34 protein-coding genes are annotated in these 44,201 nt (G+C 72.9%); 16 read left to right on the top strand and 18 right to left on the bottom strand.

Going from position 1 to position 44,201, the window contains the following annotated elements; all coding sequences use genetic code 11:
* Positions 1-62 precede the first annotated feature (62 nt).
* From ABD979_RS15435 to ABD979_RS15410, 6 genes are all read right to left on the bottom strand, one after another.
* The gene (locus ABD979_RS15435) at positions 63-1,961 is read right to left on the bottom strand and encodes a potassium transporter Kup (protein WP_345508386.1); all 1,899 of its coding nucleotides are present in this window, start codon (positions 1,959-1,961) and stop codon (positions 63-65) included.
* Positions 1,962-2,030: 69 nt separating this feature from the next.
* The gene (locus ABD979_RS15430; RefSeq protein WP_345508385.1) at positions 2,031-3,248 is read right to left on the bottom strand and encodes an MFS transporter; all 1,218 of its coding nucleotides are present in this window, start codon (positions 3,246-3,248) and stop codon (positions 2,031-2,033) included.
* On the bottom strand, positions 3,245-4,003 hold the full coding sequence (gene narI, locus ABD979_RS15425) for a respiratory nitrate reductase subunit gamma (protein ID WP_345508384.1): 759 nt from the start codon (positions 4,001-4,003) through the stop codon (positions 3,245-3,247). Before narI ends, ABD979_RS15430 begins: the two co-directional genes overlap by 4 nt.
* Entirely contained in the window at positions 4,000-4,686 is a 687-nt protein-coding gene (gene narJ, locus ABD979_RS15420; protein WP_345508383.1) for a nitrate reductase molybdenum cofactor assembly chaperone, read from the bottom strand. Before narJ ends, narI begins: the two co-directional genes overlap by 4 nt.
* Positions 4,683-6,374 carry a nitrate reductase subunit beta gene (gene narH / locus ABD979_RS15415; protein WP_345508382.1) on the bottom strand — a complete coding sequence of 564 codons (1,692 nt, stop codon included), beginning with the start codon at positions 6,372-6,374 and terminating at the stop codon, positions 4,683-4,685. Before narH ends, narJ begins: the two co-directional genes overlap by 4 nt.
* Complete coding sequence (locus ABD979_RS15410) at positions 6,374-10,141, bottom strand: nitrate reductase subunit alpha (RefSeq protein WP_345508381.1); 3,768 nt, start codon at positions 10,139-10,141, stop codon at positions 6,374-6,376. Before ABD979_RS15410 ends, narH begins: the two co-directional genes overlap by 1 nt.
* Before the next feature lie 285 nt (positions 10,142-10,426).
* On the opposite strand from ABD979_RS15410, the gene ABD979_RS15405 reads away from it, so the two are divergent.
* Positions 10,427-11,155 carry a helix-turn-helix transcriptional regulator gene (locus ABD979_RS15405; protein WP_345508380.1) on the top strand — a complete coding sequence of 243 codons (729 nt, stop codon included), beginning with the start codon at positions 10,427-10,429 and terminating at the stop codon, positions 11,153-11,155.
* Positions 11,156-11,185: 30 nt separating this feature from the next.
* Here ABD979_RS15405 and ABD979_RS15400 read toward each other — a convergent pair whose 3' ends face one another.
* Complete coding sequence (locus ABD979_RS15400) at positions 11,186-13,252, bottom strand: transglycosylase domain-containing protein (RefSeq protein WP_345508379.1); 2,067 nt, start codon at positions 13,250-13,252, stop codon at positions 11,186-11,188.
* A gap of 71 nt (positions 13,253-13,323) precedes the next feature.
* Positions 13,324-14,319, bottom strand: a complete 996-nt coding sequence (locus ABD979_RS15395; RefSeq protein ID WP_345508378.1) for an aldose epimerase family protein — start codon at positions 14,317-14,319, stop codon at positions 13,324-13,326.
* Between the two features lie 260 nt (positions 14,320-14,579).
* Here ABD979_RS15395 and ABD979_RS15390 point away from each other — a divergent pair, with 260 nt between their 5' ends.
* Complete coding sequence (locus ABD979_RS15390; RefSeq protein WP_345508388.1) at positions 14,580-17,966, top strand: ATP-binding cassette domain-containing protein; 3,387 nt, start codon at positions 14,580-14,582, stop codon at positions 17,964-17,966.
* A gap of 87 nt (positions 17,967-18,053) precedes the next feature.
* Entirely contained in the window at positions 18,054-18,986 is a 933-nt protein-coding gene (locus ABD979_RS15385; RefSeq protein ID WP_345508377.1) for an NAD-dependent epimerase/dehydratase family protein, read from the top strand.
* A gap of 54 nt (positions 18,987-19,040) precedes the next feature.
* On the opposite strand, the gene ABD979_RS15380 is transcribed toward ABD979_RS15385, so the two are convergent.
* From ABD979_RS15380 to ABD979_RS15370, 3 genes are all read right to left on the bottom strand, one after another.
* Entirely contained in the window at positions 19,041-20,003 is a 963-nt protein-coding gene (locus ABD979_RS15380) for an MBL fold metallo-hydrolase (RefSeq protein ID WP_345508387.1), read from the bottom strand.
* The gene (locus tag ABD979_RS15375) at positions 19,921-20,715 is read right to left on the bottom strand and encodes a sigma-70 family RNA polymerase sigma factor (RefSeq protein ID WP_345508376.1); all 795 of its coding nucleotides are present in this window, start codon (positions 20,713-20,715) and stop codon (positions 19,921-19,923) included. Before ABD979_RS15375 ends, ABD979_RS15380 begins: the two co-directional genes overlap by 83 nt.
* A 171-nt stretch (positions 20,716-20,886) precedes the next feature.
* On the bottom strand, positions 20,887-21,594 hold the full coding sequence (locus tag ABD979_RS15370; RefSeq protein WP_345508375.1) for a hypothetical protein: 708 nt from the start codon (positions 21,592-21,594) through the stop codon (positions 20,887-20,889).
* A 276-nt stretch (positions 21,595-21,870) separates the two neighbouring features.
* Here ABD979_RS15370 and ABD979_RS15365 point away from each other — a divergent pair, with 276 nt between their 5' ends.
* Positions 21,871-22,167 (top strand): helix-turn-helix domain-containing protein, encoded by a 297-nt coding sequence (locus ABD979_RS15365; protein ID WP_345508374.1) that lies wholly within the window; start codon positions 21,871-21,873, stop codon positions 22,165-22,167.
* Between the two features lie 195 nt (positions 22,168-22,362).
* On the opposite strand, the gene ABD979_RS15360 is transcribed toward ABD979_RS15365, so the two are convergent.
* Entirely contained in the window at positions 22,363-22,860 is a 498-nt protein-coding gene (locus ABD979_RS15360; RefSeq protein ID WP_345508372.1) for a hemerythrin domain-containing protein, read from the bottom strand.
* A gap of 177 nt (positions 22,861-23,037) precedes the next feature.
* On the opposite strand from ABD979_RS15360, the gene ABD979_RS15355 reads away from it, so the two are divergent.
* The gene (locus ABD979_RS15355) at positions 23,038-24,633 is read left to right on the top strand and encodes a phytoene desaturase family protein (protein ID WP_345508371.1); all 1,596 of its coding nucleotides are present in this window, start codon (positions 23,038-23,040) and stop codon (positions 24,631-24,633) included.
* The gene (locus ABD979_RS15350; RefSeq protein WP_345508370.1) at positions 24,630-25,085 is read left to right on the top strand and encodes an SRPBCC family protein; all 456 of its coding nucleotides are present in this window, start codon (positions 24,630-24,632) and stop codon (positions 25,083-25,085) included. The genes ABD979_RS15355 and ABD979_RS15350 overlap by 4 nt, the downstream gene beginning before the upstream one ends.
* Positions 25,086-25,104: 19 nt before the next feature.
* Here the strand turns inward: ABD979_RS15350 and ABD979_RS15345 are convergent, their stop codons facing one another.
* The 4 genes from ABD979_RS15345 to ABD979_RS15330 are packed head-to-tail and all read right to left on the bottom strand — an operon-like array spanning position 25,105 to position 29,274.
* Positions 25,105-26,013 (bottom strand): glycosyltransferase family 2 protein, encoded by a 909-nt coding sequence (locus ABD979_RS15345; RefSeq protein ID WP_345508369.1) that lies wholly within the window; start codon positions 26,011-26,013, stop codon positions 25,105-25,107.
* Entirely contained in the window at positions 26,010-27,062 is a 1,053-nt protein-coding gene (locus ABD979_RS15340) for a glycosyltransferase (RefSeq protein ID WP_345508368.1), read from the bottom strand. The genes ABD979_RS15345 and ABD979_RS15340 overlap by 4 nt, the downstream gene beginning before the upstream one ends.
* A complete protein-coding gene (locus ABD979_RS15335) occupies positions 27,059-28,159 on the bottom strand; it encodes a glycosyltransferase (RefSeq protein ID WP_345508367.1) in 1,101 nt (366 codons plus the stop codon). Before ABD979_RS15335 ends, ABD979_RS15340 begins: the two co-directional genes overlap by 4 nt.
* Positions 28,147-29,274, bottom strand: coding sequence for a glycosyltransferase (locus ABD979_RS15330; protein ID WP_345508366.1), 1,128 nt, complete (start codon positions 29,272-29,274; stop codon positions 28,147-28,149). The genes ABD979_RS15335 and ABD979_RS15330 overlap by 13 nt, the downstream gene beginning before the upstream one ends.
* A 272-nt stretch (positions 29,275-29,546) precedes the next feature.
* Here ABD979_RS15330 and ABD979_RS15325 point away from each other — a divergent pair, with 272 nt between their 5' ends.
* The 4 genes from ABD979_RS15325 (at position 29,547) to ABD979_RS15310 (ending at position 33,151) form a co-directional block, all read left to right on the top strand.
* Positions 29,547-30,449 carry an SDR family oxidoreductase gene (locus ABD979_RS15325; protein ID WP_345508365.1) on the top strand — a complete coding sequence of 301 codons (903 nt, stop codon included), beginning with the start codon at positions 29,547-29,549 and terminating at the stop codon, positions 30,447-30,449.
* Between the two features lie 254 nt (positions 30,450-30,703).
* Positions 30,704-31,552 carry an ABC transporter substrate-binding protein gene (locus ABD979_RS15320; protein WP_345508364.1) on the top strand — a complete coding sequence of 283 codons (849 nt, stop codon included), beginning with the start codon at positions 30,704-30,706 and terminating at the stop codon, positions 31,550-31,552.
* 37 nt (positions 31,553-31,589) lie between these two features.
* Positions 31,590-32,381, top strand: a complete 792-nt coding sequence (locus ABD979_RS15315; RefSeq protein WP_345508363.1) for an amino acid ABC transporter permease — start codon at positions 31,590-31,592, stop codon at positions 32,379-32,381.
* Entirely contained in the window at positions 32,378-33,151 is a 774-nt protein-coding gene (locus tag ABD979_RS15310; protein ID WP_345508362.1) for an amino acid ABC transporter ATP-binding protein, read from the top strand. Before ABD979_RS15315 ends, ABD979_RS15310 begins: the two co-directional genes overlap by 4 nt.
* Positions 33,152-33,208: 57 nt before the next feature.
* Here ABD979_RS15310 and ABD979_RS15305 read toward each other — a convergent pair whose 3' ends face one another.
* Positions 33,209-33,499, bottom strand: coding sequence for a hypothetical protein (locus tag ABD979_RS15305; protein WP_345508361.1), 291 nt, complete (start codon positions 33,497-33,499; stop codon positions 33,209-33,211).
* 93 nt (positions 33,500-33,592) lie between these two features.
* Here ABD979_RS15305 and ABD979_RS15300 point away from each other — a divergent pair, with 93 nt between their 5' ends.
* The 6 genes from ABD979_RS15300 (at position 33,593) to ABD979_RS15275 (ending at position 43,153) form a co-directional block, all read left to right on the top strand.
* Positions 33,593-34,381 (top strand): hypothetical protein, encoded by a 789-nt coding sequence (locus ABD979_RS15300; protein WP_345508360.1) that lies wholly within the window; start codon positions 33,593-33,595, stop codon positions 34,379-34,381.
* 81 nt (positions 34,382-34,462) lie between these two features.
* Complete coding sequence (locus ABD979_RS15295) at positions 34,463-36,085, top strand: serine protease (RefSeq protein WP_345508359.1); 1,623 nt, start codon at positions 34,463-34,465, stop codon at positions 36,083-36,085.
* A 152-nt stretch (positions 36,086-36,237) separates the two neighbouring features.
* Entirely contained in the window at positions 36,238-39,567 is a 3,330-nt protein-coding gene (gene fdh / locus ABD979_RS15290; protein ID WP_345508358.1) for a formate dehydrogenase, read from the top strand.
* Between the two features lie 3 nt (positions 39,568-39,570).
* Entirely contained in the window at positions 39,571-40,674 is a 1,104-nt protein-coding gene (locus ABD979_RS15285; protein ID WP_345508357.1) for a 4Fe-4S dicluster domain-containing protein, read from the top strand.
* Entirely contained in the window at positions 40,671-41,786 is a 1,116-nt protein-coding gene (nrfD, locus tag ABD979_RS15280; RefSeq protein ID WP_345508356.1) for an NrfD/PsrC family molybdoenzyme membrane anchor subunit, read from the top strand. Before ABD979_RS15285 ends, nrfD begins: the two co-directional genes overlap by 4 nt.
* Positions 41,787-41,839: 53 nt before the next feature.
* Positions 41,840-43,153 carry an L-lactate MFS transporter gene (locus tag ABD979_RS15275; RefSeq protein ID WP_345508355.1) on the top strand — a complete coding sequence of 438 codons (1,314 nt, stop codon included), beginning with the start codon at positions 41,840-41,842 and terminating at the stop codon, positions 43,151-43,153.
* A 19-nt stretch (positions 43,154-43,172) separates the two neighbouring features.
* On the opposite strand, the gene selD is transcribed toward ABD979_RS15275, so the two are convergent.
* The gene (selD, locus tag ABD979_RS15270) at positions 43,173-44,177 is read right to left on the bottom strand and encodes a selenide, water dikinase SelD (protein ID WP_345508354.1); all 1,005 of its coding nucleotides are present in this window, start codon (positions 44,175-44,177) and stop codon (positions 43,173-43,175) included.
* Positions 44,178-44,201: the final 24 nt, after the last annotated feature.

Genomic DNA, 44,201 nt, shown 5'->3' with positions numbered 1-44,201 from the left:
TCACCCGGAGGTTCTCCTCATCGTCAACGCCTACGTGTCACCAACGTCCAGGCCGAGTACACCTAGAGCACCACCGCCGCACCCATGGCCACGGTGCGGTCCTCGGGCAGCCGGAAGTACTGGGTGGGGGACGCGGCGTTGTGCGCGAGGCCGAGGAAGAGGCGCTTGCGCCAGGCCCCCATCTCGGCGCCGGGCCCGCGCTGGAGCGTGATGCGCGAGAGGAAGTAGTAGGCGGTGTCGGGGTCGACGTCGATGATCCCGAGGTCGCGCGCCACCCCGAGCGCCCGCGGCACGTCCTGGTCCTCCTGGAACCCGAAGCGCAGCGTCAGGTGGGTGATTGCGTCGTAGGGGTCACCGAGGTGGTCGAGCACGACGCGTTCCTCGTCGGCCACGAAGGGCACGTTCTCGGCGCTCGTGCTGACGACGAGCACCGTCTCGTGGATGACGTGGTTGAACATCGCGTTCTCGCGCAGGGCCAAGGGGGTCGAGTGCTTGTCGGGGTGGAGGAAGACCGCCGTGCCGGGCACCTTGGTGACGGGGTCCTCGTGCAGCCAGTCGACGAACGGCTCGAGCGGGCCCTCCATCTCCGAGCGCCGCTGCGTCACGAGCGTGCGGCCGCGCTGCCACGTCAGCATGACCGTCGCGACGAGCAGGGCGATGAGCACGGGCAGCCAGCCGCCGTGGAAGAGCTTGGTGACGTTCGCGCCGAAGTACGTCAGCTCGAGCAGCGCCAGCGGCACGCCGAGGGCGAGCAGCCGTCCACGGCTCCAGCCCCACGCGCTCTGGGCGTAGATGAGGAAGAGGGTCGTCGTGATGAGGAACGTCCCCGTCACGGCGAGGCCGTATGCCGTGGCGAGCCGTTCGGAGGACTGGAACGTCACGAGCAGCAGCACGACCCCGACGAAGAGGCTCCAGTTGACCGCCGGCACGTAGATCTGGCCGCGCTCCTGCTTCGAGGTGTGCAGCACCGTGAGCCGCGGCAGGTAGCCGAGCCGCTCGGCCTGGCGCGAGACGGAGTAGGCGCCCGAGATGACGGCCTGGGAGGCGATGACGGTCGCGATGGTCGCGAGCACGACGAGCGGCAGGCGCAGCGCCTCGGGAGCCAGCCGGAAGAACGGGCTCTCGGCGGCCGCCGGGTCCTCGAGGATGAGCGCACCCTGCCCGAGGTAGTTGAGCGTCAGGGCGGGGAAGACGACGACGAACCACGCGCGGCGGATCGGGCCGCGCCCGAAGTGGCCCATGTCGGCATACAGCGCCTCGGCGCCGGTGATCGAGAGCACGACCGCACCCATCGCGACGAAGGCGACGAACGGGTGCTGCACGACGAAGGCGACGGCGTGGTGCGGTGACAGGCCGGTGATGATCGCGGGGTCGCGCACGACCTGGCCGAGGCCGAGCACGGCGAGCACGACGAACCACAGCGCCATGACGGGGCCGAAGAGCCGGCCGACGACGGCGGTGCCGAAGCGCTGGGTCGCGAAGAGCGCCGTGATGATGACCGCCCCGATCGGCACGACGAGGTGCGCGAGCGAGGGGGCGCCGACCGAGAGTCCCTCGATGGCCGACATGACCGAGATCGCGGGCGTGATGACGCTGTCGCCGTAGAAGAGCGAGGCGCCGAGCACGCCGAGCAGCATGACGAGCCCGAACCGCCGCCCGTGCGGGCGCACCGCGGTGCGGGCGAGCGCGGCGAGGGCCATGACGCCGCCCTCGCCGTCGTTGTCGGCGCGGAGGATGAAGACGACGTACTTGACCGACACGACGAGCGTGATCGACCAGAAGACGAGGGAGATGACGCCGTAGACGTCGTCGGGCGTCGCCGCCACCGTGTTGTGGTCGATGGAGAAGACGGTCTGGAGGGCGTAGAGCGGCGAGGTGCCGATGTCGCCGAAGACGACGCCGAGGGCCCCGAGGGCGAGGGTCGCCGCGCCCCGCCGGGCGCCGGTCGTTGGATGGTCCACGAGCCGACATCCTCCCAGTCCGCGCCCACCGCCTGTGACCGGGTGGGTCGCGGCGGCGTCAAGATCGCGTCAAGGTGCCTTGGACCGGATGCCGAGCTGCGAGAAGGCGAGGGCGGCGACGGCCACCACCGTGAGCAGCACGAGCCCGACGCCGTATGCCGGCAGCACCCTCTCGTACGTCGCGCCGAGCACCAGCGGGGGGAAGTAGCCGCCGAGGCCGCCCGCGGCCCCGACGAGCCCGGTCACGCTGCCGACCCGCTCGGGCGGCGCAGCCCTGGCCACCCACGCGAAGACCCCGCCGGTGCCGAGTCCGAGGAAGAAGGCCATCGCGACGAATGCCGCGCCGGCCGGCAGCTCGAGCGGAGGACGGAAGGCGAGCACCACGGCGAGGACGGCTGTGCCCGCGAGTGAGACGCCGAGCACCGCCCGCGGCCCGACGCGGTCGCTGAGCACGCCGCCGATCGGGCGCGCGACGACGGCGGCGATGGCGAAGCCCGCGGTCCGGGTGCCGGCCGCGGTGAGGTCGAAGGCGTAGACGTCCTTGAGGTAGGTCGGCAGGTAGGTCGAGAAGGCGACGAACCCGCCGAACGCCACGGCGTAGAGGAACGACATCTGCCAGGTGATGGGCAGCCGCAGCGCCGCGCGCAGCTTCGGCACGACGGGGTCGGTGTTCGGCGACCACAGCGGCGAGTTGCGCATGGCGACCCAGCAGATCGCCGCCGTGACGACGAGGGCGGCGGCGAGGATCACGTGCGTCGCCGTGTAGCCGAACCACGTGACGAACCGGGGCGTGAAGAAGGCCGACAGCGCCGTGCCGCCCATGCCGGCGCCGAAGAGGCCGGTGGCGAAGCCGCGCCGGTCGGCCGTGAACCACGCGTTGACGAAGGGGATGCCCACGGCGAAGGTCGTGCCGGCGATGCCGAGGAAGAAGCCGAAGACGAGCAGCAGGGTGTAGGACCGCGCGTTGCCGGCCACCGCGACGAGCAGCACGAAGGGCACGCTGAGGAGGGTGAGCACCGGGAACATGACGCGTCCGCCGAGGCGGTCGGTGAGCGCGCCCGCGAGGATGCGGCCCACGGAGCCCACGAGCACGGGCGTGGCGACGAGGAGCGCCTTCTGGCTGCTCGTCAGGCCGAGCTGCTCGGTGTAGCGCACCCCGAGGGGGCCGATGATGTTCCACGCCCAGAAGGTCACGGTGAACGCGAAGAGGGCGAGGGCGAGGTTGCGGCCCTGCCCCGAGAGGTCCAGGGTGGTGGCCGGCGTGGTCGGTGCCGCCGTGCGACTCATCGGGTCTCCTCGTGCTGCTCGCGGTCCGGGGTCCCGACGCTGCTCCAGCCCGGTCGGGCCGAACGGGCGCCGGTCGTCCCGCGGTCGCGGGAGCGGTAGACGATGTAGGGGCGGAAGAGGTAGTGCACGGGCGCGGTGAACGCGTGCACCAGGCGGGTGAACGGCCAGAGGGCGAAGAGCAGCATGCCGACGAAGGCGTGCACGTGGAACTGGACCGGCGCCCCCGCCATGGCTGCGACGTCGGGGCGCAGCAGCAGCACCGAGCGGAACCACGGCGAGACGGTCTCGCGGTAGTTGTGCGCCTCGCTGCCTGCGCCCACGCTGACGAGGGTCGTCCAGAGGCCGAGGACGATGGCGGCGACGAGCAGGACGTACATCAGCTTGTCGTTCTTCGTCGTCGCCATGAAGACCGGCCCGGTCGTGCGGCGCCGGTAGACGAGGATGAGGATCCCGACGAGCGTGCAGACGCCCGCGAGTCCGCCGAAGAGCAGTGCGTTGAAGTGGTACAGCCCCTCGCTGACACCGACGGCCTCGGTCCACGACTCGGGGATGACGAGTCCGCCGACGTGACCGACGAGGACGAGCAGGATGCCGAAGTGGAAGAGGGGGGAGCCGATCCGCAGCAGGCGCGACTCGTAGAGCTGGGACGAGCGGGTCGTCCAGCCGAACTTGTCGTACCGATAGCGCCAGACCGTTCCGCCGACGAGGCTCGCGATGCAGAGGTAGGGCAGGACGCCCCAGAGGAAGGTGCTCACAAGGCCACTCCCGTCGGCGCACCGGACGAGACCGGTTGCAGCGGAAGGAGTCTCGGGTCGTAGGGCTCGAGCCCGACCGACTCCGTCGGGTGCGGCCCGCTCAGGCCGACCATTTCCATGACCGCGGCGCGGTCGGGTGGCGACTCCCCGGGAAGGGTCGCGCACACGGCGACGACCGCGGCGGCATACGGACTCTTGTTCTCCTGCAGGGCGATCCGCAGCAGCTCCAGGCTGGCGCGGTACTCCTGCAGCAGCGCCACGCCGGTGGCGGCGTCCACGCGTGCCGCGAACTCGAGCACCATCGGGAGGTAGTCGGGCAGCTCTCCGTGCGTGTCCACGACGGCTCCACTGCTGCGGTATGCCGTCTTGAACCGTCCCAGCACCTCGCCGCGTCGGCGGGTGTCGCCGTCGGTCCAGTACGACAGGTAGAGGGCGTGCTTGCGGCTCAGGTCGAAGGTGTCGACGTAGGTCTGCTGGAGGTCAGGCAGGTCGGTTTGGCCGAGGTGGGCGACGAGACCCGCCAAGCCGGTGACGAAGGCCGAGTCGCCGCGCTCCGCCAGGGCATCGCGCATCGAGGGGAGGTCGGCGACGAGCTCGGCGGAGGGGTAGTCGAGGCATCGCCCGGCCACGAGGTGCACGACGCGGTCGTCCCGTGCTGCCGCCCGACGGCGCAGGCCGATCACGGTGCGTCCCCGCCCGGACGGCCGGGGAAGAGCCCCGGGGGAGCGCCGTTGCCGTCCCAGTTGAGCAGGTTGACCCGACCCGTCAAGGAGCCGGACTCGGTCGTGGCCATGGCCGAGTCGGACGTCTGCCGCTGCTTGAGGGCGTTGAACGTCTCGACGGCCACCGGCGCAGGTCGTCCGCTCGCCTCGCCGAAGGGGCCCGACTCGTACATCCCCGGACCCTCGTCGAAGTCGAGCGAGCAGCCGATCTCCTCGAGCTCGTGGGCGCGCTCGACGTGGGCGGTCGGGATGACATAGCGATCGGCGTACTTCGCGATCGCCATGAGGCGATACATCTCGTAGAGCGACTCCTCGCTCATGCCGACGGCCTCCGGGATCGCGGGGTCACCGTCGCGGCCGAGCGACACGTCGCGCATGTAGGCCCGCATCGCTGCCAGTTTCTGCAGCACGCCGGTGATGATGTCGCTCCGGCCGGCGGTGAAGAGCTCGGCGAGGTAGTCGACCGGGATGCGTAGCGCGTCGATCGCGCCGAAGAGCACGGTGCGATCCTCGGCGTCGTGACCCTGCGACGACAGCACGTCGACGATCGGCGAGAGGGGTGGGACGTACCAGACCATCGGCATCGTGCGGTACTCCGGGTGGAGCGGGAGAGCCACCCGGTAGGTCTTGGCGAGCGCGTAGACGGGCGAGCGCCGCGCCGCATCCATCCAGTCGTCGGGGATGCCGTCGCGGCGGGCCGCGGCGACGACCTCAGGGTCCTCGGGGTCGAGCAGGAGGTCGAGCTGAGCCTCGTAGAGGTCGCCCTCCTGCGGGGTGGCGGCGGCCGCCGTGACCCGGTCGGCGTCGTAGAGGAAGAGCCCGAGGTAGCGCAGTCTCCCGACGCACGTCTCGGAGCAGACCGTCGGCAGGCCCACCTCGACGCGGGGGTAGCAGAAGGTGCACTTCTCGGCCTTGCCGCTCTTGTGGTTGAAGTAGATCTTCTTGTACGGGCACCCGGTGATGCACTGCCGCCAGCCTCGGCACCGGTCCTGGTCGACGAGGACGATGCCGTCCTCCTCGCGCTTGTAGATCGCGCCGGACGGGCACGAGGCCATGCACGACGGGTTGAGGCAGTGCTCGCAGATGCGCGGGAGGTAGAACATGAAGGTCTTCTCGAGCTCGAAGCGGACCTTCTCCTCCGACTCGCGGCGCACCGAGGCGTTGAGCTTGGCGACGATGGGGTCGAGATGGCCCATCTCGCTCGCGCCGCCGAGGTTGTCGTCCCAGTTGGCCGACCACGTGATCTTCGTGTTCTCACCGGTGATGAGCGACTTGGGCCGGGCGACCGGGAAGTCGTCACCGAGGGGTGCCTCGATGAGGGTCTGGTAGTCGTAGGTCCACGGCTCGTAGTAGTCGGCGAGCTGGGGCTGCACGGGGCTCGCGAAGATGCCGAGCAGCTTCTGGACCCGGCCGCCCGCCTTGAGCTTGAGGCTGCCGCGGCGGGTGAGGGTCCAGCCGCCCTTCCACGTCTCCTGGTCCTCGTAGCGGCGCGGATACCCCTGTCCCGGGCGCGTCTCGACGTTGTTGAACCAGACGTACTCGGTGCCCGCGCGGTTGGTCCACGCCTGCTTGCAGGTGACCGAGCACGTGTGGCACCCGATGCACTTGTCGAGGTTCATCACCATGCCCATCTGGGCCATGACACGCATCAGTACGTCACCTCCTGCGCGCGCTTGCGCACCGTCGAGACCATGTCGCGTTGGTTGCCCGTCGGCCCGAGGTAGTTGAACGTGTAGGACAGCTGGGCGTAGCCGCCGATGAGGTGGGTCGGCTTGACGAGGAGCCGGGTCACCGAGTTGTGGATGCCACCGCGGCGACCGGTCGCCTCCGACTTCGGAACGTCGATCGTGCGCTCCTGCGCGTGGTGGACGTAGACGACGCCCTCCGGCATGCGGGGGCTGACGATCGCCCTGCCGACGAGCACGCCGTTGGTGTTGAGGCATTCGACCCAGTCGTTGTCCAGAACGTCGATGGAGCCGGCGTCCTGCGGGCTCATCCACACCGTCGGGCCGCCGCGTGAGAGCGAGAGCATGAGCAGGTTGTCCTGGTACTCCGAGTGGATCGACCACTTCGAGTGCGGCGTCAGGTAGCGGACGGTCACCTGCTTCGACCCGTCGGGCCCCAGCTTCGGCTCGCCGAAGAGGCGGTGCATGTCGAGGGGTGGGCGGTAGATCGGCAGCGCCTCGCCGAGGTCCTGCATCCAGTCGTGGTCGAGGTAGAAGTGCATGCGACCGGTGAGGGTGTGGAAAGGCTTGAGCCGCTCGATGTTGACGGTGAAGGGGGCGTACCGGCGGCCACCGGTCTCGGAGCCCGACCACTCGGGCGAGGTGATGACCGCGACCGGCGCGCTCTGCGTGTCGGCGAAGGTGACGTGCTTCTCCTCCGACCCCTCCGCGAGGTCGGCGAGCTTCTTGCCGACCCGCTCCTCGAGGGTGCGGAAGCCCTGCACCGCGAGGCGGCCGTTCGTCGTGCCGGAGAAGGTGAGGATCGCCTCCGCCATCTTCTCGTCGGTGTCGATCGCCGGCCGGCCGTCACCGGCGCCGCCGAGCATGACGCCGTTCGTGGCGGCGAGCCGCGCCACCTCCTCCTCGACCCGATAGGTGACGTTCTTGACGGTGAAGCCGAGGCTGTCGGCGAGGGGGCCCACGGTGGCGAGCTTCTCGCTGATCGCGGTGTAGTCGCGCTCGACGACCTGGAAGACGGGCATCGTCCTGCCCGGCGTGCCGGGCTGACCCGTGGCCCGCCAGTCGACCGCGCGCCCGCCCGGCTGAGCAGTCTCCCCGGGTGTGTCGTGCATGAGCGGCACGCTGACGAGGTCCTTGCGCACCCCGAGGTGGGTGCGCGCGAGTTCCGACAGCTTCTCGGCGAGCAGGTGGAAGAGCTCGAAATCGCTCTTCGCCTCCCAGGGCGGGTCGATGGCCGGCGTGAACGCGTGCACGAACGGGTGCATGTCGGTGGAGCTGAGGTCGTGCTTCTCGTACCACGTCGCCGCGGGCAGCACGATGTCGGAGAGCAACGTCGTCGACGTCATGCGGAAGTCGGCCGAGAGGAGCAGGTCGAGCTTCCCCTCGGGCGCCTCGTCATGCCACTTCACCTCGGAGGGCCTCGGTGCGTTGGGGTTCTCGCTGCCCATGACGTTGTGGTGGGTGCCGAGCAGGTTGCGCAGGAAGTACTCGTTGCCCTTGGCGGAGGAGCCCATGAGGTTGCTGCGCCAGAGGACGAGGGTGCGCGGCCAGTTCTCCGGGGCGTCGACGTCCTCGATGGCCGAGGTGAGCGAGCCGTCGTGCAGGGCGCCGGCGACGTATGCCGCGGGGCTGGCCGCGGTGCCAGCGTCGACGGCGGCCTGCGCATCCTCGGCCACCTGCAGCGGGTTGGCGCCGAACTGCGGGTAGAACGGCATCCACCCCATCCGAGCGGACTGCGCGATGGTGTCGGCCGTGTGCTTGCCGGCCAGATGGCCTCTGGCCAGAGGCGAGTTCAGCGAGTCGGCGGAGTAGCCGTCGTTGCGCCACTGGTCGGTGTGCATGTACCAGTACGACGTGCCGGTCATGGTGCGCGGGGGGCGGCCCCAGTCGAGCGCGTTCGCGAGGGAGATCCAGCCGGTGATCGGCCGGCACTTCTCCTGCCCGACGTAGTGCGCCCAACCACCACCGTTGCGGCCCATGCACCCGGTGAGCACCAGCAGCGACAGGATCGCGCGGTAGGTGGCGTCGCCGTGGAACCACTGGCAGATGCCGGCGCCCATGATGATCATCGAGCGACCCTGCGACTGCTCGGAGTTCGTTGCGAACTCCCGCGCGACGCGGATGCACTGCTCGGCGGGGACGCCAGTGATCTCGGCCTGCCAGGCGGGCGTGTAGGGGGCTGTCACGTCGTCGTAGCCGTTGGGCCAGCTGCCCGGCAGGCCCTGCCGCGAGACGCCGTACTGGGCGAGCATGAGGTCGTAGACGGTCGTGACGAGGTGGCCGCCGACCCGGCGGGCGGGCACGCCGCGGCGCAGCACCGACCCGGTGCCGTCGGGTTCGACGAAGGCCGGCAGGAGCACCTCGACGTTCTCGACCGTGGCGCCCTCGGCACCGTCACCGGCCATCGTCAACGCGGGCCTGACGCCCTCGAGGTCGAGGTTCCACCGACCCTTGCCGGAGTCGGCGTAGCGGAAGCCCATCGAGCCGTTCGGCACGACCGGCTCACCAGTGGCGCGGTCGAGGAGAACCGTCTTCCAGGCGTCCTCGTCGGGGACGACGGCTCCCGAGTCGGCGAGGTCGGCGGCCGTGAGGAACTTGCCGGCCACGAGGGCTGCGCTGCCGGCGTCACCCGATGCCGCGGCATACGCCTTGTCGGGCGGGTCGAGGCGGACGAGGAAGGGAAGGTCGCTGTAGGTGCGGACGTAGTCGGTGAAGAAGTCGACCTCACGGTCGACGAAGAACTCCTTGAGGAGCACGTGGCCCATCGCCATGGCGAGCGCGGCGTCGGTCCCCGCCTGGGCCGGCATCCACTCGTCGGCGAACTTCGTGTTGTCGGCGTAGTCGGGGCTGACGGTGACGACCTTCGTGCCGCGGTAGCGCACCTCGGCCATCCAGTGCGCGTCGGGCGTGCGGGTCACGGGGACGTTGGACCCCCACATCATGAGGTAGGTCGCGTCCCACCAGTCGCCCGACTCGGGCACGTCCGTCTGGTCGCCGAAGACCTGGGGGCTCGCGACGGGCAGGTCGGCGTACCAGTCGTAGAAGCTCGTCATGACGCCGCCGATGAGCTGGATGAAGCGTGTGCCGACGCAGTGCGAGACCATCGACATGGCGGGGATCGGCGAGAAGCCGGCGACCCGGTCGGGGCCGTACTCCTTGATGGTGTGCACGTGCGCCGCGGCGGCGATCTCGACGGCCTCGCCCCACGACGCGCGCACGAGCCCGCCCTTGCCGCGAGCGCTCTGGTAGCGGCGTCGCTTGTCGGGATCGGTCGTGATCTCGTGCCAGGCCGCCACGGGATCGCCGAGCCGCGTCCTGGCCTCGCGGTACATCTCGAGCAGCACGCCGCGCACGTACGGGTAGCGCACCCGGGTGGGGGAGTAGGTGTACCAGGAGAACGCGGCACCGCGCGGACAACCGCGAGGCTCGTACTCGGGTCGGTCGGGGCCGACCGAGGGGTAGTCGGTCTGCTGCGTCTCCCACGTGATGATCCCGTCCTTGACGTAGACCTTCCACGAGCACGAGCCGGTGCAGTTGACCCCGTGGGTCGAGCGCACGACCTTGTCGTGGCTCCAGCGGTCGCGGTAGAAGACGTCACCGGCGCGCCCACCCGAGCGGTAGACGGCCCGCCCGTCGTCGGACTCCTCCCAGCGGGTGAAGAAGCGGCCGGCGCGCAGGAGCGCGGCCGACGCGGGCCCGTCGAGCGCTGGCGTGGGTCGTGCGGCGGTCACGAGTGCACCTCTCGTCGGTGGCGGTGGAGCGCAGCCGATCAAGGGTCGAGACGCATCGTGCGAAGTGCCCTTTCGAGAGTCCTCCAAATGCTGCGTCACCGTCATCGTCTCCCCGCCGGACGGAGTTCGGAGGACGGTGGCCCTCGCGCCTCACAGTAGCGAGTCCGACCGCCCAGCGGGCCGACTCGCGCTCATCGGCCTCGTCTCCAGGAGGTCGCCCGCTGGAGCGCGGCTCGTTCGACTATCCTCCAAATCATGTAAACGAGCGCCACGGTGGAGGACCTGATGCGTGATGCGGTGGTGGAGGCGGTGGCTGACGCCGAGGGAGTCGGTGGCACCCGACGGGCGGTGCTCGACCTCGTCCTGGCCGAGTCCGGCGACCCGCGCACCGACGGCTCCGGCCTGACGGCGGCACAGGTCGGCCGCCTGCTCGGCATCCACGTGACCACGGCCCGCTGGCACCTCGAGCGCCTCGTCGCCGCGGGCCAACTCGTCGCCGGCGAGCGGCGCGGTGGGGTGGGTCGTCCCCGCAAGGTCTATCGCACGGCCGGGGCGCACGCCCCGGGCCTCGGCGGTGCGGACGCTCTCGACTCCTTCGCGGCGCTGCTGATCTCCACGTGGGCGCAGGCCCGCGAGGGCGGCGAGCGCGTGGCCCCGGAAGAGGCCGGGGCGCGGTGGGTCGCCGACCGTACCAGCGCGGACGCCTCGACGCGGGCCCCGGCCGGCACGACCGGGGCGTGGCTCGGCAAGGTGGGCCTCACGGTCGACATCCTTGCCGAGTGGGGCTACGAGCCCGAGCTGCAGACGGCTGACCGCGGCCGTTCGGTCGAGCTCACCCTGCACGACTGCCCGTTCGCAGCCATGGCGCGCGACCACCCGGAGGTCGTCTGCGGCATACACCTCGGCCTGCTCAGGGGCACGCTCGCCGCGGTGGGGGAGCCCGACGCCGGTGTCGAGCTGCAGCCCTTCGTCACCGCGTCGTCGTGCACGGCGCGGATGACGCGCGCCCACTGAGGTGGGTGCTCGACCGGAGCCTCCCGGGCCTCAGGGCATCGGCACGGCGGGGAGGCCGCTCGAGACGGCGTCCATGATGCGGCGCCAGATCGGGGCGGCGTAGCAGGCGCCCGTCATCGAGGCGCACGTCTTGCCCGCCATCGACACGTCGAACATCGGGCGGTTCTGCTGCGTCGGGTTACCCACCCAGACCGCCGTCGCCAGCTGCGGGGTGTAGCCGACGAACCACGACTGCGCGTTGGCGTTCGACGTGCCGGTCTTGCCCGCCGACGGCCGCCCGGAGAGCTGGTTGAGGATGCCGGAGCCGTGGGTCATGTTGTCCTCGAGGAGCTGCGTCGTCTGCCGCACCGCGTGCGCGTCCGCGACCCGGGTGCACGTCTGGGCGACGGCGAGCAGCGTGCGGCCCGCGCGGGTGACGCTCGTGACCGGCCGCGTGCGGCACAGGACGCCGCCGGTGGCGAGGGCGGCATACGCGTCGGCCATCGTCTGCGGTGACACCTGCTGGGCGCCGAGCACCACCTGGGGCGGGTAGGTGCCGATCGGGCCGCCGCTCGCGTCGTGCACGCCGAAGGCGGTCATCGTGCTCCGGATCGCGCAGACCCCGATGCGACCGGCGAGCGCCACGAAGGCCGTGTTCGTCGACTGCTCGGTCGCCGTCGTCAGCGGCATCCGGCCGCCGTGCCACGCCTCGTCGTTGTAGACGCGCCACGGCCGCGACAGTCCGCACGGTTGGGGAAAGTCCTTGGGGCGGAACGTTGCCGGGTGCGTGCTGTCGGCAGCGGGCGCGTCGACGCTCGCGCCCGTGCCGAGCCCCTGCTCCATCGCCGTCACGAGCGAGAAGGCCTTGGCCGTCGAGCCGAACTGGAAGCCTCTCGACCCGCCGTAGCGCGCGTCGACCGCGTAGTCGAGCTCCGTCGTGCCGGCTGACGACCCGCTGCCGTATGCCGTGTCCTGCCCGAGCGCGACGACGTCGCCGGTCCCCGGTCGGGTCACGTAGGCCGCCGCCGCGACACCGAGCGCGTTGCCGCGCGGGGCCACCGCCTGCAGGGCCCGGTCGACGTCCCGCTCGGCGGCCGGGTCGAGCGTCGTGCGGACGGTGAGTCCGCCCCGGTAGAGCAGGTCGCGCCGCGCCCGGCGGGTCGGGCCGAGCTCGGGCTCCTGCTCGAGCCAGCTGACGACGAACGAGCAGAAGTAGGGGTGAGCGGAGCTGGCGCACGTCGTCGGCTCGTGGGTCACGTGCAGGTCCGCGGCGAGCGGACGGCGCACGGCGGCCTGCCACTGCGCGCGGCTGACGAGCCGCAGCGCGAGCATCCGGCCGAGCACGACGTCACGGCGCGCCTTGGCTGCGGCCGGGTGGGACACGGGGTCCGTGGTGCTCGGGCTCTGCACGAGACCCGCCAGCGTCGCCGCCTCGGTCAGGGTGAGGGCCGAGGCGTGGACGCCGAAGTAGCGCAGGGCCGCCGCCTCGACGCCGTAGGCGCCGGCGCCGTAGTAGGCGAGGTTGAGGTAGCTCTCGAGGATGCGGTCCTTGCTCCACGCGCGCTCGAGCGCGGCGGCATACCGCAGCTCGGTCAGCTTGCGCGGCAAGGTCTTCTCCACGGCGGCGGCGGCCGCCGCGTCGTGGCCGGCCGCGAGCGCCTGCGACTGCAGCGTCAGCTTGACGAGCTGCTGGGTCAGGGTCGAGGCGCCCTCGCCGGCGGTGCCGGTGCGCAGGTCCGACACGGCGGCGCGCACGAGTCCCTGCACGTCGACGGGTCCGTGCTCGTAGAACCGGCTGTCCTCGATGGCGACCTGGGCTTGCCGCATGACCGGCGCGACGGCCGCCAGCGGCACGACGACGCGGTCCTCGTCGCCGGGGGCGACGATGAGCGAGCCGTCGGCGGCGAGGATCTGCGAGCGCTGCTCGGGCGCTGCCGTCGTGAGCACCGACGGCAGCGAGGTGAAGTCCGTGACACCGGCCGAGGCGAGGGCGCCCACGGCCGCGAGCGGGGGAGCCGCCAGCCCTGCGCCCAGCGCGCCCACCACGAGCGCTGCTGCGACGAACGCGACGAGCAGCCGTCCCGTCCTCAGAGCTCCGTTCCCGCGGCGAGCGTCCACCCCTCGACGCTAGGCAGCGATCCTGCTCGTGGGGTGGGAGCCCGATGAACGTCAGCCGGGTGGTCGGGCGCTCAGGCGCTGAACGTCCAGGTGGTCGTGCTCGCGTAGGTCTCTTCGGGGCGCAGCACGTTCGACGGGAAGCCGGCGTGGTTGAGCGCATCGGGGAAACCCTGTGTCTCCAAGGCGATTCCCGCGTTGGGGCCGTATGCCGTGCCTGACGTCCCGACGACCGTGCCGTCGAAGTGCGCTCCGGTGTAGACCTGCACGCCGGGCTGGTCGCTCTCGACGACGAGCGTGCGGCCCGACGTGCCGCGCAGGGTGGCGACGTGGCGCAGCCCCGTGCCGCGCACCGCGAAGTTGTGGTCGATGCCGCCGCCGAGGCCGACCTGCTCGTCGTCGGTCGAGAGGGCGTCGGAGATGGGGCGGGACGTGCGGAAGTCGAAGGGCGTGCCCGTGACGTCGCGCTGCTCCCCGGTGGGCACGAGCCCGGCACCGACGACGGTGAAGGCGTCGGAGGAGAGCCTGAGGTGGTGGTCGTCGACGCGGCCGGAGGCCTCGCCGTCGAGGTTGAGGTAGGTGTGGTTGGTCAGGCTGACCGGGGTCGGGCGGTCGCTCGTCGCGGAGTAGCCGATGCTCACGACACCCGGCGCGACGGCATACGTCACCGTGACGTCGAGCGCGCCGGGGAAGCCCTGGTCGCCGTCCGGGCTGTGCAGGCCGAAGGTCACGTGGTCGGGCCCGCGGTCGAGCACCGTCCACTCGCGCCGGTCGAAGCCCTCCGGGCCGCCGTGCAGCGTGTTGCCCGCCTCGTTCGTGTCCACGCGGACCTCGACGCCGTCGAGGGTGAACCGCCCGCCGGCGATCCGGTTGCCGACGCGCCCGATCGTCGCCCCGAGGTAGTCGGTGCCGGTGCCGTAGAGCGCCGGGTCGGCGAACCCGAGCACGACGTCGACAGGTCCGCTGACGTCGTCGAGCACGAGGCGCCGCACGGCGGCCCCGGCCGTGACGACCTCGAGCAGGAGCCCGTCGGCGGTGAGCTCGATGAGCGTGGGCTCGGCGGTCGACATGGTGCTCCTCGGCTCGGTGGCCCTGGTGGGGCGGTCAGGCCGAAGTATGCCGGGCCCCGGACCAAAAGGAGAGGCGCGCTGTCGGTGGTCGTCGGTAGCGTTCGGTGATTGTGACCACGACGACGCAGGGGCAGCACGAGGCACAGGTCTCGAACGGGGACTCGAGGCCTGGACCGGCCACGCCGTCAGGGGTGCCGGCCGGCCGTGCGCCGGTCGACTGGCGCCGGGTGCGCCGTCCCCTGACGGTCGTCTGCTTCTCGATGTCGCTCGTCGGCGCCGTCGCCGCGTCGCTCGGCTCGATGGTGGCGGGTCGGCTCGCCGAGAACCCCACCTCGACCCTCGTGCTCCTGCTCGCGGCGGCCGTCGTCGGGGGAGCGCTCGTCGACACCGTCGCCAAGATGATGTGGGCGACGGTGTGCGACCGGGCCGAGGGCCGGCTGCGGGCCGACCTGCTCGACGCGGCCATGGCCCAGCCGCTCTCGGAGCTGTCGGAGCAGGCCGTCGGCGAGGTGCTCGACCGCATCGACGACGACACGTGGGAGGTCGGTCAGCTGATGCGCTGGGGCGTGTGGCAGGCCGTGCGCACGGCGCTCGCGTCCGGGCCGCTCTGGATCGTCGCGAGCCTCACCTGGTGGCCGGCTGCGATCCTCTTCCCGCTCACCGGCCTCGCGACCTACTGGGTCGTGCGCCGGCTGCTGCCACAGGTCGCCGAGCGCAAGGTCGTCGAGGAGGCCGCGTGGACCGACCACGCCGCCTCCACCGAGGAGGGCATCGCCGCCCGCGACGACCTGCGCACGGCGCTCGGCCAGGCCCACGTGCTCGGCCGCAACGCGCGGATGGCCGCTCGCGTGCACGCCGCGCTCGACCGGGTGCTCCAGGTCGAGGCCCGGATCACCCGGCGCAGCGGTGGTCTGCTCCACGGCGCGCTCGCCGCGGTCGCCGTCGTCGGCACCGCCCTCGTGCTCAGCGGCGCCCTCTCGACGGCCCGCCTCGTCACGCTCTTCCTCGTCACGACGATGTTCGTCGGCGGCGTCGACATGCTCGCGCGGCACCTGCCCGACCTGCAGGAGGGCTTCGGCGCCGTCCTGCGACTCCGCTCGATGCTCGCCTCGCCGGCCGAGCCCACCGGAGGTATGCCGCTGCCCGCGGGACCGCTCGACGTCGAGTTCCGGGGCCTCGAGTTCTCCTACGGCACGGGCACCTTCGCGCTGCGCGGTGTCGACCTCGTCGTCCCTGCGGGCCACACGTGCGCGCTCGTGGGGCGCACGGGCTCGGGCAAGTCGACGCTCGCCTCGCTCCTGTCGCGCGCCGTCGAGCCGCCGCGGGGCTCGGTCCGCCTCGGGGGCACCGACGTGCGCGACCTCGACCTCCAGCAGCTGCGGGCCGCCATCGGCGTCGTCACGCAACGCACCGAGGTGCTCGCCGGCACGCTGGCCGAGAACATGACGCTCTTCGGCGACGTGCCGCGTTCCCGAGTCGAGGCCGCCGTCGCCGAGCTCGGCCTCGTCGACTGGGTGGCCGGGCTGCCCGACGGGCTCGACACCATGCTCGGTCCGGGCGGCACCACGCTCTCCGCCGGGGAGGAGCAGCTGGTGGCCTTCGCCCGGCTGCTCGTGCGCGACGTCAGGGTCGTCGTGCTCGACGAGGCCACCGCGCGCATGGACCCCGTCACCGAGGCCCGGGTGGTGCGGGCCGCCGACCGGCTCATCTCCGGGCGCACGGGCATCCTCGTCGCGCACCGCCTCTCGACGACCGAACGGGCCGAGCAGGTCGCCGTGCTCGAGTCGGGCCGCGTGGTGCAGCAGGGCCCACGGGCCGAGCTCGCGGCCGCCGACGGGCCCTTCCGCCGGCTGCTCGACGCCGCCGCCCACGAGGTCGCCGTCGAGGAGCACCACCACGACGCGGCGGCCATCGGGTCGGTGCGGCGCAGCACCGTCCCGCCGCCGCCCCCGTCGCTCGCGCCGACGCCCAGCCTCGCCCGGCAGGTGCTGCACGCCGTGCGCATCCAGCCGCAGTGGGGCCTGCTCGGCGCCTCCCTCTTCCTCGTCGCCTCGGTCACCGGGGCCTTCGGGGCCGTCACCGGCTGGTTCTGGGGTCTCGTCGTCACCGACCTCCAGCAGGGACGCAACCCCGGGTGGCGCCTCGCCGCGCTCGTCGTCTCGCTCGTCGCCGGCCCGCTCGTGCTGTCGCAGGCGTTCCGGTCCTACCCGCACTGGTGGGTCGAGGTCCGCCTGCGGGTGCGCGCCGCCGTGCTCGCCGGCCAGACCGCCCAGCGCCGCCTCGAGCGCACCCCGGCGGGCGAGGTCGTCGCCCGCACCATGGATGCCGACCGGCTCGCCCGCTACACCGACCGCTGGGTCGACTTCGTCAACGGGCTCGTCGTGGCCGCCATGACCGCCCTCATCGCCCGCTCCTGGCTGGCCGGCGCCGTGCTGCTCGTCGTCATGGTCGTCTCGGCGCTCGCCTCCACCCTCGGCCGACCCGTCGCCGGCCGCTCGGCCGCGGCGGCCTCGACGGCCCGTGCCGGGTTCGGCCGCTCGCTCGTGTCGGCGCTCGAGTCCATCCGCACCGTCAAGCTCGCCGCGGCCACGCCGCAGGTGCACGAGCACCTGCGCCGGGTCGACGGCGGGCGGGTCGACGCCGCGGTGCGCGAGCACCGGGTGCAGGCCCTGCTCGACGGCGTGCCGGTCGTCATGGTCCAGTGCGGCGTGGTCGCCGCCTGGGCCGGCTACCTCCACGGCACGTGGACCCTCGCGATCGCGCTGCTCGTCGCCAACGCGGTCAGTGGCTTCGACTGGTTCGGCCGGGTCGCCGGCTCCGTCGTCACCGAGGCCCCCGGGGTGCGGTCGTGGATGAACGCCACGAGCCGGCTCGCCGGTGGAGGCGACCTGATGGACCTCCCCACGGGAATGGACCTCGTGCAGGGCGCCGCCGCGGCGCCCCGTCCCGGCGAGCGCGAGCCGCTGCGCACCCTCACGCTGCGCGACGTCACCGCCGTGCACGACGACGGCACCGTCGGCGTCGAGCACGTCGACCTGACCGTCGCGGCCGGCGAGCTCGTGCTGCTCCTCGGCCAGGTCGGGTCGGGCAAGTCGAGCCTGCTGTCGTCGCTCGCGGGGCTCACCGCGCACACCGGCGAGGTGGCCTGGAACGGCCGCGTGCTGAGCTCGCCGGAGGACGAGCTGCGGCCGGGCCGCGTGGCCCACATCGCCCAGGTGCCGCGCGTGCTCTCCGGCACCTTCACCGACAACGTCGCGCTCGACCACGCCGACCGGCGCGTCGAGCCGTCCCTCGCGGCGGCCCGGATGGAGCGCGACGTCGCCGAGGCCGGCGGACCGGACTCGCTCGTGGGTCACCGCGGCGTGCGGCTCTCGGGCGGTCAGGTGCAGCGCCTCGCCCTCGCCCGCGCGGTGGCCTGCGAGAGCGACCTGCTCCTCGCCGACGACGTCTCGTCGGCGCTCGACGCGGCGACCGAGATCGAGCTGTGGGCGGCGCTGCGCTCGGGCGGGGCCACGGTCATCGGTGCCACGAGCAAGGCGGCCGCGCTCGCCCAGGCCGACCGCGTCGTCGTCCTCGACGCGGGGCGGGTCGTGGCGGCGGCACCGTGGCGCGAGCTCAGCCCGAGCTGGGGCCACCTGGCGGGCTGACGCCACCGGCCGGCATACGGCCTCGGGCTGACAGGCGGCGGCGGCCCGGGGCCCCTCGGCGGGCGGCGCGCTCGTAGGGTGGCGGGCATGCGGACGGTCGTCATCGGCGGGACAGGACACATCGGCACCTACCTCGTGCCGGACCTCGTGCGCGCGGGGCACGACGTCGTCGTCGTGACGCGCGGGACGAGCCGGCCCTACCGGCCCGACCCGCGGTGGGAGCAGGTCGAGCAGCGCGCGTGCGACCGCACCGCCGCGGAGGCCGACGGTGCCTTCGGGTCGTTCGTCGCCGGGCTGCGGCCCGACGCCGTGGTCGACCTGACGTGCTTCACGCCCGAGCAGGCGCGCCAGCTCGTCGAGGCGCTCGACGGCCAGCACCTCGTGCAGACGGGGAGCGTCTGGTCCTACGGGCCGAGCACCCTCGTGCCGACGACCGAGGACGCGCCCAAACGGCCGTACGGCGACTACGGCGTCGGCAAGCTCGCCGTCGAGACCTACCTGATGTCGCAGGGCCGGGTCCGCGCGAGCGTCGTGCACCCGGGGCACATCAGCGGCCCGGGCTGGATGCCGATCGGACCCACCGGCAACGTCGACCCGGCCGTCATCGACCGGCTGCGCGCCGACGGCTCGTGCGTGCTGCCGGACCGCGGAGGGGAGACGATCCACCACGTGCACGCCGCGGACGTCGCCCGGCTCCACCAGGCGTGCCTCGAGCAGCCCGAGGCGGCGGCGGGGGAGAGCTTCAACAGCGTCTGCACCGAGGCGCTGACGCTGCGGGGCTACGCCGAGCTGCTCGCGCGGCACTTCGGCCACGAGCCGCGGCTGACGTTCCTGCCGTGGGCGGAGTTCGAGGGCACGCTGACGCCGGAGCAGGCCGAGCTGACGGTCGACCACCTCGCCCGGGCGCCGATGTTCTCGATGGACAAGGCGCGGCGGGTGCTCGGATTCGAGCCGGCGCACGGCGTCGTCGACACGGTCGTCGAGGCGATCGACGACTGGGTGTGGGCGAACCGGCGCTGATCCCGCCGGAGCGGATGAAGCCGGAGTGACGTCCAAAGCGTCAGCCCGGGCCCGTCAGGTCGGGCGCGTCAGGTCCAGTCGCTGGCCGGGATCGACCGGACGCATGCGGGTCGGGCCCGTCCCCTCTGCCGAGGCCAGGAAGTCGCGCAGGGGCGAGCGGAACACGCCGTAGTCGGCGTGGTGGACCGGCACCGCCTGGGCCGGGCGGACGCGGCGGAGGAAGTCGACGCCCTGCACGGCATCCATCGTCACGGTGTGCAGCAGCACCCGCGTGCCGCCCAGGTGCACGACGGCCGTGTCGACCGCCGGGAACCGGATCCTGATCTCGTCCAGGTGGCCCCCGGTCAGCGTGTCGCCGCTGACGTAGAGCCGGTGCCGCACCTGGCCGTCGACCCGGTGCTCGAGCATGGAGCCCATCACGGGTGGCAGCGCGGCACGAAGCAGACCACGCGCGTGGATCCCCGGCACCGCCGTGATCGTCAGCCGCTCGTCGCCGCGCACGAGCTCGGTGGCCTGCCACGGCTCGAGGCCCCGCGTCCTGAAGCCCCAGCTCCCGAGCCGACCGGCAGCCTGCGGCGTCGTGACGACGGGCTGCCCGCGGGGAAGGTCGCGTCGCGCCACACGGTCGAAGTGGTCGCCGTGCAGGTGCGATAGCACGACGGCGTCGAGGGTGGGGAGGTCGGCGATCCCGAGAGCGGGGTCGGTGAGGCGCCGTGACCACAGCCCCTTGCCGAGGTAGGCCCGCTGGCCGCAGTGCAGGAAGTTGGGGTCGGTGAGGAGGGTGAACGCCCCCAGCTCGAGCACGGTCGTCGCCGTGCCGACGAAGGTGAGAGCGGCTCGCGGTGTCGATGGGCCGTCGTACGCGGTGAGGTGGGGGTCACGCTCCGGCGGGCTGCTCGTTCCGCGTCGGCAGGGTGCATGGCACGCGCTCCGGTCAGACGGCGCGGCGGGCCGCGGCGTCGGTCGCCACTCCGGAGGCGTCGTGGTGGTCGTCGTCCATACTTTCCCGCAGGCCAGCCAGCGCGCGCTTGAGCATCCTCGAGACCTGCATCTGGCTCGCTCCCACCTCGTCGGCGATCTCGCGCTGCGTGGCCTCGTCGACGAAGCGCAGGAGCAGCACGCGGCGCGTGCGGTCGTCGAGGTCGCGCAGGGCCGCGGAGAGCGCGACGTGGTCGCAGACCTGCTCCAGCTCCGGATCCGTGACGGCGATCGTGGCCCCAAGGGTCGTCTCGTCGCCGCCCGCGGTCGGCGCGTCGATCGAGAGGGGACGGAAGCTCGAGTCGTTGGCGTCGGCCTCGGCCAGCATCTCCGCGGGCACTCCGAGCTCCTCGGCGAGCTCGGTGCGCGAGGGGGTGTGCCCGAGTTCCTGCTCCAGCTCCCGCCGCCGGATGCGGGCGGAGATCCTCAGCTCCTGCACGCGGCGTGACGGACGCACCATCCAGCCGTGGTCGCGGAAGTGGCGTTTGAGCTCGCCCGCGATGGTCGGCACGGCGAAAGCCGCGAAGGAGCAACCGTTGCCGACGTCGAAACGGCTGATCGCCTTGACGAGGGCGAGGCGCGCGACCTGCACGAGGTCCTCCTCCTCGATGCCCTTGTTGACGTAGCGGCGCGCCATCCCGTCGCTCAGTGGGAGGTAGAGCTCGACGATCTGCTCGTCGATGGATTGGACGAGCTGCGTCGAGATCTCCCCCCGGCGCTCGAAGAGCTCTCGGGTGAGGTCGTCGCGCACCTGGTGATCGGTACGCCTGTCTGCGTGGGTGGAACGTGCCATGGTGCTGCCCCGTCCAGAGGACGGCAGAGTCGGCACGGTAGTTCGACCGCTCGGCGTCCTTCGACCTTCACACACCCTGCAGGCATCGCGCCAGCCACGAAACGAAGACCTCGGTCGCGCGTGCTTGCGTCAGCCGCGCTCACGCTCCTCGAGCACGAGCCGGGCCAGGGCGATCACCGGGACGCCCGCGCGTCCTGCCGCCTCCACGAGCCGACGCCGCGTCCTGCCCCTGCTGACGGCGTGCGTCGCGGCGAGCACGGCCACCGCGGCTGCCACCGTCCGCTCGTCGGCAAGCACCCGCGGCGCCTCGGCAGCGGCGTCCCGGCTCCGGAAGGTGAGGTCGGCGTTGGCGACCGCTGCGGGCGCCCATCCACCCACCCTCTCGGCCAGCGTGGCGCGGCAGGTGTCGAACGTGTCGCGCCGACTCCCGTAGAGGCTGAGGTCCCCGACGACCCGGTCGCCGTCGACGATGGGGAGGCTGAGGCTGCTGAGGACACCCGGAGCGGCTTCGGCCTGCGCGGAGCGCTGCCAGGCGTCCTCGTCGAGCGGGTCTGCTGGACCGGGCGGCACTGGTCCCCTGGCCGACCCGTCACCGCGACCGGCGACTCGTGCCGGCCTTTCTCCCGGCTCGGGCGCCGTCCCTGCCGTGCATCCCGCCGTCCCCGCCACGTAGGTCAGCGTGATCGCCCGGCGCGCAAAGCTGAGGCTGAGGCCGACGAGGCCCGGGACCAGCGCCTCGGCGCGCTCCACGACGTCCTCGAGGTCCACCACGGCTCGCTCGTCGCCGGCGGCGGCCAGCCAGTCGAGGGCGTCACGGGTGGCGGGTACGGGCTCCATGGTGCGCCCGTACCCGAGATCGGGCGTCCGAGCGCCCCGGCTCGACCCCCCCGCCGTCCTCGCCGGAGAACCCGGGCTCACGCCCTGGGCAGGCCTCGGCCGCACCAACGGTTCTCGGGAGCCAAAACGCGGACGTCCGAGGTTTGGGTACGTGGAAGACAGGTCCGGACGGAGAGAGGGTGCACGGTGCAGGACGCGGGTGTCCCTCCGCCCACCGACCGAGGTGCGCTCACGGAAACCGCCGCACGGCGCACCCGGGGGACGGCATGTGCCTTCATGGACGCGAACGCGGCCAGTGCGATGAGCCTTGCTGAGATCGCCGCGTCAGCGCACGTCACGGTGCGCTCGATGCAGTACGCCTTCGCCGACGTCGGATCGACGCCGCTCGCCTACCTCCGTCACGTGCGCCTGGGCCGTGCCCATCTCGACCTGGTGGCGGGCAGCGCGGCACGGGGCGACTCCGTCACTGACATCGCCCAGACGTGGCTGTTCGGGCACCAGGGCCGGTTCGCCGCGGCCTACCGGGCGCGCTACGGCCTGCTACCGAGTGCCACGCTGGCTCGGCCTCGCTGACGTCGGGCCGCCCGGACTCAGTCCTCGACGTGGGGCAGGCTACGCAGGGCGCCGGCCCTCGCGCAGCTGAGGGCGTCGAACCAGCACCTCGAACGCCAGCTGGCCGAGATCGCCGGGCACGTCACCATGACCGGCCCGCAGCACTGGCTCGACCGGCACGGCCGCGGCGCGGTGTCCGCCGCGACCGCGACGACCTCACGACACGACGGCGTCGATGGCCTTCTTCATCGCGCTCGGCTGCTCAGGCCGGCGCGGAGCCCGCTCCCTGGCAGCGAGCAGCTCCTCGCCGAGCTCCTGCAGCGCCTTGCGACCCAAGCCCTCACGCACCTTGGGGAACCAGTCCTGCTCCTCCTCGTCCATGTGGTGCTCGACGTTCTCGATGAGCACCGTGGTCTTGGCATCGAAGCGCTCGTCGGTCGCGTCCATGGTCGACAGCTCGAGGCAGAGCACGTCGGCGACGTGGTGCTCCTCGTACGACTCCAGCACGTCGTCCTCGAGGTCGGGCAGCAGCTCCCGCACACGGGGGTACATCACCTCGTTCTCGATGTAGGTGTGCACCGTCAGCAGTTCGAGGATCGTCTCGACGATGCCCTGCTTCTGCACCGGAGACTGGCCCTGCTTGCGGAAGGCGCGGAACTGTTTGCGCACTTCCTGGTGGTCCTGCTTGAGCAGGACGATGGCATCCGTGGACATGTGACTCTCCTGACGTCGGGGCCGCCCACAACTCGCGGGTGGCGCATGGCCTCCCCCTACCCACTCGTAGCAGCGACCACCGTCGCACGGCAACGCCCGCCCGACCCACCGGTTGCAGTCGGGTTTCCCCCTGCGGCGCGGGGGTATGTTCCGGGCACTCCACCCCGAGAGGACATCGTGACCCCGGATGCCGTCGTCATCGGCAGCGGGCCCAACGGGCTCGTCGCCGCCAATCTCCTCGCCGACGCCGGCTGGTCGGTCGTCGTGCTCGAGGAGCAGGACCGGCCCGGCGGGGCGGTGTGGAGCGACGAGTCGGTCGCGCCCGGCCACGTCCACGACACCTTCAGCTCGTTCTACCCCCTGGCCGCGGGCTCGCCGACGGTGCAGGGCCTGCACCTCGAGGAGCACGGGCTCGAGTGGTCGCGGGCGCCGTCGGTGCTCGGCCACGCCTTCCCCGACGGGCGCTGGGCGGTGCTCCACGACGACCGCCACGACACCGCGAGCGCGCTCGAGGCCGCCGCTCCCGGTGACGGGCAGGCCTGGCTCGACCTCTGCGCGACGTGGGACCGCATCGGCGACGACCTCGTCCGCTGCCTGCTGAGCCCGTTCCCACCCGTGCGTGGCGGCGCGGGGATGGCCCTGCAGCTGGCTCGCGCGGGCGGCCTGGGGCTGGTGCGCGAGCTGCTCATGCCGGCCCGGTCGCTGACCGAGCACCGGTTCCGCGGGGAGGGCGCCCGGATGCTCGTCGCCGGCAACGCCGGCCACGCCGACATCCCCCTCGAGTCGCCCGGCTCGGCCGTCATGGGGCTGCTCCTCGCCATGCTCGGGCAGACGGTCGGCTTCCCGGTGCCCCGGGGCGGGGCGGCCGCGCTGAGCGGGGCCATGGTGCGGCGGCTCGAGTCGCTGGGCGGCGAGGTGCGGCTCGGCGAGCGTGCCACGCAGGTGTGCGTGCGCTCGGGTCGCGCGGTCGCCGTGCGCACGGCGTCGGGTGAGGTTCCCGTCGGCCGCGCGGTGCTGGCCGACGTCTCCGCGCCGGCGCTCTTCGGGGGCCTCGTGGGATGGGAGTCGCTGCCGACGAAGCTGCGCGACCGCATGTCCCGCTTCGAGTGGGACCCCTCGACCGTCAAGGTCGACTGGGCCCTGAGCGGACCCGTGCCCTGGTCGAACGCCCCCGACCGTGCGCCGGGAACCGTTCACGTCGCCGACTCGATGGACGACATGACCCTCGCCGGCGGGCAGGTGTCGGCCGGCCTCGTGCCGGAGCGGCCCTTCCTCCTCGTCGGGCAGATGGGTGTCGCCGACCACACGCGGGTGCCGGAGGGTGGAGAGGCGCTCTGGGCGTACACGCATGTGCCGCAACGGGTTCGGGGCGACGCCGCCGACGGCCGGCCCGGCGTGCGACCGGTCACCGGCAGCTGGCACGAGTCCGACCTCGAGGCCATGGCCGAGCGCATCGAGCAGCGCATCGAGGGCCGGGCGCCCGGCTTCCGCGACCGCATCACGGCGCGTCGCGTGCTCGGTCCGCGCGAGCTCGAGGCGCTGGACAGCAACCTCTTCGGTGGCGCGATCAACGGCGGCACCGCCGGCCTGCACCAACAGCTCGTCTTCCGCCCCGTGGCCGGCACGGGGCGACCCGAGACGCCGGTGCGGGGCCTCTACCTGGCGTCCGCGTCGGCGCACCCCGGAGGCGGGGTCCACGGCGCCTGCGGGGCCAACGCCGCGCGGGCCGCGCTGTGGCACCACCGAGCCCGACCACCCTGGAGGAAGCAATGAGCACCACGAAACGCGTCATCGGCGCCGAACCGGAGTCGGTCTTCGACGTCCTCGCCAACGGCTGGAGCTACAGCCAGTGGGTGGTGGGCGCCTCACGGGTGCGGGCGGTCTCCGAGGACTGGCCGGCGGAGGGCACGCACATCCACCACTCGGTGGGAGCCTGGCCGATGCTCCTCGACGACACCACCACCGTGGTCCGGTCCGAACGTCCCGGACTGCTCGAGCTCACCGTCCGCGCCTGGCCGACGGGCGAGGGGGCCGTGCGCATCTCGTGCCGTGCCGTGGCCGAGGGCACCGAGGTGACGATGGAGGAGGACGCGTCGAGGGGCCCGGCCCAGTTCGTGCCGAAGCCGTTGCGCGACGTCGTGCTCGACCGTCGCAACCGCGAGGCGCTGCGCCGGCTGGCCCTGCTCGCCGAGAAGGCCCACGACGACGAGGACCACCGCGCGTGACCTCAGCTCGGCAGCACCGTCAGCGCTGCCGAGCCACCCGGGCGTCGGCGAGGGCCGTGACCTCCCAGGCGCCGCCAGGTCGCCGCTGTGCGAGGCCGCGCTCGGCGAAGGCGTCGAGCCAGCCGGCCATCGGCCACCAGCCCCAGCGCTCCGCGAAGCGGTTGGCGTTCTCGACGACGTCGTGCAGGTGCGCCACGGGCGGCGAGCTCGTCGGGTGGTGCTGGTGGTAGGCCCGCGCGCCGCCGATCCACCGCAGGCCCCCGCCTGCCACGCGCAGCCGCTGGGCGAAGTCGGTGTCCTCACCGCCGTAGCCGACGTAGGTCGGGTCGAAGCCGCCGATCGCCGCCCACGAGCGCGCGCTCAGGGCGAACGACAGCGACCAGAAGAGATTGAGGTCGGTGCCGGGCAGCACCTCGTCGGGCCGGAGCACCGGCCGCGCCGGGTGCGGGTCGGCCATGGCGTCGAGGTCGAGCTCGAGGTAGTCGCGGCCGTCGGGCGCCGGGGGCAGGTAGGCGACCTCACCGCACCAGACGAGGGGCGTCCACGGATCTGACTGCAGCAGTTGGGGACCCGACTGCGTCGCGAGTCCTTCGGCATACCGCTCCACGAGCCCCGGTGACGGGATGCAGTCGACGTCGAGCAGCACGAGCTGGTCGGCGCCGGCCTCGAGGGCGACCTCGACACCCCGGTTGCGAGCGGCCGCGAGCGGGAGCTGCGGGCCCCGCCGCTGCACGTCGACGACGGTCGTGCGCCGAGCGCCGCGCGTCGAGTCCACGACCGCCCGCACCTCGGGGTCGTCCATGGCGACGACGACGTGCAGGTCGACGGGGCTCGTCTGGCGCGCGAGGCCGTGGAGCTGCCGGTCGAGGTGGGCGTGGCGCCCGTGCACGATCGTGACGACCGCGGTGGTCGGTGCGGTCGTGATCACGGGACCGTGACGGGCTCTGCCGCCGAGCCGACCGGGGGCGTCGAGAGCTCCTGCACCAGGGCCTCGAGGACCCTCGCGGCCGTGGCCGCGCCGTGACCGGAAGACCAGTGCTGCCAACGGGATCCGCCGATCTGGCGGGCTCGCGCGAGCAGCCCCGGCCATGCGCCGGGGTCGGTGGGCCATGCCGGCAGCCCGACGGCGAGGCCGAGCCGGTCGACCGCAGTGGCCGTGGCGACCTGCTCGTCGAAGGGCCGTGGCTGGGCCACGACGACGGCCGGCCGTCGCGCCGCGGCCACCTCGGCCACGGCGTTCTGGCCCCCGTGCGTCACGACGACGTCGGCCCGGGCGAGGTCGGCCCACAGGTCGCGGGACGGTGACGCGGGGGAGCACTCGACCCACTCCCAGCCGGGGGTGGCGGCCCGGGCCGCCTCGACCTGCGCCGACGACGTCTGCCGCCCGCCGCCGCCCCACACGACGAGCACCCGCGGTCGCCGCCCGGGCCCGCCGGCGCTGCCCTCGGCCGGAGTGCGGCCGTCGAACCGGGAGATGCCACCGACCGCGGCCAGCTTGCCGGTCCACGACTGGGGCCAGTCGCTGGAGTGCGCACCCTCCGGCCAGGGCGCCAGCAGCGCGTCCGCGAGGTCGTGCACCAGCCGGTGCGGGCGGTCGGTGCGACGCCCCGGGAGGGTGACGACGACCACCGGGACGCCGCTCAGCCGCACGGTGAGGGCGACCTCGACCGACACGTCGACGACGACGAGGGCGGGACGAGCCCGGGCCACCCAGTCGGCGACCTGCGCGGTGCGCGCGGCGAGCCCCGGGTCGTGTCGCGGCACCCAGTGGAGCGTGCCGTTCGCCGTCGGGTCGGTCGGGCCGCTCGGTTCGAGTGCTGCGGCGTCGTCCCGCGCCAGCCGCACCCACGGGCCCGTCCACCCCTGCGGCGGGGGGAGCGAGCTCAGGCCGGTCACCGGGACGTCGAGGTGGGCGGCCACCGCCTGGAGGCGGCTGACGTGGCCGAGTCCGTGGTGGTGGGCGTACCAGCCGATCACGCGGCGCCCTGCACGCTCGAGAGCGCCCGGTAGAGCGCGACGTAGTCGTCGACCATGCGTGTCACGGAGCAGTGCGCGACGGCGTGCTCGCGACACGCCCGGCGATCGAGGGCGGCCGCTGCCTCGATGGCCCCGGCTCCCTCGGCGGCCGTGGAGGCCGCCGGCAGGAGCACGCCGACCGGCGGGGTCACGAACTCCCGCAGCCCGCCGCGGTCGAGGGCCACGACGGGGGTGCCGCAGGCGAGCGACTCGGCGGCGACGAGTCCGTAGGGCTCGTCCCACTCAGGGGTGACGAGCGTGACGGCGCTCGAGCCGAAGAGGTCGGCGAGGCCACGGCTGTCGAGGTGACCGACGTGCTCGATGCCGTCGCCGAGCAGCGGCGCGACGACCTCGGCGAAGTAGGCCGGGTCGCCGACCGGTCCGGCGAGGCGCAGGCGGCGGCCCGCGGCCCGGGCGAGGGCGATCGCGCGGTGGGGAGCCTTCTCGGGCACGAGCCTCCCGGCCCAGGCGAGGTCGGGCCCGCCCGATCCGGGCAGCCAACGCTCCGTGTCGACGCCGTTGTGCACGACACCCGGCCGCACGACGTGCGACCAGGAGCGCGCCGTGTGCTCGCTCACGGCGACGTAGTGGCTGTTGCGACGGTGCTGCAGGCTGCGTCGCGTGCCCGACGCACCCGTGTCGATGGCGATGGCCGGCTCGAGCCACGGCGTGGGCGGGGTGTGCAGCGTCGTGAGCACCGGCGCGGGCAGCGAGCTCGCCATCGCGACGGGGAGGTGGTGCAGGCTGTTGTTGTGCACGATGTCGACGTCGCTTCGGCCCTGCAGCGCGAGCAGCACCTGGAGGTAGGCGTGGTGCTCGCGCAGCCACCGCTCCGGCACCATCGAGACGTCCTGGCGGGCGGCGGCCGTCAGCTGCAGCGGTGCCACGTCGAGTGGCACCGCGCCGAGCGCCGGGTCGCTGCCGGGCGCCGCGAAGAGCGAGACCTCGATGCCCCGGTCGACGAGACCGCGGGCGAGGTGCCACGTCAGCGACTCGAGGCCTCCCGCGAAGGGCTCGGCGACGGCATACGCCGAGGCGGCGAGGATCACGACGTGCACACAACACCCCCGGAGGCCACGGTGTCGAGCACCGCTGCGTAGACCTCGTCGTGCACCCGGGCGATCTCGGCCCGCTCACGCGCCCGCTCGAGCGGGTCGGCCCGCCACTGCGGTCGCTCGCGGTGCGCCGTCAGGAGCGCGTCGCGCAGCGAGCCCGTCGCCACGGGGCGCTCGCTCCGACCGGAGTCGGAGTCGGAGTCGTGGGCGACCGCGTAGAGCAGGCAGGGGCGCTGGTCCGCGTAGTAGCCGCAGTCGGGCGCGATCACCGTGGTGCCGAGGTCGTGGCAGGCCTCGAGCCAGCCGGAGTGCGTGCCGAAGCGGTAGGGCAGTAGCGAGACGTCGAGCGACTCGAGGTAGTCCCAGAGCTCGTCGTCGGTGAAGTAGTCGTGCACGTGCAGCTCGATGTCGGCGCGACGCTCCAGCTCGCGCAGGCGCGTCGCGAGCCCCTCGTCGTGGCGGGCGAAGCCTGGGGTCATGACGTCGGTGTGCGCATCGACCCGCAACCGCGCGCCCGGCATGAGCGGAAGCGCCTCGGCGACGGCCTCGATGACCGGGAGCGGGTCCATGCCGGCCCGCAGGCTCTTCGCGTGGACCCCGACGACGAAGGGGTCGCCCGGCCGGCGCTGCCGCCGGGGTAGGGAGAGCCGCGGCTCCTCGACGACGTGCGGGTGCGGCACGACGGTGGCCTCGCGGCCCCAACGGGTCCGCACCTGCTGGGCCGCGCCGCGCGTGAGGGTGAGCAGCGCGTCGGCGGCCGGCACGAGCACGTCGAGCTGCGCGTCGTGCAGGGCGCGGTCGAGCTGGTGCGGGTTGCGCAGGTCGTGCACGGTGAGCACGAGCGGCTTGCCGTGGCGCCGCAGGCACGCGACGAGGTCCTCGAGGTCGGCAGGCGAGACGGCGTCGAAGCCGAAGTGGACGTGCATGAGGTCGAAGTCGTCGGCGTGCGCGTCGACCCAGCCGGGCTCGAGCATCCGGGGCGGCCACCACTGCGCGTCGGGCACGTCGGCCCGGGGCCGGGGGTCGGCCAGCCGCACCACCGTCGGTGCGCCGACGGGCGGGTCGAGGTGTCGTACGTACACGTGGCCGGCAGGGACGGAGGCGATGACAGGGGTCACGCAGGAGCCTTTCGGGCTACCGGGCTCCGCTCGGTGCGGAACCGGCGGCGGGGTGGTCGAGGCCGCGTGGTTGGAGCCTGTCCGTCCAGACATACCCCGCAGGCCGTCGGACGAGACGCGGCGGGCCACCGGTGCGCACCCGCGCACGCATGGCGCCGCCGTGGGTACGTGCCGTGGGCGAGGGACGACACCGTCGACGACGACGCCGAGGACCCGCCCAGCGGTCGGTCGGACCGACCGCCGCTGCACGCCACCGAACCGGAGGACCACCGATGTCCGAGATCGCCGATCGCGCCGAGGCGCTGGTGCGCCATGACGACAAGGGCGGCTTCCCCGCCCAGCAGCAGGAGCCACCCGGGCTGACGACGGCGATGGAGCCGCGGCCCGACCACGGTGAGCAGACGTACGTGGGCCACGGCAAGCTCGAGGGCAAGCGAGCCCTCATCACGGGGGGTGACTCGGGCATCGGGCGCGCGGTCGCGATCGCCTTCGCCCGCGAGGGTGCCGACGTCGCCATCAGCTACCTCCCCTCGGAGCAGGCCGATGCCGAGGAGACGCTGGCCTGGGTGGAGAAGGCGGGACGGCGCGGCGCGCTGCTGCCCGGCGACCTCGTCGACCGGCAGACCTGCATGGGGGTCGTCGCCGACGCCGTGCGCGATCTGGGTGGCCTCGACATCCTCGTCAACAACGCCGGCTACCACTGGGCCCGGGGGCCTGAGGGGCTCGAGGGACTGCAGCCCGAGCACGTGGAACGGGTGCTGCGCACGAACCTGTACGCCGTCATGTGGCTCTGCCAGGCGGCCCTGCCGCACCTGGCCCCCGGGTCGTGCATCCTCAACACGACCTCGATCCAGGCCTACGACCCCTCACCCGCGCTGCTCGACTACGCCGCGACCAAGGCCGCGCTCAACAACCTCACCGTCAACCTCGCGGCATCGTTGGGGCCGAAGGGCATCCGCGTCAACGCCGTGGCGCCCGGCCCGATCTGGACCCCGCTGCAGCCGGCGACCCGGGAGGGCGACACACTGGAGACCTTCGGGGCCGACACGCCGCTGGGGCGCGCCGGGCAGCCGGGGGAGGTGGCACCCGCCTACGTCTTCCTGGCCTCACCGGCCGACGCGAGCTACGTGTCGGGCACGGTGCTGGGCGTCACCGGCGGTGGCGCGGTCTTCTGACGGCTCCCGACCGAGCGAGGGGCGGCGTCAACGGGCTGCCCATCCTGTGAGACAGGTCGAGGGCGAACATGACTCGACGTTGGGGTGACGATAACGTGACGTTGTGAACGCGGCGATCCCGCCGGCGCGCGTCCGACCCCCTGGGTGATCAGGGCCCCGGAGGACGTTCGAGGCGCCGGGGCCGGGAGCCGCGCGAGCGGGCAACGACGCCCGCCTCCGTCCACTGCCCCGTCGCCGCCCCGAAGGACTTCTCCATGCCCGTGCTCAAGCGTTCCCTCGCCGTCTCGGCCGCTGCCCTCGTCGCGCTGTCCCTGACGGCCTGCGGCGGCTCGTCGGCCGGCCAGACCGCCGCCGACAACCCGTACGACCTCCAGCAGCCGGGCACCCTTCGCGCCGGCACGCTGACCGACGCCCCGCCGAACGTGTTCCTCAAGGACGGGAAGTTCACCGGCTTCGACAACGACCTGCTGACCGCGGTCGCCGGCAAGCTCGGCCTCAAGGTCGAGTTCGTCGGCACCGAGTTCAGCTCGCTCCTCGCCCAGGTGAAGACGCGCAAGTTCGACGTCGGCTCCTCCTCGATCAGCATCACCGAGGCGCGCAAGAAGACCGTCGACTTCACGAACAAGTACGACTTCGGCTTCCTCGGCCTCGACGTGCCGAAGGGGTCGCCGATCACCTCGTTCGACCAGCTGCCCGGCAAGCGCGTCGTCGTCGTGCAGGGCACGGTGCAGGACGACTACGCCACGCGCGAGAACCTCAACCCGGTGCGCGTGCCCGACTACAACGCGGCGCTCAACCAGCTGAAGGCCGGCACGGCGGACGCCTGGATCACCCCGGCCGAGATCGGCGAGAAGACCGCCGGCGACTCCGGCGGCAAGGTGCTCGCCGTCGCCAAGCAGCTCGACCCCGGTGGCATCGCGTATGCCGTCGCACCCGGCAACGACAAGCTGCGGGCCGCGCTGGACAAGGGCATCGACGAGGTCGTCGCCGACGGCACGTGGGAGAAGCTGCAGAAGCAGTACTACCCGAGCCGCGAGATCCCCGCCGACTTCACGCCCGGCAGCGGCGCCGCGGCCGGCGCCACCTCGTCGACGACACCGTGACGGCCGACCGTTCGAGCACCCCCGGGAGGAGGGCGACGTGGACATCCTGACGACGCTGCGCGAGACGTTCTTCGACCTCGACGCCATGCGCGAGGCCCTGCCCGAGCTGGTGACGGTCGGGCTGCCCAACACGCTGATCCTGGCCCTGACCTCTGGTGTCATCGGCACCGTGCTCGGCATGGTGCTGGCGGTGTGCGGGCTCTCGCACCGGCGCTGGCTGCGTTGGCCCGCCAGGGTGTTCACCGACATCTTCCGCGGCCTGCCGGCGGCGGTGACGATCCTGCTCATCGGCGTCGGGCTCTCTCCCGTCGGTCTGCAGATCTGGGGCCCGAACCCCTACCCGCTCGGCATCCTGGCCCTCTCGCTCATCGCGAGCGCGTACATCGGGGAGATCTTCCGCTCCGGCATCCAGAGCGTCGAGGACGGCCAGCTCGAGGCGGCTCGCGCCCTCGGCTTCAGCCGGCCCTCCGGCATGCGCCTCGTGGTCATCCCGCAGGGGGTGCGCCGCGTGCTGCCCGCCCTCGTCAACCAGTTCATCGCGCTCATCAAGGAGAGCTCGCTCGTCTACTTCCTCGGGCTGCTCGCGAGCCAGCGTGACCTCTTCCGCATCGGCCAGGACGCCGCGGCGAACACGGGCAACCAGTCGGCGCTCGTGCTCGCCGGCCTGTTCTACCTCGTCGTGACCGTGCCGCTCACCCACGCCGTCAACGCGATCGACCGACGCCTGCGCGACGGACGCCGCGACGACGGCGCCGCCCACGCGCCCGACGTCGACGAGCCGTCCGGGAGCCCCGAACCCGCCCTCGCCGTGACCCAGGAGCCCCGATGACGACCGAGACGAGCCCCAGCGGGGCGAGCCCCTCCGTGACGAGTACGGGTGTGTCGGTCGCGACGCGCGACGTCCACCTCGCCTTCGGCAGCAACCAGGTGCTGCGCGGCGTGGACCTCGAGGTGTCGGCCGCGACCACGGCCTGCGTCATCGGGCCCTCCGGATCGGGCAAGTCGACCCTGCTCCGCGTCGTCAACCGCCTGCTCGAGCCCGATCGCGGCGACGTGCTCCTCGACGGGCGCAGCGTCCTGGCCGACAACCCCGACCTGCTGCGCCAGCGCGTCGGCATGGTCTTCCAGCACTTCAACCTCTTCCCGCACAAGACGGTGCGCGCCAACATCACCCTCGGGCTGACCAGGCTCAAGGGGCTGGGCAAGGACGAGGCCGCCGAGCGCGCGCTGCACCACCTCGACCGGGTGGGCCTCGCGCACAAGGCCGACGTGCGACCGGCCACCCTCTCCGGGGGGCAGCAGCAACGGGTCGCCATCGCCCGGGCGCTGGCCATGGAGCCCGAGGTGATGCTCTTCGACGAGGCCACCTCGGCCCTCGACCCCGAGCTCGTCAAGGGCGTGCTCGCGACGATGGCCGACCTCGCCGCCGAGGGGATGACGATGGTCGTCGTGACGCACGAGATGGGCTTCGCCCGTTCCGTGGCGCAGCAGGTGCTCTTCATGGACCACGGCCGCGTCGTCGAGTCCGGAGCGCCCGAGCAGCTGTTCGAGGCGCCGCGCACCGAGCGGCTCCAGCGGTTCCTCTCCCAGGTGCTCTGACCGCACCGCTGACCGCTGACCGCTGACGCTGACCGCGGGCCGCACCCGGAGCCCGGCTCAGTCCGGGCGACCCGGGTCGTCGCCCACCCCGAGGCGGATCTTGCCCTTGCTCGGACACTGCGCCACGTGCGCCTCGGCGTCACGGCGCGCCTTGTCGCGCGCCCGGCGGGCCGGCCCGGTCCAGTCACAGCTCTTGCAGTAGCCGAGGACGAACGCGCCGTCCTCCTGCGTCGAGTCCGCGCCCAGCTTCTCGAGCGTGGCCTGCAGTCGGTTGCCGTCGGCGTCCTCTACGGTCAGCTCGTGTCCACGACGCCTGAAGAACCTCGGGCCGCTGCGGGGCTTCGCCATGGGCCCATCGTCCCCTGCCGGGATGCGCGGTGCCCAGCCGGGTCTCACCGGAACGGGCCCGGTGGTAGAACGGGAGCGGCAGAAGGAGGTGCCGTGGCTCCTGGGCGCGAGCAGGCCACCGGGCGGCTGCTCGTCGACGTCGCCGGCGGTGGGACCGCACCGGCCGTGCTCGTGCGCAGCAGCTCCGACCTCGTCCCCGCCCTGGCCGCGCTCGGCGTGCGGGCGCCATGCCCAGTCGTGGTCGTCGTGGGCGGCGCCGGCGGGTTGTCACCCAGCGAGGGGCGGGCTCTGGCGCGCCTCTTCGAGGACGGCGTCGCCGCCGCCGTCGAGCAGGTGGGCGCCGCGGCCGTCGACGGAGGCACGGCCGCGGGCATCATGGCGGCGCTCGGCGAGGCGCGCGCACGCCGCGGCTCGGACTTCCCGCTCGTCGGCGTCGCGGCCGAGGGCACCGTGCGCGCATCCCGCCTGCACCCGGCGTCGCACGCCGCCGAGCTCGAGCCGCACCACTCGGGCTTCCTCCTGGTGCCGGGCAGCGACTGGGGCGACGAGGCGGCGTGGATCGCGCAGGCCGCGACGGCCCTCGCCGGCGGCGCACCCTCGGTCACCGTGGTCGTCAACGGCGGCGACGTCGCCCTCGACGACGCGCGGCACAGCCTCGCGGCGGGCCGGCCGGTGCTCGCCGTCCGCGGCACGGGGCGTGCGGCGGACGAGCTCGCGTCCGCGGTACGGGGTGAGCCCGCCGACGCCCGGGCCGAGGAGCTGGCCCGCTCGGGCCGCGTCACGACCGTCGACGCCGACGACCCCGCGGCCGTGTGCCGCGTGCTCGTCGCGATGCTCCGTGCGGTGCACTCGGACGCCGCGGACGACGACGCGACGGGATGACGCCCCGACCGGTCCGAAGCGGGTCTGCCCGACCCTCCGTCGCACTACCCTGTGAGAGCAGGGGCAGGGAGGGGGCGAAGCATGGACGACACGTCGTGGGCAGTGCGCATCGCCCGCGAGGCTGACGAGTTCGACTGGGCGACGGTCGATTCCATCGCCATCGAGTATGCCGACACGCTGCGGTCGGATGACCGCCTCGCCACCCGGGGCGAGTACGAGCCGGTGCTGCAGCTGCTGCGCAGCAGCCGCCGCCACGTCGCGCTGACGCGGGTCGTGGACGCGCTGCTGAGCCAGGGCGTCACGGACGCCCTCGTGCTCCGGCACTACGCGCAGGCCCTCATCGAGCAGGGCTTCCCGGCGGCGGCGCAGCTGGCGCTCGACGCCCTCGTCGACGACGAGCGGGCCTCGGCCGAGGAGCGCGTCGAGGGTCGAGGACTCCTCGGGCGCTCGCTCAAGGAGCTCCACCTCCGCACGGTCGACCCGGCTCGGCGCGCCGACTACCTGCGGAGTGCGCTCGCCACCTACCTGCAGTCCTATCGCGAGGCTCCCGGCGCGCGCTTCTGGAGCGGCATCAACGCGGTGGCCCTGCTCGTGCGGGCGGCCCGGGAGGAGGTGCCGGTGGCCGACCTGGTCGGGCCGGGGGAGTCGGTCCGGTCCCTCGCCACCGAGCTGCTCGCCGTGACGCGGACCCGGCCACTCGACGACGGGTGGGCGCGCGCCACGGCTGTGGAGGCATACGTCGCGCTCGGTGAGGCGCACCGCGCGGAGGAACAGCTCGAGGCGCTGCTCGCGCTCGCGCGCCCCGACGCCTTCGCCCTCAACTCCCTCCTGCGGCAGCTGACCGACATCTGGCTGCTCGACACGACGACGCCTCCGGGCTCGAGCCTGCTGCCGCTGCTGCGGTCCGAGCTGCTGCGCAAGAGCGGCGGCGTCGTGTCGGTCGCGCCCGAGGACGTCGGCGCCGAACGCCTCGAGCGGCTGTCGCACTCCGGCCTGGAGAAGGTGCTGGGCACCGATCGGTACGTCACGCTCAGCTGGTACGTCAAGGGCCTGGCGCGGTGCCGCGCCGTCGCACGCATCGAGACGCCGGACGAGGACGGCCTAGGCACCGGCTTCCTCGTGCGCGGGTCCGACCTGCACCCGAGCCTGCCGCCCGTGGTGCTCATGACGAACGGCCACGTCGTGCCGGAGGCGATCGAGGCGGAGGAGGCGGTCGTGGCGTTCCATGCCGCGGATGCCGAGCGCGGTGGCCCCCAGCGCTTCGGCGTCGTGCGCCAGTGGTTCTACGACGGGTCGCAGGCGCCGCACCTCGACACGACGCTGCTCGAGCTCGACGGCCTGCCGGCGGACACCGAGCCGGTGCCCCTGGCGACACGGATGCCGCGCCTCGGGTCGCAGGCGACGCCACGCGCCTACGTCATCGGCCACCCGCGCGGGCTCGAGCAGCCGCAGTTCTCCCTGCAGGACAACCGGATTCTCGGGTTCGACGACCGGCTGCTGCACTACCGGTCGCCGACCGAGCCGGGCAGCTCGGGGAGCCCCGTCTTCGACAGCCACTGGGACCTCATCGGGCTGCACCACGCGGGGTCGGCGACGATGGCACGCCTCGACGGGCAGGGCGGTGTCTACGCCGCCAACGAGGGCATCCGCGTCACGGCGGTCGTCGCGGCGCTGGCCGCGCGGTGGCCCCTCGGCTCGACCTAGGCGCCGGCGGCCCCACCCGGACCTCCGCGACACACGCCGCGGCGTGGGTTGCCCCGGGCGCCATCGGGGTACAGGGTGGGGGTGTCCGACCTCGGTCGGTGCGGTGACGGGCTGTCGCGACGGGCGACGGCCGCGGTGACGAGGAGGAACCGGTGGTCGATCCGAAGGCGACGTTCCTGTCGTGGCCCGTGGTGCGGCAGGTCCGCAGCGGCGACTTCCTCGGCCGCGGCCCCGCGGTGACCTCCAGGGCGACCCGCGAGATGGCGCCGCGCACCGCGACCGCCGACCGCGTCGTCCAGAGCGTGTGTCCCTACTGCGCCGTCGGGTGCGGGCAGCGTGTCTTCGTCAAGGACGAGCGCGTCGTGCAGATCGAGGGAGACCCCGACTCGCCAGTGTCGCGAGGGCGTCTCTGCCCCAAGGGGTCCGCGAGCGAGCAGCTCGTCAACAACCCGGGGCGCCAGCGCCGGGTGCTCTACCGCCGCCCCGGAGGCACCGACTGGGAGAGCCTCTCGCTCGAGAACGCCGTCGAGATGGTCGCCCAACGCTTCGTGGCGAGCCGCCGGCACGGCTGGCAGGACCACGACGAGCACGGGCGTCCGCTCCGGCGGACGATGGGCATCGCCTCGCTCGGCGGCGCCACGCTCGACAACGAGGAGAACTACCTCATCAAGAAGCTCTTCACCGCGGCGGGCGCGGTGCAGATCGAGAACCAGGCGCGTGTTTGACACTCTTCCACGGTCCCCAGTCTGGGGTCCTCGTTCGGGCGCGGTGGCGCCACGCAGTACGTGCAGGACCTGTCCAACGCCGACTGCATCGTCATCCAGGGCAGCAACATGGCCGAGTGCCACCCGGTCGCCTACCAGTGGGTGACGGAGGCGCGGCTCAAGGGCGCGCGGGTCATCCACGTCGACCCGCGCTTCACGCGGACCTCGGCGACGGCTGACAAGCACATCCCGATCCGGGCGGGCAGCGACGTCGTGCTGCTCGGTGCGCTCATCAAGTACATCCTCGACAACGAGCTCTACTTCAAGGAGTACGTCGTCGCGTACACCAACGCGGCGACGCTCGTCAGCGAGGACTTCCAGGACACCGAGGACCTCGACGGGCTCTTCTCCGGCTACGACGACGCCAAGGGCAGCTACTCGCAGGAGACGTGGGCCTACGCCAGCGCCGACGGCCCGGGTGACGAGTCGCCCGGCACCATCGGCGGTCCCGCCGCCTCCCACGAGCACGGCGAGGACAAGTCCGAGCGTGCCGCGGGTGACGAGCACGGCTCCGGCGGCCCGGCGCTCGAGCACGCCCGCGTGCTGCGCGACGAGACGCTGCAGGACCCGCGCACGGTCTTCCAGATCCTCAGGAGGCACTACGCGCGCTACACCCCGGAGATGGTCGCCGACACGTGCGGCGTCAGCGTCGACGACTTCGCCTACCTCGCTCGCTCGGTGACGGAGAACAGCGGCCGCGAGCGCACCACGGCGTTCGTCTACGCGGTCGGCTGGACGCAGCACACCCTGGGCGCCCAGTTCATCCGCACCGCGGCGATCGTCCAGCTGCTGCTCGGCAACATGGGCCGTCCCGGCGGCGGCATCATGGCGCTGCGCGGCCACGCGAGCATCCAGGGCTCGACCGACATCCCGACCCTCTACAACATCCTGCCCGGCTACCTCGCGATGCCGGTCGCCGGCCTCCACGACACGTGGGACGACTACGTGTCGGCCATCGGCAACAAGGAGCAGAAGGGCTTCTGGGCCAACGCGGACACGTATGCCGTCAGCCTGCTCAAGGCGTGGTGGGGCAAGGCCGCGACCGCCGAGAACGACTGGTGCTTCGACTACCTGCCCCGCCTCACCGGTGCGCACGGCACGTACCAGACGACGATGGCGATGCTCGACGACGAGGTCGAGGGCTACTTCCTGCTCGGGCAGAACCCCGCCGTCGGCTCGGCCCACGGCCGCATGCAGCGCCAGGCGATGTCGCACCTCAAGTGGCTCGTCGTCCGCGACTTCAACATGATCGAGTCGGCCACCTTCTGGAAGGACGGTCCGGAGATCGCGTCGGGCGAGCTGACGACGGAGGACATCCAGACCGAGGTCTTCTTCCTCCCGGCCGCCGCCCACACCGAGAAGAGCGGCTCCTTCACGCAGACGCAGCGGATGCTCCAGTGGCACCACCAGGCCGTGCAGCCCGAGGGCGACTGCCGCAGCGAGCTGCAGTTCTTCTACGAGCTCGGGCTCCGGGTCCGCGAGCTGCTCGCCGACTCGACCGACCCCCGCGACCGGCCGCTGCTCGACCTCACGTGGGACTACCCGACCGACGAGCACGGCGACCCGGACGCCGAGGCCGTGCTGGCCGAGATCAACGGCCGGCACCTCACCGGCGACCAGGCCGGCGAACCGCTGTCGTCCTACACCCAGATGAAGGCCGACGGCTCGACCGACGGCGGCTGCTGGATCTACACCGGCGTCTATGCCGACGGCGTCAACCACGCCGCCGACCGCCGCCCCGGCCGGGAGCAGGACCTGACGGCCCTCGACTGGGGCTGGGCGTGGCCGGCGAACCGCCGCATCCTCTACAACCGCGCGTCCGCCGACCCCGAGGGCAACCCGTGGAGCGAGCGCAAGCGCTACGTGTGGTGGGACGCCGAGCAGGGCCGGTGGACCGGTCACGACGTGCCGGACTTCGTCGCCGACAAGGCGCCGTCCTACCGGCCCGCGCCGGGCACCGGGGGGCCGGACGGCCTCGCCGGCGACGACCCGTTCGTCATGCAGGCGGACGGCAAGGGCTGGCTCTACGCGCCGAAGGGGATGCTCGACGGCCCGTTGCCGACGCACTACGAGCCGCAGGAGTCCCCGGTCCGCAACCCGCTCTACGCGCAGCAGTCCAACCCGTCGCGCAAGGTCTTCCCCCGCAAGGACAACCTGTGGAGCCCGAGCGGCGACGCACCCGGCGCGGACGTCTACCCCTACGTCTTCACGACGTACCGCCTCACCGAGCACCACACGGCCGGCGGCATGAGCCGGTGGCTGCCCTACCTCTCCGAGCTCCAGCCGGAGTTCTTCTGCGAGGTCTCGCCGGAGCTCGCGGCCGAGCGCGGGCTCGAGAACGGTGGCTGGGCGACGATCGTGTCGGCCCGCGCCGCCGTCGAGGCGCGCGTCATGGTGACCGAGCGCCTGACGCCGCTCGTCGTCCAGGGCCGCACGATCCACCAGGTCGGGCTGCCCTACCACTGGGGTGTCGGCCGTGACGCCGTCGTCAGCGGTGACGCGGCGAACGACCTGCTCGGCGTCGCCCTCGACCCGAACGTGCAGATCCAGGAGAGCAAGGCCGGCTCGTGCGACATCGTGCCGGGCCGGCGTCCGGCGGGCGAGGCGCTGCTGCGGCTCGTCGAGGAGTACCAGTCACGCGCCGGCAGCACCGTGATGACGAGCAACGAGCTGCGCACCGGTCACCCGGAGTCCACCCCCGACACGAGAGGAGGCTGACCGTTGGGATTCTGGCGCAACCAGCTCTCCGGCCCCACCGACCCCGCGAGCGACGCCGCCTGGGACGTCGTCGAGCCCCGCAAGGGCTTCTTCACCGACACCTCGATCTGCATCGGCTGCAAGGCGTGCGAGGTGGCCTGCAAGGAGTGGAACGGCGTGCCCGAGGACGGGCTCGACCTGCTGAGCCAGTCCTACGACAACACCGGCGCGCTCGGTGCCAGCACGTGGCGCCACGTCGCCTTCGTCGAGCAGACGAGCGATCGCATCGAGCAGGCGCGCGAGTCGGGCCGCAAGCTCGTCTCACTCGGTATGCCGTCGGTGCGCTCCGGTGGGGAGCCGCAGTCCGCGCCCGGTGACCTGCTCCAGGACACCGCGACGGGGCCCGGCCCCGTCGACACCGCGCTGCCCGACGTGCGCTGGCTGATGGCGTCCGACGTGTGCAAGCACTGCACCCACGCCGCCTGCCTCGACGTCTGCCCCACCGGCGCGTTGTTCCGCACCGAGTTCGGCACGGTCGTCGTGCAGGACGACGTGTGCAACGGCTGCGGCTACTGCGTGGCCGCCTGCCCGTTCGGCGTCATCGAACGGCGCCGGGGCGACGAGGGGCACGAGCAGACCGGCCAGTCGCACGGCATCAGCATCAAGGGCGCCGGGGGAGCGGGCGACACGACGAAGGGCTCGCACCAGAACGCGCCGTCGCACGCCGCGAGCAACGGCGAGGTCAAGAACGTCGGCATCGCCCAGAAGTGCACGCTCTGCTACGACCGCCTCGGTGCGGGGCAGACGCCGGCGTGCGCCCAGGCCTGCCCGACGACGTCGATCAAGTTCGGCGACCTCGACGAGATGCGCGCCACGGCGCGCGCCCGGGTCGCGCAGCTGCACGAGCAGGGTTTCCCGGAGGCGCGCCTCTACGGTGTCGACGACAACGACGGCGTCGGCGGCACGGGCTCGACGTTCCTGCTGCTCGACGAGCCGGAGGTCTACGGCCTGCCGCCCGACCCCCGCGTCACGACGGCCGACCTGCCCGACATGTTCCGCAAGGCCGGCTACGCGGGGCTCACCATGCTCGCGATGGCCGCCGCCTCCTTCGTGGGGAGGCGCACGTGACGACCAACCCGTTCGACGCCGATCGTCCACCGGACCTCGGCCGCCGCCGCGGCAAGGGGGGCAAGGGGGGCAAGGGCGGCAAGGGCTCCGGCGGTCGCCGCGACGAGTCGATCATGGTGCCCGACGTCAGCTTCGACAGCTACTACGGGCGCCACATCGTCAAGCCCGCGCCGTGGGAGAAGGAGGTGGCGGCCTACCTCTTCCTCGGTGGCGTCGCCGCCGGCTCGGCGCTGCTCGGTGCCGGCGGCGCCGCTCGCGGCTACCCCGCCCTGCAGCGCGTGGGGCGCATCGGCGCCGTCACCGGAGCCGCGCTCGGGGGCGCCGCCCTCGCCAAGGACCTCGGCAAGCCGAGCCGTGCCCTCAACATGATGCGCACCATCAAGCTCACGTCGCCGATGTCGGTCGGCTCGTGGATCCTCACGGCGTTCGGCAGCTTCGCGGGCGCAGCCCTCGCGGCCGAGGTGGGTCGCCCGCTCCTCGAGCGCCGTTCCGGCTCGACGAGATCCGGCAGCCGTCTCGTGTCGATGGCGTCGAAGGCACTGCAGCTCGCCGACGGGCCTGCCACGGTCGGCTCCGCCTTCTTCGCCCCGCCGCTGGCGGCGTACACCGCGGTGCTGCTCGCCGACACGGCGACGCCGACGTGGCACGAGTCCTACCGCGAGCTGCCGTTCGTCTTCGTCAGCTCCGCCAACCTCGCCGCCTCGGGCCTCGCCCTGATGGCCGTGCCCACCCGGGAGAACGGCCCGGCCCGCAAGCTGGCTGCGGTCAGCGCGGTCGCCGAGCTCGTCATGTTCGAGCGCCTGCAGGAGCAGCTGGGCGAGACGCTCGCCGAGCCGCTGCGCACGGGCAAGGCGGGCCGACTGCTCAAGGCCAGCCGCGCGCTGACGGTCGGCGGCGCCCTCGGCGCCGCGGTGCTGGGCGGCAACAGGCTCGCGGCCGCGGTCAGCGGGGCCGCCCTGATGGCCGCCTCCGCCTGCACCCGCTTCGGCGTCTTCGAGGCCGGCATGGTCTCGGCGATCGACCCGAAGTACACGGTCGAGCCCCAGCGGGAGCGCCTCGAGAAGCGCCGCGCCGCGGGCATCGTCGACGACTCCATCACCACCGCCCACTGACACCACCGCCCACTGACACCACCGCCCACTGACACCGACGACAGGGGAAGTCCATGACCAGCAGTGCCGTTCCCGAACGCACGACCGATCGGCCGGTGGCCAACCGCTGGGTCATCCTCGTCGCCGGCGTCCTCGTCCAGCTCGCCATCGGTGCCGTCTACGCCTGGAGCGTCTTCGCCAAGGCCATGCAGAGCGACGAGGCGTTCGGGTGGTCCAAGGCCCAGGCGGCGGTGCCCTTCGAGCTCGCCATCGGCATGATCTTCATCGGCAGCTACATCGGCGGGCGCATCCAGGACCGGCGTGGCCCGCGGGTCGTGGCGCTGACCGGCGGCATCGTCTACAGCATCGGCGTCATGATCGCCTCGTTCGCCGACGCGGACCGCTTCTGGATCCTCCTGCTCGGCTACGGCGTGCTCGGTGGGTTCGGGCTCGGCATGGCCTACATCGTGCCGATCGCCATGCTGCAGAAGTGGTTTCCCGACAAGCCGGGGCTCATCACCGGGATCGCCGTGGCGGGCTTCGGCTTCGGTGCCGTCATCACCGCGCCGCTCGGCCAGCGGCTCATCGCCGGCGACCCGTCGATGCCGACGAAGGCGTTCCTCCCGCTCGGCATCGGCTACCTCGTCGCCGTCGTCATCGGCGCCGTGCTCTTCCGCAACCCGCCCGAGGGCTACCGCCCGCCCGGCATGGGCGACGCGGCGGCCCCCACCGCGGTGGCAGCCACCGGCGGGGCGGCGCCGGACGCCGACTTCACGGCGTCCGAGGCGCTGGGCACCCGGCAGTGGTACGTCCTCACGGCGATCCTGACGCTCAGCGTCACGGCCGGCATCTCGCTCATCTCCGTCGCGGCAGGCAGCGCGAGCGACGTCGCGGGCTACTCGGCGGCCGCGGCAGCGAGCCTCGTCGGCGTCCTCGGCCTCTTCAACGGCGGCGGCCGCATCCTCTGGGGCTGGCTGTCCGACCGCATCGGCAAGATGCCGGCCTTCATGGGCATCCTCGGCATCCAGGGGGTCTGCCTCCTGCTCATCCCGCACGTGTCGTCGCCGGCGCTCTTCGCGGTGCTCGCCGCGCTCGTCTACCTCTGCTACGGCGGCGCCTTCGGCACGATGCCCTCGACGGCCGGGCGCTTCTTCGGCGTGCGCCACGCCGGCGCGATCTACGGCCTCATGCTCATCGGCTGGAGCGTCGGCGGCGTCGTGGGCCCGCTCCTCATCTCCTCGCTCATCGGCGAGGACAAGGCCTACACGCTGGGCTTCACCGTCGTCGGCATCATCGCCCTCGTCGGCATGGCCCTGCCGCTGCTCACGAAGAAGCCGGCGCCGCGCGCCGCCCGGTCCGCCGAGACGGAGGCGGCAGCCCGCCGCTGAGGGCGCCGTTCGAGGGCGCTCAGCGCACCTCGACGGCGTGCTCGCCGCGAGGCACGATCTCGCCGACGACGGGCGCGCCCGGCACCTCTCCGACGACGAGCAGCCCACCGCTCGTCTGCGCGTCCGCGAGCAGGATCAGCTCCTCCTCGTCGACGGAGGCGCGCAGGTGCGGTCGCACCCAGTCGAGGTTGCGCCGGCTGCCGCCGGGCACGAAACCGTCTCGCAGCGACTGACGGGCACCGTCGAGGTAGGGCACGGCCGCGGCGTCGACGACCGCGGTGACGCCCGAGGCGCGGGCCATCTTGTAGAGGTGGCCGAGCAGGCCGAAGCCGGTGACGTCCGTGGCCGCCCGCACGCCGGCCTCGAGGGCCGCCGCGCAGGCCCGGTCGTTGAGCGCCACCATCGAGGCGACCGCCTCCTCGAAGACCTCGCCCGTCGCCTTGTGCCGGTTGTTGAGCACGCCGACACCGAGCGGCTTGGTCAGGCTGATGGGCAGCCCGGCCACGGCGGCATCGTTGCGCAGCAACCGATCCGGATCGGCCAGGCCGGTGACGGCCATGCCGTACTTCGGCTCCGGGTCGTCGATGCTGTGCCCGCCGGCCACGGGGCACTGCGCCTGGCGGGCGACGTCGAGGCCGCCACGCAGCACCTCCGAGGCGAGCTCGAGCGGCAGCACGTCGCGCGGCCACCCGAGCAGGTTGACCGCGATCACCGGGCGCCCGCCCATGGCGTAGATGTCCGACAGGGCGTTGGCCGCCGCGATGCGCCCCCAGTCGTACGCGTCGTCGACCACGGGCGTGAAGAAGTCGGCCGTGGCGAGCACGGCCACGCCGCCGTCGATGCGCACCGCGGCGGCGTCGTCGCCGTCGTCGAGGCCCACGAGCAGCTCGGGCGAGGGCACGCCGACGAGACCGCGCACCATGGCCTCGAGCTCCCCGGCCGGGATCTTGCAGGCGCAGCCGCCGCCGTGCGCGAACTGCGTGAGCCGCGGGGCCGCCCCGCGTGGCGTGGTCGTCGTCTCCATGCCGCGACTGTATGCCGACGGCTC

The organism is Terrabacter aeriphilus (assembly GCF_039542985.1).
In the GTDB taxonomy this organism is placed as follows: Bacteria; Actinomycetota; Actinomycetes; order Actinomycetales; family Dermatophilaceae; genus Terrabacter; species Terrabacter aeriphilus.
The sequence above is the reverse complement of the archived record's forward strand: the minus strand, read 5'-3'. Positions and strand labels throughout refer to the sequence as shown.

Excerpts from the sequence above, each read along its gene's own strand:
- ABD979_RS15385 (WP_345508377.1), top strand. The coding sequence starts at position 18,054 with ATGCGGACGGTCGTCATCGGCGGGACAGGACACATCGGCACCTACCTC.
- ABD979_RS15370 (WP_345508375.1), bottom strand. The coding sequence starts at position 21,594 with ATGGAGCCCGTACCCGCCACCCGTGACGCCCTCGACTGGCTGGCCGCC.
- ABD979_RS15395 (WP_345508378.1), bottom strand. The coding sequence starts at position 14,319 with ATGTCGACCGCCGAGCCCACGCTCATCGAGCTCACCGCCGACGGGCTC.
- ABD979_RS15390 (WP_345508388.1), top strand. The coding sequence starts at position 14,580 with ATGTCGCTCGTCGGCGCCGTCGCCGCGTCGCTCGGCTCGATGGTGGCG.
- ABD979_RS15365 (WP_345508374.1), top strand. The coding sequence starts at position 21,871 with ATGGACGCGAACGCGGCCAGTGCGATGAGCCTTGCTGAGATCGCCGCG.
- ABD979_RS15360 (WP_345508372.1), bottom strand. The coding sequence starts at position 22,860 with ATGTCCACGGATGCCATCGTCCTGCTCAAGCAGGACCACCAGGAAGTG.
- ABD979_RS15325 (WP_345508365.1), top strand. The coding sequence starts at position 29,547 with ATGTCCGAGATCGCCGATCGCGCCGAGGCGCTGGTGCGCCATGACGAC.
- ABD979_RS15320 (WP_345508364.1), top strand. The coding sequence starts at position 30,704 with ATGCCCGTGCTCAAGCGTTCCCTCGCCGTCTCGGCCGCTGCCCTCGTC.
- ABD979_RS15430 (WP_345508385.1), bottom strand. The coding sequence starts at position 3,248 with ATGAGTCGCACGGCGGCACCGACCACGCCGGCCACCACCCTGGACCTC.
- ABD979_RS15350 (WP_345508370.1), top strand. The coding sequence starts at position 24,630 with ATGAGCACCACGAAACGCGTCATCGGCGCCGAACCGGAGTCGGTCTTC.
- ABD979_RS15305 (WP_345508361.1), bottom strand. The coding sequence starts at position 33,499 with ATGGCGAAGCCCCGCAGCGGCCCGAGGTTCTTCAGGCGTCGTGGACAC.
- ABD979_RS15405 (WP_345508380.1), top strand. The coding sequence starts at position 10,427 with ATGCGTGATGCGGTGGTGGAGGCGGTGGCTGACGCCGAGGGAGTCGGT.
- narH (WP_345508382.1), bottom strand. The coding sequence starts at position 6,374 with ATGCGTGTCATGGCCCAGATGGGCATGGTGATGAACCTCGACAAGTGC.
- ABD979_RS15275 (WP_345508355.1), top strand. The coding sequence starts at position 41,840 with ATGACCAGCAGTGCCGTTCCCGAACGCACGACCGATCGGCCGGTGGCC.
- selD (WP_345508354.1), bottom strand. The coding sequence starts at position 44,177 with ATGGAGACGACGACCACGCCACGCGGGGCGGCCCCGCGGCTCACGCAG.
- ABD979_RS15310 (WP_345508362.1), top strand. The coding sequence starts at position 32,378 with ATGACGACCGAGACGAGCCCCAGCGGGGCGAGCCCCTCCGTGACGAGT.
- ABD979_RS15295 (WP_345508359.1), top strand. The coding sequence starts at position 34,463 with ATGGACGACACGTCGTGGGCAGTGCGCATCGCCCGCGAGGCTGACGAG.